Annotated in this window: 44 protein-coding genes and 2 pseudogenes; 22 read left to right on the top strand and 24 right to left on the bottom strand. The window is 60.1% G+C overall.

All coding sequences use genetic code 11. The annotated features are described in order from the left end of the window. Nucleotides 1-74: 74 nt before the first annotated feature. From DXY04_RS02405 to DXY04_RS02390, 4 genes are read right to left on the bottom strand one after another with little or no spacing between them, the layout of a single operon-like run. Nucleotides 75-878: an inositol monophosphatase family protein gene (locus DXY04_RS02405; RefSeq protein ID WP_115160842.1), complete on the bottom strand. Its 804-nt coding sequence runs from the start codon at nt 876-878 to the stop codon at nt 75-77. Continuing rightward, nucleotides 872-2,602, bottom strand: coding sequence for a TolC family protein (locus DXY04_RS02400; protein ID WP_115160841.1), 1,731 nt, complete (start codon nt 2,600-2,602; stop codon nt 872-874). Before DXY04_RS02400 ends, DXY04_RS02405 begins: the two co-directional genes overlap by 7 nt. 23 nt (nt 2,603-2,625) lie before the next feature. Then, on the bottom strand, nt 2,626-4,023 hold the full coding sequence (locus DXY04_RS02395) for a TIGR03279 family radical SAM protein (RefSeq protein WP_115160840.1): 1,398 nt from the start codon (nt 4,021-4,023) through the stop codon (nt 2,626-2,628). A gap of 19 nt (nt 4,024-4,042) precedes the next feature. Continuing rightward, nucleotides 4,043-4,906, bottom strand: a complete 864-nt coding sequence (locus tag DXY04_RS02390; protein WP_115160839.1) for an undecaprenyl-diphosphate phosphatase — start codon at nt 4,904-4,906, stop codon at nt 4,043-4,045. A 110-nt stretch (nt 4,907-5,016) separates the two neighbouring features. Here DXY04_RS02390 and DXY04_RS02385 point away from each other — a divergent pair, with 110 nt between their 5' ends. The 3 genes from DXY04_RS02385 (at nt 5,017) to nadB (ending at nt 7,976) form a co-directional block, all read left to right on the top strand. After that, nucleotides 5,017-5,727 (top strand): DUF3120 domain-containing protein, encoded by a 711-nt coding sequence (locus tag DXY04_RS02385; protein ID WP_115160838.1) that lies wholly within the window; start codon nt 5,017-5,019, stop codon nt 5,725-5,727. A gap of 112 nt (nt 5,728-5,839) precedes the next feature. Further along, nucleotides 5,840-6,247: a photosystem II complex extrinsic protein PsbU gene (psbU, locus tag DXY04_RS02380; RefSeq protein ID WP_115160837.1), complete on the top strand. Its 408-nt coding sequence runs from the start codon at nt 5,840-5,842 to the stop codon at nt 6,245-6,247. Between the two features lie 70 nt (nt 6,248-6,317). Then, entirely contained in the window at nt 6,318-7,976 is a 1,659-nt protein-coding gene (nadB, locus tag DXY04_RS02375; RefSeq protein ID WP_115160836.1) for an L-aspartate oxidase, read from the top strand. A gap of 13 nt (nt 7,977-7,989) precedes the next feature. Here nadB and DXY04_RS02370 read toward each other — a convergent pair whose 3' ends face one another. After that, complete coding sequence (locus DXY04_RS02370; RefSeq protein ID WP_115160835.1) at nt 7,990-8,919, bottom strand: vitamin K epoxide reductase family protein; 930 nt, start codon at nt 8,917-8,919, stop codon at nt 7,990-7,992. An 85-nt stretch (nt 8,920-9,004) separates the two neighbouring features. On the opposite strand from DXY04_RS02370, the gene rimO reads away from it, so the two are divergent. Both rimO and DXY04_RS02360 read left to right on the top strand, forming a co-directional pair. Then, nucleotides 9,005-10,381, top strand: coding sequence for a 30S ribosomal protein S12 methylthiotransferase RimO (gene rimO, locus DXY04_RS02365; RefSeq protein ID WP_115160834.1), 1,377 nt, complete (start codon nt 9,005-9,007; stop codon nt 10,379-10,381). After that, nucleotides 10,378-11,601 (top strand): MFS transporter, encoded by a 1,224-nt coding sequence (locus DXY04_RS02360; RefSeq protein ID WP_115160833.1) that lies wholly within the window; start codon nt 10,378-10,380, stop codon nt 11,599-11,601. Before rimO ends, DXY04_RS02360 begins: the two co-directional genes overlap by 4 nt. Here the strand turns inward: DXY04_RS02360 and DXY04_RS02355 are convergent. Then, the gene (locus DXY04_RS02355; protein ID WP_011365270.1) at nt 11,594-11,686 is read right to left on the bottom strand and encodes a hypothetical protein; all 93 of its coding nucleotides are present in this window, start codon (nt 11,684-11,686) and stop codon (nt 11,594-11,596) included. The two genes, DXY04_RS02360 and DXY04_RS02355, sit on opposite strands and share 8 nt — an antisense overlap. A 144-nt stretch (nt 11,687-11,830) precedes the next feature. On the opposite strand from DXY04_RS02355, the pseudogene DXY04_RS02350 reads away from it, so the two are divergent. Then, nucleotides 11,831-13,404 (top strand): annotated as a pseudogene (locus DXY04_RS02350) (B12-binding domain-containing radical SAM protein). Between the two features lie 3 nt (nt 13,405-13,407). On the opposite strand, the gene DXY04_RS02345 reads toward DXY04_RS02350, so the two are convergent. From DXY04_RS02345 to DXY04_RS02330, 4 genes are read right to left on the bottom strand one after another with little or no spacing between them, the layout of a single operon-like run. Then, the gene (locus DXY04_RS02345) at nt 13,408-13,815 is read right to left on the bottom strand and encodes a DUF4346 domain-containing protein (RefSeq protein WP_170951317.1); all 408 of its coding nucleotides are present in this window, start codon (nt 13,813-13,815) and stop codon (nt 13,408-13,410) included. A gap of 9 nt (nt 13,816-13,824) precedes the next feature. Further along, the gene (locus DXY04_RS02340) at nt 13,825-15,000 is read right to left on the bottom strand and encodes a GNAT family N-acetyltransferase (RefSeq protein WP_115160832.1); all 1,176 of its coding nucleotides are present in this window, start codon (nt 14,998-15,000) and stop codon (nt 13,825-13,827) included. A gap of 33 nt (nt 15,001-15,033) precedes the next feature. Then, nucleotides 15,034-15,726 (bottom strand): dihydrofolate reductase family protein, encoded by a 693-nt coding sequence (locus DXY04_RS02335; RefSeq protein WP_115160831.1) that lies wholly within the window; start codon nt 15,724-15,726, stop codon nt 15,034-15,036. 11 nt (nt 15,727-15,737) lie between these two features. Then, complete coding sequence (locus DXY04_RS02330; RefSeq protein WP_115160830.1) at nt 15,738-16,658, bottom strand: 6-carboxytetrahydropterin synthase; 921 nt, start codon at nt 16,656-16,658, stop codon at nt 15,738-15,740. A 51-nt stretch (nt 16,659-16,709) separates the two neighbouring features. On the opposite strand from DXY04_RS02330, the gene DXY04_RS02325 reads away from it, so the two are divergent. Beyond that, nucleotides 16,710-17,285, top strand: coding sequence for a shikimate kinase (locus DXY04_RS02325; protein ID WP_115160829.1), 576 nt, complete (start codon nt 16,710-16,712; stop codon nt 17,283-17,285). A gap of 3 nt (nt 17,286-17,288) precedes the next feature. Here DXY04_RS02325 and DXY04_RS02320 read toward each other — a convergent pair whose 3' ends face one another. Beyond that, complete coding sequence (locus DXY04_RS02320) at nt 17,289-17,552, bottom strand: chlororespiratory reduction protein 7 (RefSeq protein WP_115160828.1); 264 nt, start codon at nt 17,550-17,552, stop codon at nt 17,289-17,291. Here DXY04_RS02320 and DXY04_RS02315 point away from each other — a divergent pair. Then, nucleotides 17,551-18,228, top strand: coding sequence for a DUF6816 family protein (locus DXY04_RS02315; protein ID WP_115160827.1), 678 nt, complete (start codon nt 17,551-17,553; stop codon nt 18,226-18,228). The genes DXY04_RS02320 and DXY04_RS02315 overlap by 2 nt on opposite strands. Here DXY04_RS02315 and DXY04_RS02310 read toward each other — a convergent pair. Beyond that, the gene (locus tag DXY04_RS02310; RefSeq protein ID WP_115160845.1) at nt 18,194-18,919 is read right to left on the bottom strand and encodes a glutathione S-transferase family protein; all 726 of its coding nucleotides are present in this window, start codon (nt 18,917-18,919) and stop codon (nt 18,194-18,196) included. The genes DXY04_RS02315 and DXY04_RS02310 overlap by 35 nt on opposite strands. A 59-nt stretch (nt 18,920-18,978) precedes the next feature. On the opposite strand from DXY04_RS02310, the gene DXY04_RS02305 reads away from it, so the two are divergent. From DXY04_RS02305 to DXY04_RS02285, 5 genes are all read left to right on the top strand, one after another. Continuing rightward, entirely contained in the window at nt 18,979-19,185 is a 207-nt protein-coding gene (locus DXY04_RS02305; protein ID WP_006850467.1) for a DUF751 family protein, read from the top strand. Next, on the top strand, nt 19,185-19,607 hold the full coding sequence (rbfA, locus tag DXY04_RS02300) for a 30S ribosome-binding factor RbfA (RefSeq protein WP_115080513.1): 423 nt from the start codon (nt 19,185-19,187) through the stop codon (nt 19,605-19,607). Before DXY04_RS02305 ends, rbfA begins: the two co-directional genes overlap by 1 nt. Beyond that, nucleotides 19,588-21,189 carry a glycoside hydrolase family 3 N-terminal domain-containing protein gene (locus tag DXY04_RS02295; RefSeq protein ID WP_115160826.1) on the top strand — a complete coding sequence of 534 codons (1,602 nt, stop codon included), beginning with the start codon at nt 19,588-19,590 and terminating at the stop codon, nt 21,187-21,189. Before rbfA ends, DXY04_RS02295 begins: the two co-directional genes overlap by 20 nt. A gap of 65 nt (nt 21,190-21,254) precedes the next feature. After that, nucleotides 21,255-22,457, top strand: coding sequence for a glycosyltransferase family 2 protein (locus tag DXY04_RS02290; RefSeq protein WP_115160825.1), 1,203 nt, complete (start codon nt 21,255-21,257; stop codon nt 22,455-22,457). Beyond that, nucleotides 22,454-23,251 (top strand): uroporphyrinogen-III synthase, encoded by a 798-nt coding sequence (locus tag DXY04_RS02285; RefSeq protein ID WP_115160824.1) that lies wholly within the window; start codon nt 22,454-22,456, stop codon nt 23,249-23,251. Before DXY04_RS02290 ends, DXY04_RS02285 begins: the two co-directional genes overlap by 4 nt. On the opposite strand, the gene DXY04_RS02280 is transcribed toward DXY04_RS02285, so the two are convergent. The 3 genes from DXY04_RS02280 to zds are packed head-to-tail and all read right to left on the bottom strand — an operon-like array spanning nt 23,227 to nt 25,611. After that, nucleotides 23,227-23,745: a hypothetical protein gene (locus DXY04_RS02280; protein ID WP_136975359.1), complete on the bottom strand. Its 519-nt coding sequence runs from the start codon at nt 23,743-23,745 to the stop codon at nt 23,227-23,229. The genes DXY04_RS02285 and DXY04_RS02280 overlap by 25 nt on opposite strands. Next, entirely contained in the window at nt 23,708-24,145 is a 438-nt protein-coding gene (locus DXY04_RS02275) for an SRPBCC family protein (RefSeq protein ID WP_115160822.1), read from the bottom strand. The genes DXY04_RS02280 and DXY04_RS02275 overlap by 38 nt, the downstream gene beginning before the upstream one ends. Continuing rightward, a complete protein-coding gene (gene zds / locus DXY04_RS02270; RefSeq protein ID WP_115160821.1) occupies nt 24,145-25,611 on the bottom strand; it encodes a 9,9'-di-cis-zeta-carotene desaturase in 1,467 nt (488 codons plus the stop codon). Before zds ends, DXY04_RS02275 begins: the two co-directional genes overlap by 1 nt. Before the next feature lie 70 nt (nt 25,612-25,681). Here zds and DXY04_RS02265 point away from each other — a divergent pair, with 70 nt between their 5' ends. Genes DXY04_RS02265 through DXY04_RS02250 form a run of 5 tightly spaced genes read left to right on the top strand, consistent with a single transcriptional unit; the run spans nt 25,682 to nt 28,210 of the window. Next, a complete protein-coding gene (locus tag DXY04_RS02265) occupies nt 25,682-26,074 on the top strand; it encodes an iron-sulfur cluster assembly accessory protein (protein ID WP_114987465.1) in 393 nt (130 codons plus the stop codon). 49 nt (nt 26,075-26,123) lie between these two features. Continuing rightward, nucleotides 26,124-26,543: a hypothetical protein gene (locus DXY04_RS02260; protein WP_115080526.1), complete on the top strand. Its 420-nt coding sequence runs from the start codon at nt 26,124-26,126 to the stop codon at nt 26,541-26,543. A gap of 46 nt (nt 26,544-26,589) precedes the next feature. Then, nucleotides 26,590-26,757, top strand: a complete 168-nt coding sequence (locus DXY04_RS12020) for a hypothetical protein (RefSeq protein ID WP_170950475.1) — start codon at nt 26,590-26,592, stop codon at nt 26,755-26,757. A gap of 14 nt (nt 26,758-26,771) precedes the next feature. Beyond that, nucleotides 26,772-27,941, top strand: coding sequence for a lipid-A-disaccharide synthase-related protein (locus DXY04_RS02255; protein ID WP_115160844.1), 1,170 nt, complete (start codon nt 26,772-26,774; stop codon nt 27,939-27,941). Continuing rightward, on the top strand, nt 27,938-28,210 hold the full coding sequence (locus tag DXY04_RS02250) for a hypothetical protein (RefSeq protein WP_115160820.1): 273 nt from the start codon (nt 27,938-27,940) through the stop codon (nt 28,208-28,210). Before DXY04_RS02255 ends, DXY04_RS02250 begins: the two co-directional genes overlap by 4 nt. On the opposite strand, the gene DXY04_RS02245 is transcribed toward DXY04_RS02250, so the two are convergent. Further along, nucleotides 28,158-29,087: a TIGR01777 family oxidoreductase gene (locus tag DXY04_RS02245; protein WP_115160819.1), complete on the bottom strand. Its 930-nt coding sequence runs from the start codon at nt 29,085-29,087 to the stop codon at nt 28,158-28,160. The two genes, DXY04_RS02250 and DXY04_RS02245, sit on opposite strands and share 53 nt — an antisense overlap. 82 nt (nt 29,088-29,169) lie before the next feature. On the opposite strand from DXY04_RS02245, the gene DXY04_RS02240 reads away from it, so the two are divergent. Continuing rightward, a complete protein-coding gene (locus DXY04_RS02240) occupies nt 29,170-29,424 on the top strand; it encodes an NAD(P)H-quinone oxidoreductase subunit O (protein ID WP_006850906.1) in 255 nt (84 codons plus the stop codon). Here DXY04_RS02240 and DXY04_RS02235 read toward each other — a convergent pair. The 5 genes from DXY04_RS02235 to DXY04_RS02215 all read right to left on the bottom strand — a co-directional run bounded on the left by DXY04_RS02235 (nt 29,403) and on the right by DXY04_RS02215 (nt 36,391). Continuing rightward, nucleotides 29,403-31,469, bottom strand: coding sequence for a glycosyltransferase family 39 protein (locus DXY04_RS02235; protein WP_115160818.1), 2,067 nt, complete (start codon nt 31,467-31,469; stop codon nt 29,403-29,405). The two genes, DXY04_RS02240 and DXY04_RS02235, sit on opposite strands and share 22 nt — an antisense overlap. Continuing rightward, nucleotides 31,466-32,134, bottom strand: a complete 669-nt coding sequence (locus DXY04_RS02230) for a J domain-containing protein (RefSeq protein WP_115160817.1) — start codon at nt 32,132-32,134, stop codon at nt 31,466-31,468. The genes DXY04_RS02235 and DXY04_RS02230 overlap by 4 nt, the downstream gene beginning before the upstream one ends. Next, a complete protein-coding gene (gene cysK, locus DXY04_RS02225; protein ID WP_115160816.1) occupies nt 32,131-33,099 on the bottom strand; it encodes a cysteine synthase A in 969 nt (322 codons plus the stop codon). The genes DXY04_RS02230 and cysK overlap by 4 nt, the downstream gene beginning before the upstream one ends. Nucleotides 33,100-33,213: 114 nt before the next feature. Beyond that, nucleotides 33,214-34,728: an iron uptake porin gene (locus tag DXY04_RS02220; protein ID WP_115160815.1), complete on the bottom strand. Its 1,515-nt coding sequence runs from the start codon at nt 34,726-34,728 to the stop codon at nt 33,214-33,216. 226 nt (nt 34,729-34,954) lie between these two features. Then, a complete protein-coding gene (locus DXY04_RS02215; RefSeq protein ID WP_115160814.1) occupies nt 34,955-36,391 on the bottom strand; it encodes an iron uptake porin in 1,437 nt (478 codons plus the stop codon). A gap of 473 nt (nt 36,392-36,864) precedes the next feature. On the opposite strand from DXY04_RS02215, the gene DXY04_RS02205 reads away from it, so the two are divergent. Genes DXY04_RS02205 through DXY04_RS02195 form a run of 3 tightly spaced genes read left to right on the top strand, consistent with a single transcriptional unit; the run spans nt 36,865 to nt 41,061 of the window. After that, the gene (locus DXY04_RS02205) at nt 36,865-38,415 is read left to right on the top strand and encodes a glycosyltransferase family 39 protein (protein ID WP_244278553.1); all 1,551 of its coding nucleotides are present in this window, start codon (nt 36,865-36,867) and stop codon (nt 38,413-38,415) included. Between the two features lie 23 nt (nt 38,416-38,438). Then, entirely contained in the window at nt 38,439-39,569 is a 1,131-nt protein-coding gene (locus tag DXY04_RS02200) for a glycosyltransferase family 2 protein (protein ID WP_115160811.1), read from the top strand. Between the two features lie 55 nt (nt 39,570-39,624). After that, nucleotides 39,625-41,061 carry a glycosyltransferase family 39 protein gene (locus tag DXY04_RS02195; protein ID WP_244278552.1) on the top strand — a complete coding sequence of 479 codons (1,437 nt, stop codon included), beginning with the start codon at nt 39,625-39,627 and terminating at the stop codon, nt 41,059-41,061. 31 nt (nt 41,062-41,092) lie between these two features. Here the strand turns inward: DXY04_RS02195 and DXY04_RS02190 are convergent, their stop codons facing one another. From DXY04_RS02190 to DXY04_RS12615, 3 genes and pseudogenes are all read right to left on the bottom strand, one after another. Beyond that, complete coding sequence (locus DXY04_RS02190) at nt 41,093-42,688, bottom strand: glycosyltransferase family 39 protein (RefSeq protein ID WP_115160810.1); 1,596 nt, start codon at nt 42,686-42,688, stop codon at nt 41,093-41,095. A gap of 58 nt (nt 42,689-42,746) precedes the next feature. Then, complete coding sequence (locus DXY04_RS11755; RefSeq protein WP_206749650.1) at nt 42,747-44,333, bottom strand: hypothetical protein; 1,587 nt, start codon at nt 44,331-44,333, stop codon at nt 42,747-42,749. 289 nt (nt 44,334-44,622) lie between these two features. Beyond that, nucleotides 44,623-44,711: pseudogene (locus DXY04_RS12615) on the bottom strand (photosystem II protein D2); the annotation flags it as partial.

The following is a 44,711-nucleotide window of genomic DNA, read 5'->3' as shown; positions in this document are numbered from 1 at the left end:
GCGCGCTCACCTCTCGGCTCCCGCGCAAGACAAAACCATAACACCACATCCCCCGCTGTCGCAATAGCGACTCTTCAGGGCTGCACTAGGGCCTCTCCCCAGGGGAGAAAACGCGCCAAATGAGCCCATGAACCGGCCGCCAGCACAGGGAAGCCAAGGTCGGCAACGTCCTCTCCTGGAGAGAGCTGCGCTGGATCCGCATCCAACCAACGAATCTGACAACCCAACTCATCCAGCACCAACCAAGCCGCCGCCAGATCCCAGATCTTGGGCGTGGCTTCTAGGGAAGCGATGGTCTGCCCCATCGCAACGCTCACCAAATTGAGGCTGGCGACACCAAGCAAACGGATCTTCCCAGGAAAACGCTGATCCGGTTTGCACTGCAACACGCGAATCGAGCGGCTGCAAAGAGAGACACAAGCACTGGTGGCAAGGGCTCGGGTCTCCGAGGTGAGCGGCTGATTGTTTCGCGTGGCACCCCGACCGCGCAGAGCGACAAAACGTTGGTTCAGCGCCGGTACATCAAGGAAAACCTCACTGGGACGGCCATCAACAAAGCGAGCCACGGAAATCGCCCAATAGGGAATGCCCGCCGCGAAGTTGGTGGTCCCGTCCAAGGGATCCACCACCCAGTAGGCCCGCGTGTTTGGAACTGTTTTCGATCCTTCCTCGCTGAGGACGCCTTCACCAGGGGAGATGCTGGCCAAGCCATCCACCAGAGCGGCATCACTCCAGCGATCGCAGTCAGTAATTAAAGAACCATCGGGCTTCACGTCGGAGCCGATCTGACCAAAGTCCTGAAGCTGACGAGCACGGATGCGATCCAGCAACAGATGAACAGCGCCCAGTTGATCGTCACTGAGCACAAGCGTCACCACAAGGGCTGAATAGGACTGGTCTCAGTTTGATTGACCGACGAACTTGCGGTACCCCCCGATGGGCAAGGGGTCTTCAGTGGCGTGGGCTCAATTGGAATCGGTTGCGGATCGGATTCCGACTTGGTTCCCGAAAGTGAGGCAGCGTCGCAGGCGACTAGGGCATCCAAGCCCGTGCGGCGCTGAAGCGTTGCCAAATCGCGGTTGTAGTCAGTGATGGCACGGGCGTATTTCAGCTCTGCCTGGGTGAGATCACGTTGGCTGTTGACAACCTCTCTCTGAACCCCAACGCCAGCTTGGACTCGCAGCTGAGAGAGCCGGAGAGATTCACGTGATGCCAAAACCTCAGTGGCCGTGGTCTCAAGACTCTGGATCGCGGCTCTCAAACCAAAAAAGCTGCTCTCCACCTGAAACCGGATCTGATCGCGGGCTCTAGCAAAATTGAGGCGACTCTCCTCAGCAGCCTGCTTGGAGCGCTTGTATTCAGCACGAGCTCGCCCGCCATCAAACAAGCGCCAACTCGCCGTAAGGGCCGTGCTGTTCTGAACTCTATAGGTGAAATCGCCCATATCGATATCACTGAGAGATGACTGGCCGTTTTGCCCTTCCGTGCGTGAGGCCGAGGTTGAATTCACAAAGCGCACAACAGGTTGTACTGCCGCCAAAGACGCATTGGCTTGACTGTTATTGATAGAGATATCAAGGATGAGTTGATCAAGTTCTTCGCTGTAGTTGTAAGCAGCAACTATGCTTTCCTGAAGTGAGGGTTCCCAGGAACCCAGGGGTCGCGCGGGTGTCGCAGCGGTGGGAGTGACGTCCTGGGGAAGATCAAGCACCCTGGCCAGATTGCGACGCTGTTCGTTCTGATCACGCAGATTGGTTGTCAAGATATTGCGGTCACGCGCCAGCTGGGTCTCCGCTTCCAGGACCTCCAGCTTTGTGTTGACACCTGCGTTGAAGCGCGCACGCGCATCGCGATAGCTGACCAATGAAGCCTTGACAGAATCCTGGCCAATACGCACGCCCGCATCGGACTGCTGCAACGCGAAATAGGCCGTCTGCACCTCGAGACGAAGATCACGAAGTGCAATCAGGTAAGCGTCGCCTGCTCGCTCGAAGCGGTCTCGAGCAGCAGCGATCTGAGGAACGCGTGCGGGATTGATCAAATCCCAACTCACCTGCAATCGACCATTAACCCGCCACTCACGGCCATAAAACTCATTATTTGGTTTTCCGGTCAGAGGATCTGGACTGACGAAATCTGGGTTCCGATAGGAATAAGAAGCGAAATATTCGGGGAGACCGCTCGCGGATAAGTCGATAGTGGGGTACCAGGCCGCAACAGCCGCACGCAACGAAGACTTGGCCTGATCCACCTGAAGAGCTGCGGCTTTGAGCTGAGGGCTATTGACCTCTGCGAGCTGAAGCGCTTCTTCGAGGGTGAGGGGACGCAGCTCATGGATACGCACCTGAGATGGTGCATCAGGGAGAGCCAGGCTGGGGGGAGCCGCCAAAGGAAGAAGCGGAGGCGGCAGCGCATCAACCGCAGGAGAGATCACAGAAGGATCAGCCTTGGGACGGGCACCCTTCGAGTCGATCGCGTCGGGCAGCTTGGCCTGATCAATCAAGGCCGACTCAACTTGAACAGCGTCTTGGCTGAGGGCAGGGGGAGCACCGGAACTGACAACACCCGCTACGAGACAAATTCCCGCGGTGATCCGGCGCACAGCAATCAAAACTTTTTCGGAGTTTAGGGACTTTTCCCTACGACACCCAAAACTGCGTCCACGATGTCAGCCGCCCCATGAACGATCCGGATGGGGACCGTCAACTGCGCGGCCAGGGCTTCCAGGGTCATGTCATCCAGGAAAACGGGCTCCCCCTGCCGCAACATCACTGATGGCAGCAACAACTCATCGCCCAGCTCTCGGCCTTGCAGGCCTGTGAGCAGATCCTGTCCCGTCAGCAATCCAGTCACCACTTGCTCCTGCCCCCAGTAGGGACTCGGCAACCCGATCAGGTGAAACTCGACGCCATCAACTGCATTCAGCCGTTCAGCCACAGGCTGCAACGCCTGCGCCACGATCTGACCGACCACCCAGCTGCAACGACGGGGCTGAGCAACCGCGATGGGCAAGTCCTGAGTTGCCGCATCCAACGCTTCAAGGAAGGCACGGATGCTGCCCACGCCGTTTTCCTGCTGCGGAAGATCCTCGTAGTTATCCCGGGGCGGCAAGGGCAATCCCGCCACCAGGTACCACTCATCAGAGAGCCAGGCGAAACGGGTGCCCAAAACCTCCTGAAAATGCTGCTGCATGGGTTCCACCTGAGCAATCACCCTGCGGGCGCAGTCCGGATCCACAGGAACCAAGCCATCGTCAGCCGGCCTGAAACGGGTGAGCCCCACCGGCACCACCGCCGCAGACAGCACCGCCGGCCAGGGACCAGCCGCGAAGGAGGCGAGGTCATTCAGCGTTCTCGGCAAGGCAGGACCGTCATTCAGTCCCGGACAAACCACCACCTGGGCATGGATTTGCAGATCGCGCTGATCAAACCAGGCGAGCTGGTCCATCACCTGGGCAGCTCGCGGATTCACCAGCAGTCGTGAACGCAGCTCGGGATCCGTGGCATGCACCGACACAAATAACGGCGATAAACGCTGCTCTTCAATTCGCTGCCAGTCGGCCTCGCCCAGGTTGGTGAGCGTCAGATAGGAGCCATAGAGAAAACTCAGGCGGTAATCGTCGTCTTTGAGATAAAGGCTGTCGCGCCGCCCGGGGGGCTGCTGATCGATAAAACAGAACGGACAGTTGTTATTGCACTGGCGCAAGCCATCGAACAGAGCCTCTGTGAAAGCCAACCCAAGGCCGTCATCGGCATCTTTCTCCAACTCCACCCGATGCAGCGCACCTTTGGCATCACGCACCTCAAGGCAAAGCTCCTCCTCCACGCAGAGGTAGCGGTAGTCGATCAGATCACGCGGGCGAATGCCATTGATGCTGAGCAACTGATCACCCGGCTCAAAACCCAACTCCTCCCCGATCGAGCCGGACTCGACGGATGCCACCACCGCGGGCTGCGGTTGACGACCACTGCTACTTGGATCCAGAGCTGCAACGGCAACCCCGGCGGATGGCTCATTCCACACAAGCCGACTTCATCTGAACTCAGTGTGCGCCGTGAACGCCCCACCAGACCAGCAACAGCAGCCCGAACAGCAGCCGGTAGGCGACGAAGACCCAGGTGCTGTTGCGCTGCAGGAACTTCAGCAACCAATCGATCGCCAGCCACGACACCACTGCAGCCGAACCAATTCCGACCAGCAACGGCAGGGGACCGTTGCCAGGGCTGGAGGCCAAAGCATCCTTGAGCTCCACCAAACCTGCGATGGTGATGGCGGGAATGCCCAATAGAAAGGAAAACCGGGCTGCATCAGCACGCTGCCAACCGTCGAACAAGGCCGCCGTGAGGGTGCTGCCGGAACGCGAGACCCCCGGGATCAATGCGAGGGCCTGGGCCAGCCCCACCAGCAGGCCATCGCGGCCTGAAACCTCTGAAAGCTGCTTGCGCCGTGCGCCGACGCGTTCAGCCAAGGCCAGCAGCAACGCCATCACGATCGAGACGATGGCAATCGAGGGAACACTGCGCAGGGGTGACTGTTCGTAGCCCTGGGCCCAGGCGAATTTGATCCCCAATCCGATCAGCAAGATCGGCAGGGTGCCCACCACCATGGCGAACCCGAGGCGCGCCTCGGGTTCGCGCCACTGGCCATTGCGAAAGGCGCGGCTGATGCCCCGCAACACCTGGCTGAGATCGGTGCGGAAATAGGCGATGACGGCAACGATGCTGCCCAGCTGAATGGCGGCGGTCACGGAGACACCCGGATCGCCCCAACCCAGGAGCTCAGGCACCACTTTCAAATGAGCGGTGCTGCTGATCGGCAGAAATTCAGTGAGTCCCTGAACCACCCCCAAAACCAGATCACGCCAGCAGGCCTCAAGCAGAGTGAGGGATGCAGAGGGGTCCGCCATCAACGTGGGAGTGTCGCTCTGACGGTATCCCCGGTAGGCAAAGCGGGCATGTCAGCCGCGTCACTTGATGATGTCTTCTAAGGTTCCGTGACTTTCTTCACAAAGGACATTTGATCGGCGGCACCTGGCAAACATCAGCCCCCGCTCGGTCGTGGTCCTTTCCCGTGGCCCGCATCGCCGCAGCCATGGTGGTGCTGCCGGTGTTCCTGCAAGCCCCCTGGGTAAGGCTTGATCCGTTCTCAGCCACCTTGTTCACCGGAGTTCTGGTTGCAGCTGGACTAGTGATGCATCAGAACCGCTCCCAGACAACATCCGACCTGGGTTCCCTGCTGGTGGGTTTCAGCGGTAGCTGGCTGGCAGGTTGCATTTTCTGGGGTTGGCTGCGGGCCCATCCCGTTCTGCACCTGCCGGTGGAAGCCTTCGCCGTGCCCGTGGCCTTGGGCGGCCTGCAGGGGCGCTGGCGCCTGGCGGCAACGTTTTATTTGTCGTCCCTGGTGGGCACAGCTTGCACCGACCTGGCCATGGCGGCCACCGGCGTGATGCAGTTCTGGCCCGCAGTGGTGACAGCCTCCCTCGATCAAGCGCCGCTACTGCTGCATCAAGCGGGGACACATCTGCTTCAGCCCCTGCCCCTGGTCACTCTGGTGGTCTCAGCAGTTCTCGTTCTGTTGGCTGGACGTCGCCTGAGCCGGAACAGCGGCGGTTTCACCGGTGATGTGGGATCCATGGCTGCTGCCGTCTTAATCACCACCCTTTGGGTGGATGGCTTGTTCTTGCTCTCAGCCTTGCTTCAGCCCGGGCTCAGTGGCCTGATCGAGTGAAACGAACTGCAAAAGCTGCCACGATTCAAAGGCTTGAACAGCGCAACGACTTGTAGTCTTCCGGAGCCGGCACTGCCGGTCGACCCGTTCCGACCCCTGATCGAGAGTTGAGATGAAGCGGCTTCTGAGCTGGCTGACCGGCGCACTGGTGATGGCGAGCCTGATGGCAGGCCTTGTGCTTCCGAGCAGCGTCTACGCCGACGACGACCTTCGCGGCAAGTATTCCGGCAATGAGATCCGCAACATTGCGGACGACAAAATTGCCGCACGGGACGGCAAGGTGGATTTGAACAATTCCTCCGTGCGCCGTTTCCAGCAGTTTCCCGGGATGTACCCGACCATGGCCGGCAAGATCGTGCTGGGTGGCCCTTACGACAGTGTTGACGACGTGCTGTCTCTTGACCTCACCGAGCGTCAGCAGGAGCTGTTCGCGAAGTACCGCGACAACTTCACCGTCACCCCTCCCTCCATTGCTCTGAACGAGGGCGACGACCGCATCAACGACGGCCAATACCGCTGATTCCTGATCTCGTCACACTGATTGTGACTGCTTGAACCGCCGGACCACCGGCGGTTTTTTTGTCCCCGTGATGGCCCAGCCCCGCAGCTCTGATCGCATCCCATCAGGTCCCTGGGACGTGGTGGTGATCGGTGCCGGGGCTGCTGGCTTGATGACCTGCCTCGATCTGCCGCCGGAGTTCAAGGTGTTGCTGCTCAACCGCAACACGGGACGGCGTTCTTCAAGCCGCTGGGCCCAGGGGGGCATCGCCGCGGTGACCCGCAAGGAGGACAGCGCCGACAGCCATGCGGAGGACACCGTTCTGGCTGGAGCCGGCCTTTGCGATGGCGATGCGGTGCGGCTGTTGGTGCAGGAAGCACCCCATTGCGTGGAGCGCCTGGAGCAGCTGGGCATGGCCTTCGACCGGGATCAGGACGGTCTGGCCACCACCCTGGAAGCAGCCCACAGCCACAGGCGGGTGCTGCATGTGCAGGACCGCACAGGGCGAGCCCTAGTGGATGTGCTGCGGGATCGTGTTGAGCAACGGCCAGGATTGCTGCATCGCCGCGGCGTGCGCGTGACGCAACTGCTGGTGCGCGATGGGCGCTGTTGCGGTGTGCAGGTGCTGGATGGGGCCCATCTTCACGGGATCGAAGCCCGCGCCGTGGTGTTGGCCAGCGGCGGTGGTGGTCATCTGTATGCCAACACCACCAACCCAGCCCAGGCCTGTGGCGAAGGCATCGCCCTCGCCTGGCAGGCGGGCGCAGCCGTGGAAGATCTGGAATTCGTTCAGTTCCATCCAACGGCCATCCGCCTGGATGACGCCCCCTGCTTTCTGATCTCCGAAGCCGTTCGCGGAGAGGGCGGCGTGCTGGTGGATGCCCTGGGGGGCAGCCCTGTGGCCCACCTGCCCCAACGCGACCTCTCACCGCGGGACCAGGTGAGCCGAGCCTTGATGCAGGCCATGCAGCGGCAGCAGGTGAAGCAGATGTGGCTCGACTTCGCCGCCATCCCGCGGGAGCAAGCGGAACGACGCTTCCCAACGATCCTCGACCGCTGCGATGAACTCGGACTGAATCCATTGGAACGGCCCATCCCCGTGGCCCCAGCCGCCCACTACTGGATGGGAGGGGTGGCCACGGACCTGCAGGCCGCCACCACACTGCCGGGGCTCTATGCCGTGGGAGAAGTGGCCTGCACAGGCCTGCACGGCGCCAACCGACTGGCCAGCAACTCCCTGATGGAGTGCCTGGTGTTCGCCCATCGCCTCAAAGAGATCGAGCTCGGCCCCGTCCCAGCAGCCCTCGCCAGCGACACAACGCAACCGCTTGCGTTGGACCTCGACGGCTGCAGCAGTTCGCAGTTGATCGACGCCATCGAGCAGCTGCGGCAGCTCTGCTGGCGACGGGCGGGGGTGGAACGATCCGCCGCTGGACTGCGCCAGGCCATCGGCAAAGTGAAAGCCGACGAACAACATCTGGAGCAGCAGGCACTGCTCCAGGCCCTGCTACGGCAAGACCCCTGTGCCCCCAGGCTGTTGGCTGAAAACAGCCGGCGCGATCTGAACCTGTTGCTGGATCTCCACCACAGGTTGCTGACCAGCCGCCTGATGCTGGAGGCCTGCCTGTTTCGCGGAGAAAGCCGGGGAGGCCACTACCGCAGCGATGCTCCTGCGCCGCTACCGCAATGGAGGCAGCATTCCCGGCAACAACGGCAACGGGGCATCGTCACCCGTGCCGTCCGGGACTGAAGGCAGTCCTGATTCAGAAGTCGGTGTCGCCCTTGTAGCCACTGAGTTCCGAAAGGGTGTCGAGACCTTTCACTCCGGAATCGATGCTGCCGTTGATCTCCCAGCTGGGGAAACCCTCCAATCCCTTGCTGCGGCAGAGATCGGCCTGGTTGTTCTCACCGTCCGGCGCACACTCCACCACGTTCAGCTGGTCCGAGGCCTGCTTGCCGAACAGCTCCTTCTGTTCATGGCAGTGGGGACACCAGTAGGCGGAATACATCACGGCGCCGCTGCTGGTGAGGTGCTCAGCCAAGGCGATCGAAGCGGTCGTGCTCTCAGTGGTGACGACGGGCGCAACGCCGGATCCGCTGGCCACAGCGTCGGGCCGGTTTGGATCCACCACCGACGCCCAGATCAAGCCCCCCAAAAGCACCGCCAGGGCCAGAAGCACGCCGCGGAACAGCAGCTGACCGAAGTCGTCCCAACCACCACCAACGATGGACAGCACAAACAGAGTGAGGGAGAGCGCAGCCGAAAGAACGCAGAAGAAGCAGAAGGCCTGGATCTTGAGCAGCATCACCCCCAACAGCACACCGCTGAAGACGGCCATACCGAGGGACAGGGTGAACAGCCCCCACCAGGTGCGACGGGACAAGTCACCCTTGTTCTCATGCAGCCCTGGCAACAGAGGCAGCAGCGCCATCAGCAGCACAGCGCCATAGGCCAGCACCCCCACCAACGAGAGCGGAATCCCGGCGAACACCGTGCCCCAAGCGCTGTTCAGCACCTTGTCGCAACCGTCGGCCCCCATCGGACAGGTGAGGTTGCCGAGCAATCCCCAGCGCTTCAGGCTGATCGAACCGGTGTCGATCAGCCCAGCGGTGGCCAGCACCGCCATGGCGATGCGGGCCCACTTAGCGCCGGAATCCTGACGGCGACGGCTGACGAGACGGGTGGTGCCCATCCTTGAACTTCAAGTGATCGGATTCTGTCAGTTCCGGCGTGATCAGGCCGCTTCGTAGGCTGATCTTTGGCCTGCCGGCGACGTGATGACCAGCACCCCGACGAAACCGACGGTCGCCTTCGCCCACCTGGGCTGCGAGAAGAATCGGGTGGACACCGAACACATGGTGGGGCTGCTGGCGGAAGCGGGCTACGGCGTCAGCACCGATGAACGGGATGCCGCCGTTGTGGTGGTGAACACCTGCAGCTTCATCCAGGACGCCCGCGAAGAATCGGTGCGCACCCTGGTGGGACTGGCGGAACAGGGCAAGGAATTGATCATTGCGGGATGCCTGGCCCAACATTTCCAGGAGGAGTTGCTGGAGTCGATCCCCGAGGCCAAAGCCATCGTGGGAACCGGCGACTACCAGCACATCGTGGATGTGTTGCAGCGAGTGGAAGCGGGGGAGCGGGTGAACCAGGTGAGCGCCGTTCCCACCTTTGTGGGTGACGAACACCTGCCACGCCAACGCACCACCGACCAGGCGGTGGCCTTCCTCAAGGTGGCCGAGGGCTGCGACTACCGCTGCGCCTTCTGCATCATTCCCAAGCTGCGAGGGGATCAGCGCAGTCGGCCGCTCGAATCAATCGTGGCTGAAGCCCACCAACTGGCGGAACAGGGGGTGCAGGAGCTGATCCTGATCAGCCAGATCACCACCAACTACGGCCTCGACCTCTACGGCAAACCCAAGCTGGCGGAACTGTTGCGAGCCCTTGGCGACGTGGAGATCCCCTGGATCCGGGTCCACTACGCCTATCCCACCGGGCTGACCCCAGACGTGCTGGCGGCCTACCGGGAGGTGCCCAATGTGGTGCCTTATCTGGATCTGCCGTTGCAGCACAGCCATCCGGAGGTGCTGCGGGCGATGAACCGCCCCTGGCAGGCGGATGTGAACGACCGCCTGCTGGATCAGATCCGCGACCAACTCCCCGATGCGGTGCTGCGCACCACGTTGATCGTGGGGTTCCCCGGCGAAACAGAGGAGCACTTCCAGCACCTGATGGGCTTCCTCGAGCGCCAACGCTTCGATCATGTGGGGGTGTTCACCTTCTCTCCGGAGGACGGCACAGCAGCGGCGGACCTGCCCGATCGCGTCGATCCCGAGGTGGCCCAAGCCCGCAAGGATGCCCTGATGGCTCTGCAACAACCCATTTCTGAGGAACGCAACAGCCGCTGGGTGGGGCGCACTGTTGACGTGCTGATCGAACAGCACAACCCGCAAACCGGCGAGATGATCGGGCGCTGCGCCCGCTTTGCGCCCGAAGTGGATGGTGAAGTGCGGGTGCAACCCGGCGCCGATGGTCAACAGGCCGCGCCGGGAAGCCTGGTGCCGGTGGAGATCACCGGGGCTGACATCTACGACCTCAGCGGGAGGATTGTTGGTGCCCGCGCCATGGTGGCCGCAGCGAAACGCCAGGGTTGACCATTCTCAAACTGCGGGCCGAGCAGCAACGCCAGCTTTTTCTGATCGCCTCCGGCGTGAGCACGGCGGGTTCTTTTGCCGGCATCACCGCCAAGGGCTGGATTCTGATGAAAGGGGGCGTAGACCCCTTCGTGCTGGCGTTGAACTTCGCCGCTCTTTCACTTCCAAGCTTGCTGGTGAGTGGTCCAGCGGGGGTGCGCACCGACCGGGTGGGCTGTGAACGGGTGCTGGTGCAGGCGCAATGGGCACTGCTGGCCGCCTCTGGCCTGGGGGCCCTGGCGATTCCCCTGTTGGAGGGCACAGCCCAGGTGCTGCTGCTGCTCTGCAGCACCCTTTTGGTGGGCATCGCCGGCGCCTATGAGTTAACGGCGCGCAACAAGTACTGCTCGATCCTGGTGGAGCAGCCGGAACAGCTGGCGGGCTACCTCACCAGCTTTTCGGTGGTCTTCAACGTGGGCAAGCTGGTCGGCCCCCCGATCGGCGGGTTGTTGCTGGCGGCCACTGGCCCGGCCTGGGCCCTGGGCATTGATGCGGCCAGCTACCTGCTGCCAATCGCCAGTGTGATGTTCTTGCTCAACCCGAATCGGGATCAGGAAGTGCGCAGCAGCAACGGGCAAGACGCCAGCCTGCTCAACGCCTGGCAGCACTGCGGTGGCACCCTTCAAGGGGTGCTCAGCTTCACCGCTGTGCTGTGTCTGATCGGGTTCTATCACCCGGGACTGGCCCCGTTGATCGCCTTCGATCAACTGGGACCCAATCCCACGGATCTGGGGCTGTTCACCAGCGTGCTGGCGGGCGGGAGCATCGTGGGCGGGCTGGTGCTGCAACGCAACAGCCAACGTTTCTGCCGGCGCCCTTTCCTCACCCTCGGGGGGTTTGGCTTGATTACCGCAGTGGCCCAGTTGGGAATGGCCCGTACTCCAGGGCCTGTGTTCAGTCTGGCCATGGCCTTTCTGATCGGAGCTGGCACAGCCGGGCTGCTGAGCAGCTGCAACCTCATCAGTCAGATCGGCTCACCTCAGGTGATGCGAGGCCGGATGGCTGGGCTCAGCCAGATCGCCTTCCTGGGCGGAGGCGGGCTCAGTGGATTGATCGTTGCCCTGATGGTGATGTTCACCAATCTCTCCACGGCTTTCGCAGTCACCGGCGGCCTCAGCGCTGCTGTGGCTGTGCTCTGGATACGAAAGCGAGGAGCGAAGACGTTGGAACCGCTCAGATGAGCTTGATTCCCTTCAGCAGCTTGGTGAGCACAAAAGCCGTCACCAGACCGGAACCAACCAGGCCGAGATAGATGCCGACGCCCATGTGCAAGTACGGAGGTGACCACCATTAGATCAGACACCGGCCTGAGTTCCGGCCATTGCGCTTAGGGTTTGTGAACAGCTGATACCGACTGAAAGGTATCTCCAGCCGGGCTGACCGAACGTCCATCCATCAACGCCCGACGCCATGCGCACGCTTTTCGTTTATCCCGAGTTCCCGAAGACCTTCTGGAGTTACGAAAAGATTCTCGAGCTGGTGAATCGCAAAGTCCTTCTGCCTCCCCTGGGTTTGGTCACCGTGGCGGCACTTCTCCCCCAAGAGTGGGAGATGAAGCTGGTGGACCGGAACGTGCGGGAAGTGACGGACGAGGAGTGGGACTGGGCAGAGCCTTGATCATTTCGGGAATGATCGTCCAGAAGGACGACATGGCTGTGCAGATCAGCAAGGCCAAGCAGAGAGGTCTGCCTGTAGCCGTTGGTGGCCCCTTTGCAAGCTCCACACCGGATGCACCGGAACTGGATCTGGCGGACTTCAAGATCCTTAATGAAGGGGAAATCACCCTGCCGATGTTCCTGGATGCCCTGGAACGGGGGGAAACCGGTGGTCGCTTCACCGCCGAGGGAGACAAGCCAGACGTCACCGCCACCCCGATTCCACGCTTCGATCTGCTGCAACTCGAGGCCTACGACTCGATGAGCGTGCAGTTCTCGCGGGGCTGCCCCTTCAACTGCGAGTTCTGCGACATCATCGTTCTCTACGGACGCAAGCCCCGCACCAAGACCCCTGAGCAGTTGGTGGCAGAACTGCAGTATCTGCACGACCTGGGCTGGCGTCGTTCGATCTTTCTGGTGGACGACAACTTCATCGGCAACAAGCGCAACGCCAAGTTGCTGCTGCGCCAGATCCGCACTTGGCAGGAGGAGCGGGGCTACCCCTTCAGCTTCTCCACCGAAGCCTCGGTGGATCTGGCCGACGACGAGGAGATGATGCGGATGATGCACGACGCGCGCTTTGAAAGCGTCTTTCTGGGCATCGAAACCCCGGACGAAGCCAGCTTGGAAACAGCTCGCAAGGTGCAGAACACGCGCAACCCACTGGATGCCGCGGTGGACCGGATCACCGCCAACGGAATCCGCGTCATGGCGGGATTCATCATCGGTTTCGACGGCGAGAAGAATGGCGCAGGCCACCGCATCGTTGACTTTGTCACCCGCACCGGTATCCCCGCCGCGATGATGGGCATGTTGCAGGCCCTGCCCAAAACAGCCCTCTGGGCACGGCTGGAGCGGGAAGGCCGCTTGATTCAGGGGGAAGACGCTGCCAAAGGCGTGAACCAGACCAACCTGCTGAACTTCAAACCCACCCGACCGATCCGCGACATTGCCAACGAGTACTTGGACGCGTTCTGCGCGCTGTACGAACCCAACGCCTACATGGATCGGGTTTACAGCTACTACCTGAAGATGGGCGCACCCCGCTGGGAAGCCGCGGCCAAACTGCCCAGCCTGGTGGACCTCAAGGCGCTGAGCATCGTGGTGTGGCGGCAGGGCATCAAGCGCAACACCCGCACCCGTTTCTGGCGTTACCTGGTCGGCATGGCACGCAACAACCCCGCCCTGCTGGAACAGTTCCTATCGGTGCTGGCCCACAACGAGCACTTCCTCGAGTACCGCTCGATCGTTCAGCAGGAAATCCGCGAGCAGCTGGAATCACTGCCCCCAGAAGAACCCACAGCAGCCAAAGAACTGCAGCCGGCTTGATCCTCAGTCCTGCACATAGACCGTGCCGTCACGCAGGCACTGCTCAGCCTTCTGCAACTCCCGGCCCAAATAAAGGGCATGGTCGAGGCGACTGACCGGGTGTGGGGCTTCCCCTTCCGTGAGCTGGATCCCCAGCTGTTTGGCCGTACTGCCGCGGTAAACCGCTGAAGGGCGCCGAGGTGCATTGCCCCCGTCGCAGCGCAACACCTCACCGGTCTCAGAATCTCGGGCCAACCCCTTGTCATCAATGGTGTTGCCGTAGTGCTCAAGCACCAGTTCGGCAGCATCACGATCCAGCTTGATCAGGAAATAGCCACTGGGATCCAGAGCGATGAACCGCTGGGACAGGCGCTGATCAAGTGCATCCATTGCCGCAGCGGTGGATGCCGGTGCTTCCGGAGTTGTGGTCATGCCTTCAACCTACAAAGCCAAGGCCGGAGGTTCCGCTTTGAAGGGAAGCTCCGCATTGATGGCCTCGATCTCCTCGAGCATCAAGCCATTCACCTTGGGCAACCAAGTGCGGATCAACTGATCCATCTGGGGCTGGTACCAGCGGTGCAGGCTGGCGTGGGGCCGTGCCACAAAGCCTCTCCGGCGTTTGTGGCTGCCACCGGCTCCGGGGTCAAAGCTGACGATGCCGTTTGCCAAAGCCCATTCGATCGGAGTGTAGTAACAGACTTCGAAGTGAAGACAATCGATCTCCTCGTGGCTGCCCCAGTAGCGGCCCCAGAGCTGTCGGCCGTCCTGCACACACATCGACATCGCCACCGGATCGCGCGGGTCACCTCGGTGGGCAGAAAAAAGCACCAGCTGATCGCAGTGCAGCCGTGCCAACGCTTCAAAAAAGCCCTCTTCCAGATATTTGCTGCCCCACGGTCCCCAGCGAGCACAGTGCTGCTCGTAGAAGCGATGCATGGATTGCAACAGCGGCAGATCCAGCTGATCGCCGCTGAGGGGTGTCACGGTGATCCCGGCTTTGGCCACGGCCTTGCGTTCCCGCTTGATGTTGCGGCGCTGGTTGGCATTGAAGCCCTTGAGGTAATCCTCAAACGTCTGGTCGTCGCCGCGGCTCCACAGGCTCTGCTGGTTCAGCCAGGCGGCACAGCCGGCGGCCTCCGCCAGGGGCCGCCACTGCGGATCCACGTAGAGGAAATTGCAGCTGAGGATCCCGTTCTGCTCGCAGAAGCGATCGATCGCCCGCAGCAACTCCCGGGTGAGCAGAGCTTCATCTTCTCCAGATCGCACATGGAAGCGGTAGCCCAGCACTGGGCTCACCGGACTCATGCCCAGGAGCTTGGGGTAGTAGCGCAGCCCCAGATCCGCCGCCAGACGGGCAAAGGTTTGGTCGAACACAAACTCGCCATAGCTGTGGCCCTTGAGGAACAGTGGAGCCACCGCAATCGGGATGTCATCACGCCAGAGGGCCAGATGCAGGGGCTGCCAGCCCTGCTCGGGAATGATGCTTCCGGAGCTTTCCAAGGCCTCCAGCCAACTCCAGCGGTAGAAGGGGATCGCGGCGTCTCCAACCAGGCTGTTCCACTGCTGCTCCGGGATTTCATTGATGGAGCGATGCCAGCGGGCCGTGAGTGACGTCATTGCGACGGTGCCTTTGGCCGAGGTGGGACGACCTTAACCAGATCGGATCCGTCGGTAGCGAACAAGCCACTCACCGTCCCCGAGATCCTCAGCACCATCGGACTGCCAAGCACCTGGTTGCGCCAAGGCAGCTGGCAACGGCGCATTGGTGCAAGGCAACCAACTGAAGCGACCGCCCAGGAGCTGGGGCACCAAGGTGAGCTGGAGGGCATCGACGCAATCGGCTTGCAACAGATCGGCGCTGAGCTGGGCGCCACCCAGAAGCACTAGACGCTGAATCCCAGCCGCTCCAAGCGCCTGGAGCCGCTCCGGCCAGGTTGGAGCTAAAGGGAACCAACGATCAAAACCTTGATCCAAAGGTTCAGGAGCCAGCAGCCAACGTTGCAGCGGCTGATTAAAAAACCGCCAGGCGCTTGAGAAGTCAGGGGATCGGCTCACCACCACAGCGGCCGGCTGCTCGGTTCGCCCCTCGCTTCGGCGTTGCTCAAGCAGCTGAGGGCTGCGGATCAAGCAGGTGCACTGATGGGCCCGCAGGGTTCCGGCACCGATCAGGCAGGCATCCCCCCAGGCAAGTGCATGCTCCAGGGCGCGACGGTCACCCTCACCCCCCAGCTGGGCAGCACCCCCTGCCGGCGGTGCCAAGCGGCCATCAAGGCTGATGGCCAGCACCAGCCGCACGCAGGGGCGAGAAGGGGTGGGGCGTGTGGGAGTGGGGCTTTGGGGCATCAAGCCGTCGATCAGACGGCAGCCACGGCATCAAGGGCAGCTGGGGACATCTCCAGTTGCGGTGCTTCGGCGTAGACCTCAGCTGCGTTGTTCGGGCTTTCCTGCAGCCGCACCTTGTGCAGGCTGGCGCCGATGGCCTTGATCGGGCTGGAGAGACGATCAGCGATGTGCAGGGCGATGTTCTCTGCCGTGGGCACGCACTCCTCAAAGAAAGGGACGTCCTTGTTGAGGAAGGTGTGGTCGAAGGGCTCCACCACCAAATCATCCACGAGGCGCTGCAAGGCAGACAGGTCACAGACCATGCCGGTGCGGGGATCGATCTGACCGCGCACGGTCACGTCCACCAAGTAGTTGTGGCCATGGCCATGGGGACGTGCGCACTTGCCGTAGATCGCTTCGTTCTCTTCCTGACTGAGTTCCGGACGGGCCAGTCGGTGAGCGGCGGCGAAGTGGGTGCGGATGGTGAGGAAGGCGTCCATGGGATGTCCGAGATAGTCGGCCCAAAGGCCCGGTTGTTCGTAGAGGCGCAGAGCCGTGATCGGCAGATGAGGGCTGAGGCGCTGCCAGATCACTCGCACCAGGGCCTCGGTGGTGGGGAGACAACCTTCAGGGGTGGCAACGTCAAATTCCGGCCAGGCCTCATTGAGGAAGCGGAAATCGAGCTGGCCCGTCACCTCGTTGCGGATGGCGTGCTTCACCTCCGAGAGGTTGAGCACCATGCCGTCGGCGTCCAGACCACCAGCCATGGAGACAATCAACTCGTAGTTGTGCCCATGGCCAGAAGCCAAAGCGCAGGGCCCGAAACGGGCGGCATTGTCATCGGCAGACAGTTCTGGCAGCCAATAGCGATGGCTGGCACTGAAACAGGCCCTCCGGGTGATGACACAACCACGACCTTGGCCGTGCCGTGCTTGTGACTTCGTTTCAGTCATGTGACGTTCCGGCCGCGAGGCATCCTAATGAGCTATTTCCGTTTCCGAGTCATGGCGGATTCCACCCCCACCCTCAAGCAACGTCTTGCCGGGCGCAGCCTCTATCTGGTGGGAATGATGGGCAGCGGCAAGACGAGCACGGGCCGCCCCCTGGCCGAACGCCTGGGCTACGGCTTTGTGGATGCCGATTCCGTGATCGAACAGGCGGCGGGCTGCAGCATCCCGGACATCTTCGATCGGGATGGCGAAGCGGGCTTCCGCAGCCTCGAAAGCCAGGTGCTCAGTGCGATCAGTCAGCGCCACTCGCTGGTGGTGGCCACAGGTGGCGGTGTGGTGACCCAGCCGGAGAACTGGGGAATGCTCCACAGCGGCATCGTGATCTGGCTCGACGTGGTGCCCGATCAGTTGCTGCAGCGGCTGAACGCTGACAGCACCGTGCGCCCGTTGCTGCAAACCGCCGATCCAGAGGCGGCTCTGAACGCGCTGTTGAACGAGCGTCGTCCCCTCTATGCCGAGGCCGATCTCACGGTGGTGATCAACGATGAAACCCCAGAGGCCGTGGCCGACGGAATCCTGCAACTGGTGCCAAGCCTGCTGAAGGATCCGACCCAACGCCGAACCGACTGAATCTCAAGCGGTGGGCGGCTCCAACCGCACCGCAAACCACTGCAAGGTCACCCCAGGGCTGATCTCCAGATCACAGGCCGTATCGATCAGCCGCTGCGCCGCTGCGTCGACATCGGGTTGATCTGCCAGATCGGCCGGCAACTGATCGAGGCTGCGCAACCAACCGCTCAGCCATGTCAACGTGTCGTTAGCGCTGAGCAGCTGCTCCGGCTTGCCGGGCTCCAGCACCACATAGTCATCAAGGGCACGGATCAGGGGATCAGACATGGAACGGCGGTTGTGGATGCTGCTGATCAGCCTCACCATCCTGCTCAGTGGCGGCCCCGCCTGGGCCCAGACAGGCCTTGAGCAGCGGTTGAACAGTTGGCCCGACTGGAGCCTGCCGGCACCGTTGCCGCGGCCCTCAAATCGGGACGACCTGATTTACCCCGACTGGTTTGCCGGGCTTTGGCAAGTGGAGAGCATTGATCTCGATGGCCCAGACGATCCACCGCTGCTGCATCAAGCACGATTTCAAGCCGACCGGCGCGGTCGACTAGTCGGCGATCGCAGCTTCAACGCCACGGCCATCGGTCGTGCCCTGCTTGGCGAGCAGCTGCTGAAGGTGGAAGAAGACCCCGATTCCGCCAACCGCCAGATTGCCCGACTCAAGGGAGATCTCTATCTCGAGACCACGGTGACGGGCCGCCGCCAGGAGAGCCCGAGCACCGACACCTTCTTGGCCGATGAATTGGTGCTGCAGATCCTGCATGCGCCGGGGCCGCCGCGGCTGAGCCGGATCGAAACCCTGAGCCGTTATCACCGCTGCGGCAAGGACATCTGCGCCGAGCAATGGCAAGGGCGCTACGCCTCGCCGGGGGAGAGCCTGCGAGATCAGGCCATCGCCCAGCACCACTACCGATTGCGCTTCACACCTCTTCCAGGGTCCGCTCCATCAATTTGAGTTCGATCTGGTCGCGCCACTGAAACAGGGGCTGCAGTTTGGGGTGATCGCTCAGCCCAGGCACGCCCTTGCCGGCCAGGGCCGAACCCGCAGAGGAGGGGAAGCGAAGCAGCGACAACTGAGCGGCAACAGCAATATCGGCCAGGGTCATGCTGTCGCCCACCAACCAAGGGCTGGTCTGCACGGATGAGGCCAACTGCTCCAGGCTGGCCAGCAGCTCGGTGCGCTCCTTCTGGTTGACCAGTTCAGTGATGTTGCTGACCCAACCGCCAGGGATCATGCCCATCACCGAACGCATGGGGTCGGGCAGATCGTCGGGCAGCAGAGCAACCCGAAGCTCGGGGTCCAGTGCCGCGGCCTGCACCAAAGAGGAGCGACCCGCCATGGCCAGGGTGGTATCGGCCCAATCCTCCAGCAGATGAACCTGGGCAGCCTGGCGCGGATCGGTGGGAATCAGGGCAGGATCCGGCTCCCGCTGATCCAGATGCAGCGCAATGGCGCTGGAGTCGGCAATCACCTGATCCCTATCCACCAGCACGGGCACCTGCCGTTGGCCGGACAGCCGGAACACAGCCGCCTGGCCGACACCGGGGGTCACCTCCACGGTGCGGAAACTCAGCCCCTTGGCCTGCAACACCATCCGCACCTTGAGACAAAACGCGGAATGGCGGAATTGATGCAGCTCCAACATGTCCAAAACAGCCATGGGCCCGGCAGAGTAGCTAGCAGATTTGCAAGCACGCCAGAACCATGCGGGAGTTTTTCCTCAACGTCTCCCGTTATCCCCGTTACTTGATCGCCTTCACCCTCGGGGTGATGAACTCCGTCGCCGAACCCCTGGCCGCACGCCGGAGCAATCCCGTCACGGCCGTGGCCTTGATCGGCGCCTTGATCAGCGGTGGAATCAGCCTCACCTTGGTGCTGCGTGCCATGGTGAATTCAGCACCGATGGCGTGATGGCACAGGGGCGTCGAGTGGAGCGGGTGGCCGCCCTGATCCGCAAAGAAGTCAGCGAACTGATGATCAACGGCATCCGTGATGAACGGGTGCACCAAGGCATGGTGAGCATCACCGAAGTGGAGGTGTCCGGCGATCTGCAGCACTGCAAGATCTTCGTGAGCGTGTTTGGGGAAGCTCAAGAACGCGACCAAGTGCTCGAGGGGCTCCAGGCCGCCAGCGGCTTCCTGCGGGGAGAACTGGGGCGACGGCTGCAGATGCGACGCGCCCCCGAAGTGGTGTTCCAGCTGGATCGGGGTCTGGAACGCGGCACCTCCGTTCTGGGACTGCTGAATCGCCTCGAAGACGAACGTCAGCAGCGGGGCGAGATTCCACCCGGGAGTGATCAACAGCCAGGCAGTGATGAACAGCCGGCCCGCTAACAGCCTGCGGCGCCGCGTAGCGGAACTGCTGGTGGTGCGGGCCAGTGGTCATCTGAGCGACCAACAGCGTCGCTACCCGCAGTGGGAGCTTCCGAACAGCGAACTGCAGCGCCTGCTGCGGGACGGTGTTGGTGGCGTGATCCTGCTAGGGGGCAGCGCTGTTGAGCTGCAACAACGCACCCAGCAACTGAAGGGCTGGAGTGAGCAGCGGTTGCTGGTCTGCGCGGACGTTGAAGAGGGCGTTGGCCAGCGCTTCGAAGGAGCCAGCTGGCTGGTGCCGCCCCTGGCCCTCGGGCGACTCCACCAGCGGGAGCCCGAGCTGGCCTTGGATTTGAGTGAGCGCTATGGCCGCTGCACCGGCGAACAGGCCCACCGCTGTGGCCTGAACTGGGTGTTGGGGCCGGTGTGCGATGTCAACAACAACCCCGCCAACCCTGTGATCAACGTGCGGGCCTGGGGCGAAGATCCCAACACTGCCAGTGCCCTGGCGGTGGCGTTCCAGCGGGGGCTCAAGCAAGCGGGGGTGCTCGGATGCGCCAAGCACTTTCCCGGCCACGGCGACACCAGCAGCGACTCCCATCTGGACCTGCCGGTGCTGCCCCACAGCCGCGAACGGCTGGAGCAGATCGAACTTCCGCCCTTTCAGGCCGCCATTACCGCCGGTGTGGAGAGCGTGATGACGGCCCATCTGGTGCTGCCGGAATTGGATCCGAAGCAGCCCGCCACCCTCTCCAAAGCCGTGCTCACCGATTTGCTGCGGCGCCAGATGAGGTTCAACGGGCTGGTGGTAACCGATGCCCTTGTGATGGAAGCGATCAGCGCACGGCACGGCGCCGCCGAAGCAGCTGTGCTGGCCTTTGAAGCCGGGACCGACCTGATCCTGATGCCGGCGGATGCGGATGCCGCCATCGATGGTCTCTGCGACGGTTTCAACAGTGGAAGGCTGTGCCTCGAGCGGTTGGACGAGAGCCTGCAGCGCCGGGCCCACGCCCTGGCATCGATTCCCACCAGCACAGCTACAGGTCCGATCGTCAGCGCAGACGAGCAAGCCCTTGAAGCTGAACTGGTGCGTCACAGCATCACAGTCGGCGAAGCAAAGGTTCTTCCACAAGCAGGCATCAACCTGGTGCGCGTGGATGCCATGGTGCCCAGCGCAGCCGCCCTCAGCGGCTGGTCCCCGGCCCTGCGCACTCCTGAAGCACAAGGATTTCGCTCAATCGTGCTTCATGGCGAAGGGCTATCGCCCTGGAGCGGCCAAGCGGACGCCCCCCTGGCGATGGACCGCCTCGGCGATGGAGCGGTGCTGCTACAGCTGTTCCTGCGAGGCAACCCCTTCCGCGCCGGACTGGATGCCCAAGAACCCTGGGCCGCAGCGATCCAGCAACTGATCGCCCTCAACCGGCTGGCCGGAGTCGTGGTCTACGGCAGCCCTTACCTCTGGGACAGCCTGAAGCCCCTTCTGCCCAGCAGTTGCCCTGCCGCCTATTCCGCCGGCCAAATGCAGGAAGCCCAACGCCAGGTGCTCACCAAACTGTTCCCCAGCGCGACGCCGACCGGCAACAGCGGTGCGTTCACCGACTGACCACCACCCACCAACCGCACTGGCCAACCGCACTTAACCTCGCGCCAACCCCAAGCCGGCCGGCCATGCTCAGCCTCTCGATGATCGTGCGCGATGAAGAGGCACGTCTCGGGGAGTGCCTGCGCTCCGTGCAGGGCTTCGCCGACGAGATGGTGGTGGTGGACACCGGCTCCACCGATGCGACGGTGGCCATCGCCGAAGCGGCCAGAGCACGGGTTGAGCAGATTCCCTGGCCGGGTGACTTCGCCCCAGCCCGCAACCAGGCCCTGGAGTTTCTCAACGGCGACTGGGTGCTGGTGCTAGACGCCGATGAACAACTGCGCCCCGAGGCCATCCCAGCCCTGAAGGCGTTGATGGCCCAGCCCGATGTGCTGGTGATCAACCTGCTGCGTTACGAGGTGGGGGCTGCCATGGCTCCCTATTCCAGCGTCAGTCGTCTGTTCCGCCGCCACCCCTCGATCCGGTGGAGCCGGCCGTACCACTCGATGATCGATGACAGCGTTCGCACCCTGCTGGACGCCGAACCCCAATGGCGCATCGCCGATTGCAGTGAGCCGGCAATCCTCCATGACGGCTACCGACCGGAACTGCTGGCGGGCAGCGACAAGGCCGATCGGCTACGGCAGGCCATGGAGGCTGATCTGCAGGAGCGTCCCGGTGATCCCTACGCCAGCGCCAAGCTCGGGGGGCTGTTGATCAGTGAGGGCAAGAACGAAGACGCCATTCCCTTGCTGGAAAACGGCCTGAAGCAGTGCGGTTCAGCCGGTGCCGAACGGTATGAACTGCTGCTGCACCTGGGATTGGCCCTGACCCCCAGCGATCCCGACAAGGCGGTGAACTGCTACCGACAAGCCCTGGAGATTCCCCTGGACACTCGGGTGAGTCTTGGAGCCCGCCTCAACCTGGCGGCTCGACTGATGGACCAGGGCAACCTGGAGGAAGCGATCAGCCTCACCCAAACCGCCGCCCAGCGGGCACCGGAAGTGGCCCTCGCCTGGTACAACCTGGGGCTGATGCAGCGGAGGCGCGGCGACCTCGCCGCGGCCCTGGAGGCCTACGGGCGCGCCCTCAGCCTGGATCCCAACAACGCTGAGTGCCATCAGAACAATGCCGTGGCCCAGTTGTTGGGCGGCAACATCGACGCCGCTCGCGGCAGCTTCATCCGCGCCATTAACCTGCTTCGGGCTCAGGGAAACACTGACGCTGCTAAGCAGCTGCGCGAAAGGTTGGAGGGGGTGGTGAAACTGGACGGGGAGGCTGTCGCTTGAGCCAGCCGTTGCAAAGCCGAACGGTGGTCGTCACCCGCGCGGCCGACCAACTGGGAGCCGCGCGCCAGCTGCTGGAGCAGCGGGGGGCGACAGTGCTGGATCTCCCTGCCCTGGTGATCGGACCACCCGACCACTGGGGTCCTCTGGATGACGCCCTCGAGGACTTAGAGAGCTTTCACTGGCTGGTGTTCTCCAGTGCCAATGGCGTGCAGGCCGTGGAACAGAGGCTGCAACGCCTTGGCCGTTGCCTGGCCAGACGCCCCGCCAGTCTCAAGATTGCCGCTGTGGGCCGCAAAACGGCGCAGGTGCTGGACGACCTTGGGGCGGCCGCTGATTTCGTGCCTCCGAGCTTCGTGGCCGACAGCTTGATCGATCACTTCCCGGTGTCGGGCTGGGGTCTCAAGATGCTCCTTCCACGGGTGCAGAGCGGTGGTCGCACCCTGCTGGCGGACGCCTTCGGTGAAGCCGGGGTGCGGGTGGTGGAAGTGGCGGCCTATGAGTCTGGCTGCCCCGCCACGATGCCGGAGCCCACAGCGACCGCCCTGGAGGGAGGTGACGTTGATGCCATCGCCTTCAGCAGCGGCAAGACAGCGGAGCACACCGCGCAGCTGCTGGAACAGCGCTTCGGCCCAGACTGGGCTGAACGGTTGGAGGGGGTGAAGCTGGTTTCAATCGGCCCCCAGACCAGCCGCAGCTGCCGCCAATGCTTCGGCCGGGTGGATGCTGAGGCCGACCCCCACGATCTCGAAGGGTTAGCCGAAGCCTGCGCTCAAGCGATGCAGAAGAGATCCTGAGGCTCATCGTTCAGCGCGAAGCGAATGCAACCGCTCACCACATCGATGCTGAGCACCGACCATCCAGTCGGCAGCAACAGCGGAGCATCAGCACCGCAGCGGCCATCTGCGCCCACACAGATCACACCACTGCCGTTAGGGGTGGTCACGATGGCTCGTTTCTGATCTCCCACCAACAAAACGCCAGTCAGGGCGAGGCCAGTCGTGGGGTCCTGAGCATCCGCAGCCTCCACACCAACAAGAGGAGCAAAGGGATCCGCCCGGCCGCCGGGGGCAGCCTGCTGCACCTCTTCAGCCGAAGGCAGAGGGGTCAGGCCTATCGGCGGGGCCTGAACCGCTGAGGTTTCCGGAAGCGGCTCAGGTTTCACTGGAACCGATGGCAGCGCCGTGGCCGTTGGCGTTTCGCCACCACAGCCCCCCACGACCACCAACACGGCAACGGGGGCAAGGCAATGCTTAGCCGCCTGCTTCCACCAGGTCACGGAAACGGTCAAGATTCGCCTGAAGCTCCTTGATCACGATGCCCCCCAGGATGCTGGGTTCCATGAGCGGTGCCAAGACCCGCGGCAATTCGTAGGTCACGCTCAACTTGACCACAGTGCGGTCGTCGGCTTCGGGGTAAAAGCGAACGGCACCCTTGGTGGGCAGACCACCCACTGATTCCCAGTGCAGTTGCTGGGCTTCAACCCGCTGGGTGATCCGGGCCTTCCAGCTGAAGCGAAAGCCCTGTGCCGCCAACGTCCAATCGGTGAGATCAGGGTCGTCGAGTGGTTTGACCGACTCAATCCAGCGCATCCAACGGGGCATCGCTTCGAGATCACTCCAGACCTCCCAGACCTTGGCGGCAGGGGCCTGCACCTCGGAGGTGACCGTGTGTTCGAGCCAGCGTCCCATCAGGCCACCGCCGCATTGGTGGCCAGCTTCACCGGCTGATCGAGGATGGCCGCCGCCGCCAGATGACCGCTCATCGTGGCCCCCTCCATCGAATCGATGTAGTCCTGGCGGGTGTAGCTGCCGGCCAGGAAGAAATTACGGATCGGCGTGCGCTGCTCCGGGCGGTAGGGCTCCATGCCAGGGGCTTCGCGGTACAACGACTGCGCCAGTTTCACAACGTTGCTCCAGGTGAGCTTGAGATTGCGGGCCGAGGGGAACAGCTCGCGCACTTGACGGTCGGTGTGGGCCACGATCTCATCAACCGACTTGGGAATCCAGGGATCACCAGGGGTGAGCACGCATTGGAGCAGAGAGCCCTCTCCCTGCTTGCGGTAATCCTCCGGACTGGCCAGGGCCAGATCGGCAAAACAGCTGAAATCGGCATCAGCCGTGTACAGCAGGTTGTTGAGCCCTGTGGGTGTCGCCACATCCCGGCGCTGGGCTTCCTGGGCATCTCCCAGCTCGGTCACCCAGCCGTCGTAGCGGAGCTGAACCGTGGCCACGGGTACAGCCTCCAGCTGATGAATCGCCTTAAACTGGGGGTAACGGTTCCAGGCCTCGGGCAGCAGTTTCTGAATCCCGGGCACATCACAGGCGGCCAGGTAAGCGTCAGCCTCAACACGAATGTCTCCTTCGGGCGTTCCCAGCTGCAGGCCAGTGATCTCAGGGGATTCACACTCGCTGTAGTCCACCTGCTTCACCCGATGACGCAGATGCAACTTGCCTCCACGCTGCTGGATGTAATCGAGGATCGGACCCGTGAGCCAGCGGTGGGGTGATCCCTTCAGCAGATTGAGCTTGGAGGCTTCCGTCTTGGCCGCAAACATCATGAAGATGGTGAGCATGCAGCGGGCGGAGATGGCCTCGCAGTCGATGAAGCCCAGGGCATAGGCAATGGGATTCCACATCCGCCGGATGCTTTCGGGGCTGCCGCCATGGCCGACAAACCAGTCCTGGAAACTGACGGAGTCGAGGGCTCGGATGGTGCGCATCGCCCCCTCGTAATCGACAAGGCCGCGCACGATCGGGCTGGTCCCCAGGGCCAGGGCATTGCGCAGCTTGTCGATCCAGCTGAGCTGCGGTGTGGTGAAGAACGCCTTGAGGCCGTTGAAGGGTGCGCCAATGGGGAAGCGGAAATCCAGCTCCCGCAGGTCGCCCCCCTTGTTCACGAACAGGTGTGTGTGCTGCTTGGGCAAGAGGTTCTCGAACGCTCCCACCTTGCGCATCAGAGCGAAGAGGTTGGCGTAATTGAAGAAGAAGACGTGCAACCCCATCTCGATGTGATTACCGCCCTCATCCACCCAGCTGCCCACCTTGCCGCCCATGAAGGGACGGGCTTCGTAGAGATTCACCTCATGGCCCGCATCCACGAGGTCCACTGCAGCGGAGAGGCCGGCGAGGCCGGAACCAACGATCGCGACCCGCACATGATCTAGTCAACTAAGGCGACTCTATGTATGAGCGTTCATAGAGTGAGAGCGCGAGCCTGCGTTGACCATGACTTCCACCCCCGATACCGCGCCGGCCCATACCGCCAAAGACGGCAAGGGCATCCTGATCACCGAACCGGCGATGCAGCAGCTGGCCAAGCTGTGTGGCGAACAGGGTGAGAACCAGGTGCTGCGCGTCGGGGTGAGGTCCGGGGGTTGCAGCGGCATGAGCTACACGATGGATTTCGTGCCCGCCTCAGACACCCTCGACGACGACGAGACCTACGAATACATGGCGGCTGATGGTCAGAGCTTCCGGGTGATCTGTGATCCCAAAAGCCTGCTCTACATCTACGGAATGCAACTGGACTTCAGCACGGCTCTGATTGGTGGTGGCTTCAACTTCACCAACCCCAACGCCAGCCAGACCTGTGGCTGCGGCAGTTCCTTCGCCGTATGAGCGAAGCCACGTGGGAATCTGAAGGGAGATCACTGCCCTCTCCCTATTGATGGAGACTTCCCAGGACAGCCTGTTTGAGCAGGCCATGGCCCGATATCAGGCTGGCGCCGCGGCCGAAGAGGTTCTCCCTGATTTCGCCCGCATCGTTGAAGCCGCTCCTCGCCAATCGGCGGGCTGGACCTGCCTGGCCTGGCTGCAGCTGCTTTGCGACCAACCAGAGGAGGCGCTGCGGTCGGCACGCTTCGCGGTGAGACTCAACGGCCAGGACCCCCAGGCCAGGATCAACCTGAGCCTGGCGTTGCTGGAAACCCAATCCAAGGGCGTGCGTGACCACATCCAGGTGGTCCAGCAGGTGATGACCCTGGCCCCAGAGGTGTCTGGCGAACTCAAGGCCTCGATCGCCGACGGGCTTGAACGCAAACCCGGCTGGAAGGCCCTCGAGAAAGTGAAAGCCTGGCTTGAGCTCTGATCACAACGGACGTTCTGCCTGACAGCCACTGCCTGACAAACCCTGCATGACAGCCACCTGGACCATCACCCGTCTGCCGTCACAGGTTCGCGTGCGGCCTCCAGCGGATCGTTCGGCTCAATTGCGGCAGGAACGCCTGGCCAGCGAAGCGCGGCGGTTGCAACTGGCCAGGCACGCCAACGGCATACCGGATCCGAGCACCTGGATGTGGTGATGGGCAGCCCGGCGATGGCACGCATCCTGCTGCTGAGCAATGGCCACGGTGAAGACCTCTCCGGCGCCCTTCTAGCCCAGGAGCTTCAGCAGCAGGGCCACAACGTGCAGGCTCTTCCGCTGGTGGGCCTTGGCAGCGCCTACCAAAAAGCCGGCGTGCCGCTGCTGGGACGCAGCCATGAATTCAGCACCGGCGGCATCGGCTACACCAGCCTTCGCGGCCGCCTCACCGAGATCGCCCAAGGGCAAGTGCTGTATTTGCTCCGACGCCTTGTGCGTCTGCTGCGCCACCGGCATCGCTTTGATCTGATCCTGGTGGTGGGGGACGTGATTCCCGTGATCGCGGCATGGCTGAGCCACCGCCCCGTGGCGACCTACCTGGTGGCCTACTCAAGCCATTACGAGGGGAAGCTGCGGCTCCCCTGGCCCTGCGCAAACCTGCTGAAAAGCATCCGCTTCAAAGCGGTGTACAGCCGCGATCAGCGCACCGCCGAAGACCTCAGCAGACAACTGCAACGGCCGGTGACCTTCCTGGGCAATCCGTTCATGGATTCGGTGCTCACAGCGGCCACCCCGCCGCCCAGCAGCACGCCACGCATCGGTCTGCTGCCCGGCAGCCGCCGACCGGAACTGGAACAGAACCTTCAGCTGTTGCTGCGGCTGATCGAGCTGCTGCCCAACACAGTTCGCTGCAACGTCGATCTGGCCTTGGTGCCCAGCCTCGATGACGACAGCTTGCGGCGGCTGAGCGAACGATGCGGTTGGCACTTGAAAAACGGCGTGCTGGAGCGTGAGGGGGCCTGGGGGATCAACGTTCGCCGCGGGGCCTTCCGTGCCGTGCTGCAGCACAGCGATCTGGTGATCGGCATGGCAGGTACCGCCATCGAGCAAGCCGTTGGCCTGGCCAAACCGGTGCTGCAGCTGCCGGGCCAGGGGCCTCAATTCACAGCAGCATTCGCCGAGGCCCAACGGCGCCTGCTGGGCCCCACGGTGTTCTGTGCCGACGGAGAGAGTGGCAGCCGTGAGGCCTTGGAGGGAACAGCAGAGCTGGCCATGGCTCTGCTGGATCGTGCGCGACAGGATCCTGACTTGCAACAGCAATGCCAAGAGGAGGCCAAATCGCGCCTCGGGAAAGCTGGTGGAGGCCCGAGAATGGCGGCAGCCATTTGCGCACTGCTTGCATGAGTGCCCCGCCAGAACCGGCCTGGAAACGCTGGCTCGACCGCCTGCTGATGGTGAATGTGCTGCTGGTGTTTATCGGCGCAGGGGTCTTTGCCGTTGCCGTGGTGCAACAGGGCCAAGGCCATGACTGGCTGATGGACCAGGTTCAGCTGCTGTGGCAACCCCTGTTCGCCCCAGCCATCAGCCTGTTGATCATGGCCGCGCTGGTGAGTGGCATCTTCAGCTGGTGGCAGCGGCGAGTGCTGAAGCCAGATCGGGGTAGCGGAAGCTGAAGTTCAGAGCGTCAAGCCGCTCCGAGGCAACCTGCTGGCCCTCCAACACCACCTTGGCGCCGTCCCCCAGAAGCACTTGAAGCACTGGAGCGGGCACCGGCAACAAACTCGGACGGCCCAGGCTGCGCCCCAGCTGCTTGCAGAAGGCCGTCATCGACACGGGCTCAGGAGCCACGGCATTGATCACGCCACTCCAGCTCTCGTCCGTGAGGGATTGAAGGATCAGGGCGCAGAGGTCAGTGCGGTGGATCCAGCTCATCCATTGCCGGCCACTGCCGATCGGACCGCCAAACCCTGTGCGGAACACCGGAAGCATTTTTCCGAGTGCACCGCCGTCCGCCGCCAACACAATGCCGATCCGCAGGGTGACCTGCCGTACAGCGGAAGGCACCGCCTCAGCCGCCGCTTCCCAGCGCTCACACAAGCTCGCAAGGAAGTCGTCGCCAGGGGTGCTCGATTCAAGAAAACGCTTGTCCAGACTGGAGCCGTAGAAGCCGATGGCTGAGGCATTCACCAGCAGCTTCGGTGGCGTTGCACAGTCCTGGATCGCCTTCACCAACTGAGAGGTCGTTTCCAGACGGCTGGTTTCAAGCAGCTGCCGGTGGGTCGGGGTCCAACGCTTCTCGGCAATCGGTTCTCCCGCCAGGTTGACCACCGCATCGGCCTGGTTCAGGGCATCCAGCAGCCCGGCATCGGCCCAGGTGCTGCTGCTGGCGGGGTCGAACTGCATCCAAGTCAGTCGCCCATCCGCCCGTTCAGCGTCGTAGCCACGGGCCAAGCGGCGGCTGACCACCGTGAGCTGATGGCCGGCCTGAAGCAGTAGCGGCAGGAGCTCACGGCCAACAAAACCAGTGCAGCCGAACAGCAGCAGACGCATGGAAGCGGGGGTGGTGCGGCTGGGAGGCTAAGGGGGTTCGTGGGCGATTGGTTTTAGCCTGGTGCCATCACCATCCCCTGTCATGGCCGAATCCGACGCCGCTGCCCCCGCCAAGGCCAAGCCTGCTGCGCTGCGCAAAGGGGCTTTGGTCAAGGTGAACAGAGCCGCCTACAGCTCCAGCCTTGAGGCTGGCGCCAGCGATCCCACAGCACCCGACTACATCTTTGAAGGTCCCGGCGAGCTGCTGGTGGTGAAGGGGGACTACGGCCAGGTGCGCTGGAACCGTCCGGTGCCCGATGTGTGGCTGCGGATGGATCAGCTGGAAGCCTGCTCCTGATCCTGATCTTCGTTGGAGGCAGACTCCAGGGCCTCCTCCACGGCTGTGACGGCCGCTGGAACTGACGTCATGGCGGCGGGGATGCGCCACACAGCACCGGAGAGCACGCCGCTGAGATCCCCCAGCGCCGCCAGCACAGGATTCGAAACGCCGGCCCCATCCGCAGCGGCGGCTGCCTGCCAGGGGTTCCACCCCGCAAGGTTGACCACACTGCGGTAGGCCGCTGGCCAGGGGTTATCAGGCAACAGCCGTTGCAGAGCCTCGAACTGCTCCGCTGCCTGCACAGGGCGGTTTTCCAGCACCGCCAGCAGCGCCAGGGTCCAACGCGGTTGCACAGCATCGGGATCCTGCGCCAAGGCCGCCAAGGCCTCAGAACGCACCGGCTCCCTATAGCTGAAATGGCCATGGAGCATATGCTCCTGCCCCACCACAGCGAACACCGGATCCAGCCCCACCGGCCCTGCCGCCAAGCCAGAGGCGAGCTCGGGGAAGCGCTGCGCAAAAGAGGGGCCTTCAATCGGATGCGTCGCGCTGCGGCGCCAGAGCGAATAACTGCCCCCCCGAAGACGCGGAAACTGATTGACCAGCTCGAAAACACCGCTGCTGCGCACGGCTTTGTCCAGCCGCCGTGCAGCCTTACGCACCGATCCCTGGTTCCCTTCCGCCAACACCACCCATTCCGCCCGCGCCAGCACAGGCTCACGGTCCTCTCGACTGCCACCCAACTGGCGTCCAACGGTCTGACCACCGCGGCGACGGCCGTAGAAGCTGACGTTGTGCTGGTTGAGGTCGGAGGTGCTGGGCACCACGATCAACGTGGCGGGAGGCCTGCTGGGATCCGCGCCGCCGGCGGCCTCCACCAGCGCCTCCACCGGGCCACGGGGCCGGTCTTCAAAGCGATGCAGCTGATGGGACCAGCCCGCCGGGACACAGGCCAGCAGCCCAGCACCGAATAAGGGCCACACCAGCCTGGAACGCCTGGCCTCGAACCAATGGCCCCACTGCCACCACCCCCGGGCCAGCAGCAACACAAGTGAGGGCAAAAGCGGCGTGATGTAGCGACCATCCTTGTTCGGGCTCAGGGTGGTGAGGACCCAGGCCCCAACAAGGTTGACCATGAGCCAGCGCCAGGACCAATCGTGATCGGTGGAGGGCTGCTGACGCTGCCAGCACCAAAGCAGAACCCCCGACAAGCCCACCACCAGCAGCACGCCGCCCAACTGCTCCGGCAACAGGTTTGGGTACCACAGCCAACTAGCCAGGCTGAGCACACCGGGATCCCCTTCCCGGGCCGCCGACTCGAACACAGCCCTGTTGGTACCGCCAAGACTGGTGATCCAGTTGTGACGCAACCAGGGGCCGATCAGTGCCGCTGTGAGCAGGGGCAGCAAGATGGCCTGCCGCAACCAGGAACCACCCCGCAGCAGGGCGATTCCTGCAGCCCAGAGTCCTGCAGGGACAAGCACCAGTAGGGCGCTCTGCTTGACCAGCACCGCAGCAATAGCTGCCAAGGTGCAAGCCCAGGCCTGCCACCAGCGGCCCCCGCTCTGGGGATCGCACCAGACATCTAGACGCCAGATCGCCAAGCTGCAAGTGGCGGCTAGGGACATCTCCAGCACATAGTCCGTACGCAGCTCAAGAAAAGCCGGCATCAATGCCGCCAACAGGCAGGCGATCAGGGCCAGGCCATCCCCATGCAGGCGTCTTCCCCAGCCTGCCATCACCACCAGAAGCAACCCATGCCAGAGGCTCAAGCTCCAGGCCGCTTGCTCCGGGGCATCACCACTCAGAGCCATCACGCTGCCGTTCACCAGCGAGGCCAGGGGCGGAATCTTCGGTGACAGATCCAGCAGCGCCGGCCAACCCTGCCACCCGCCACCGGGCAGCAAGCCCAAGGCACGGCCATGGTCCATGGCGCTGTTGAGATAGTCGGCCTGATCCCAAGCGGGGACGCCGGTCTGAAAAGTCCACCACAGCCGATCCACGAGGGTGGAAAGCAGCCAGATCAGGGCCACCAAAGCCCAGAAACGCCAACGCTGTTTCACACAATCTCCAAGCGACGCCGTTCATCTTGGAGCCGCTTGCGTCGCTGCTTGGCCTCCCGAAGCATCTCGCGACCATCGTGGAGGTACCCATCCACGTATCCCATGGTGTATCGCTCCAGTTCGGCCAGAGCATCCTCCACTTCGGAAAGGCAGTGATACAGGCTCAGACCGAAACCACGGGCCGAGACCGGCGTGGGCAATGACTGAAACAGTTGCTTGACCTTGTCCATCCGCCGTCCGCTTGCCTCGAGGTAACTGCAGAACGCTTGCATCAACTCATCGTCGTAGGGATCAGCCGACAGTGCCTTAAGTTGCTTAGGGAAGGGATTGATCACCTCACCGAGCATGCCGTCGATCGGGGCATAAACCCGCCGCAACCACTCCACCAGGGCATCGTCAGCAGCCACAGCACGCTCATGGGCACGGCTGGCCCGGTGCAGCTCCGTCGGCGATGCCTCTCGGCCCGGCCGGGGCCGCGTGCGATCGAAAGCCTTCCGGCGCTCGGCATCCCCGAGCACTTCCCAGGCGGCATTGAGGGCCAGCATCTGCTGGTCGTCGCCACCGGCATCGGGATGGTGCTGCTTCACCAGCTGGCGGTAGGCCGCCTTGATCTCAGTGTTGCTGGCGGTGCTACTGACACCGAGCACGGCATAGGGATCGCTCACAGCTGACCATCCTTTCGGGCGGGAAGCTGCGAAGCAGCACTGAACATCGGGGTGGAAAGGTAGCGCTCGCCATAACTAGCCAGCATCACTACTAAGCGTTTGCCAGCCATGACGGGGTCTTGGCCCACACGCAGGGCTGCGGCCATGGCTGCTCCACTGCTGATGCCGCAGAGCAGACCTTCCTCCCGGGCCAGACGCCGGCCCGCCTGCATCGCTTCCTCATCGCTCACCGTGAGGATCGAATCAATCCGGTCCAGTTCCAGCACCGCAGGAACAAAACCAGCCCCAATCCCCTGGATGCGATGGGCCCCAGGGGGCTTGCCGGACAGGACGGCACTGGCCTCGGGCTCAACGGCAATCACCTGCAGCTGCGGCTGGCGTTGTTTCAAAAGACGGGCACAGCCGGTGATGGTGCCGCCAGTGCCCACCCCCGCCACAAAGGCATCGATCTGGCCCTCGGTATCGCGCCAGATCTCTTCTGCCGTGGTGCGTTCATGCACAGCAGGATTGGCGGGGTTATCGAACTGCTGAAGCAGGTAGGCGTTGGGAATCTCGTCCACCAACTCCTTGGCTAGGGCGATGGCCCCATTCATGCCCTGGGCACCGTCGGTGAGCTGCAACTCGGCCCCGTAGGCCCGCAACATCGAGCGACGCTCCGTGCTCATGGTGTCCGGCATGGTGAGGATCAGCCGGTAGCCCCGTGCTGCCGCCACCATGGCCAGGGCGATGCCGGTGTTGCCGCTGGTGGGCTCCACCAGCACCGTTCGGCCAGGAACAATCGTGCCGGCCTGCTCCGCCTCCAGCACCATGGCGCTGGCAATGCGGTCTTTGACCGAGGCGGATGGATTGAAACTCTCCAATTTGGCCAGGATCTCGGCCTGGCAACCGCAGGCCTGAGGCAATCGGTTCAGCCGCACGAGGGGCGTGCCACCGATCAAGGCCGTGATGTCAGGCGCGATGCTCATGGCTGCAGCTTGCCCACAGAACGAACATAAAAAAAGCCCTCCGCAGAGGAGGGCATGGAATGTGGGTGTGTAAGGAAAGTGTTCTGATGACCCAACCGAAGTTGGGCCAAATGATCAGAACTTGAAGACGGTCTGGAGGACAGCACCGAACTGCTCCTTGCCAGAGACGCCCTGGGAGGAGTTGGACTCAGGCAGATAGAAGATTGCCGGAATCATGGTGATGTTGCTGGAGACCTTGTACTTCAGAGAAGCTTCCCAAGCGATCTCGGGAGCATCGGGATCAGTACCGGCTTGGGACTCGACGTACAGAGGGGCGCCGAAACCAACAGCCAAGGTGTGGGGGGTATTGGCGACCTTGTCCCACTGCAGACCCACCATCCAAGTTTGGGCCTCATCGACGGTGCTGCCTTCGAGATCAGACCAGCCATAAGCGAGGCTGACGGAAGGGATGAAACCAGTCTCTTCAGGCTTCCAGAAGCCGTTCAGAGCAAAGTTCTGAGAGTCGACGTTGTCACCACCGCAGCTCTGCTTGACAGCCTTGTAGGCAGTGCCGAAGCCTGCGCCACATTGGCCATAGCGGTAGCCGAGGGCAGCGCCCCACTTCTTGGTGCCGTAGCCAATCTGGGCAGTGGTGTTGCCTTTGGATTCAGCAGTGAACATGCCCTTACCAGAGCTGGCCTGTTCTCCGTCGTCAGCGACGTAGTTCAGAGCGGCAGTCAGGCGAGGCTCACCTTTGGCAACTTTCTGCTTCCAGATCACACCAACGAGACCACCGGTCTCTTTGTTGTAGACGTTGCCAGCACCGAATTGACCACCGAACATATTCAGGGTCTTCACCGTGTAAGCGGTGGGCTTCATGCCCAGGCTTTCGGTGTTACGGGCCATAGGACCAACGATGGCCGTCAGACCTGATCCCACAGGGAACTTGTAGTACAAGCGGTCAAGCTTGACGATGTTGTCCTTCATGCCGGAAACATCCAGCTTGCGGAAGCCGCCGGAGAAAGCGGATTCCCCTGCGCCCGAACCCTTCATGTTGCCGGCACGCAGGCGAGCAAACAGAAGATCCTTACCGGTGAAGGAAGTCTTCAGGCCGAGGCGGTAGTCGTAAGAGAAGCTGAACTTATCGTCGTCAGCCTGAGCATCAGCCGCCTCAGAATCCATCAAACCAGTCACAAAGGTGGCTTTACCTTTGAGCTTGGTGGTGGTGGAGAACTGAGCAGCGCGCAGTTCGCCAACCTTGGCCTCGAGGCCATCGACGCGGCCCTTGAGGATGGCCATCTCGGTGCCGAATTCCGCCGCCAAGCGACGCAGCTCGTCGGTCACTTCAGTGACGCGGTCGAGGCAAGCGTTGAGGAGGGCAGCCGCTTCGAAGCGGGTCATGGCACGGTTGCCACGGAAGGCACCGTTGGGGTAGCCGGCAACGCAGCCGTACTGATCCACCAGGTTGGACAGAGCTTGATAAGCCCAGTCGGTGGGATAAACGTCGGAGAATTGACGGACGCTGGTGACCTGATCAGCGGAAGCTGCGTAATCAGAAACGCCGTTGATGTTCAGCTCGGCGGCATTGGCACCGGTGGCCAGCAGGCCAAGGGCGGCAGGAGCCACCAGCAGTTGCTGGAAAAGCTTCATTTTGGGTTCTCACACCAAGAGAAAAGAGCCGGCAAGACATGCCAGCGGCTCCACGCTATTGGCGCGAATCGACCCCGTCGGTAACAGCAGCCCAAGGGTTGTTTATGTATCGGTTAAGACTATTTCTAGGGCTTGCTCTGCCAAAAAAAAAGCTCCCCACCGAAATGGGGGAGCTTTGAGTAAGTGAAAAATTGAGGCACCACTCAAAAGATGCCTCAAACCATGATCAGAAGGTGAAAGTAGTTTTCACGAGGCCACCAAACTGCTCTTCGCCACCAGGGCCATCATCAGAAATACCGAAGATCGCAGGAGTAACGGTGATGTTGTCCGTCACAGGCATGGAGTAGAAGAGCTCCCAAAGAGCGCTGCTGTCGTCGTCAGCAGTGCTGTTAGGGGATTCGCCATAGGCGAAGCCCAAGGAGTTGCCGTCGATGAAAACATCAGACCACTCAAGGCCGACGTACCAAGCGTCGTAATCAGCAGAGGAGTCGGAATCCTCAGTGGAGGAGTAGCCGGTGCTGATGGAAGGAACGATGCCGGAATCCATAGGCTTCCAGGCAGCAGCAACGCTGTAGCTCTCAGTGTTAGTAGGGCTGCCAGCATCCATGGCCATGGTGAAACCAACGCCACGGTCAACCGCATAGCCAACCGATGCGAGGAGATTGCCGTCGAAGGCTTCTCCCGCATAGAAGAGCTGAGTTGAAGAGGTGTAGTTGGATTCATCAGTACCGAGACCGGCACTGCTGTCTTCACCATTGCGAGCAACGTAGTTGCTGCTCACGGAGAAACCGTTTCCGATTTCATAGACAGCACCCACACCGGAACCTGTTCCACCAAGGTTGTTGGTGCCCCAGGCACCGCCGTAGGTGAAGAAGTCCAGCATCAGGTCAGCTGGGTAGAACGAGGCGTAGCCCGCATACATGCCAGCGTCGTCAGTACGGACGACCGGGCCAGCAGTAACCGTGAGGGAATCACCAACGGGGAAGGTGTAGAAGAGACGACCAACCTTGACGGTGTTACCGGAGGCCATGGCGGTCTCGACGAAAGTCAGACCATTGCCGAAGGTCGACTCACCGAAGTTGCCAGAGCGCAACACGGTGGTCAGCATGTCTTTGCCCGTGAAGGAGGTCTTCAGGGCAAGGCGAAGGTCGTAGTTAAGCGTGAGTGCTTCACCTTTGGAAGCATTGTCATCAACGGCACCAGCAACCCAGGCGGTGTAGCCCTTGAGCTTGGTGGTGGTGGAGAACTGGGTTGCTTCCAGTTCGCCAACCTTGGCTTCGAGGCCGTCAACGCGACCCTTGAGGATGGCCAGCTCGGTTTCGAACTCAGTCATGAGGCGACGCAGCTCGTCGGTCACTTCAGTGACGCGGTCGAGGCAAGCGTTCAGCAGGGCAGCCGCTTCGAAGCGGGTCATGGCACGGTTGCCACGGAAGGTGCCGTTGGGGTAACCGGCGACGCAGCCGTAGGTTTCAACCAAACCAGCCAAAGCCTGATAGGCCCAGTCGGTGGGGTAGACGTCGGAGAACTGGGTGACGCTGGTGACCTGATCAGCGGAAGCCGCGTAATCAGAAACGCCGTTGATGTTCAGCTCGGCAGCATTAGCGCCAGCGGCCATCAGGCCAAGGGCAGCAGGAGCCACCAGCAGTTGCTGGAAAAGCTTCATTTGGGTTCCTCACACAGGAAATAAGCGCAATTGCGCCACACCGGATTTTGAGGGCCGACCACTCGCAAACAAGTGCAGCTTGTGCCGGTACTTACATCGACATGTATCAGTCAATACCGTTCAAGAGGAAAGGCGTCCCTAAAAACGATGCCCCCGCCCGGAAATCCGGACGGGGGCTCTCGCCGGGCCCGCTTTTGCCGCGGAACCGGATGATCAGTCAGAAGGCGCCTTTCAGCCGGCGTTCTCCGCGATCAGCAGACCCTGGATCAAACAACTGGAAATCATGGATACCTCCTCCTGAAGGATTGTGAATGCCGGCAACGCCTTCGAAGTTTTGCCCGCCTCCCGAAGGAAGCAAACATCCCTCCACGCCGCTGCATCCTGAACACCCGGACCATACTCAGTTCCTGCAGTGATGTGGGGCACCCATGCACTCCGGCTCAGCCGCGAAGTCAATCCCATGGATCGCATTGATGTGCCTGGGATTGGTCGCCGCAGTGCAGGCCCTGATCGGTCTTGGTGATCTCCCCCTGCGGGACTTCGATGAAGCCACCGTTGCTCGGGTAGCTCTCGAACTACGTCACGGACTCGGAGAAGCTCCGTTGCTGCCAACACTCTGGGAGCAGCCTTATCTCAACAAAGCACCAGGCCTGCACATCCTGATCGCCCTCGTGATCAGCGCAACGACCCGGGCCGAGCAGCTTCCCTCAGAGTGGACGGTCCGCCTGGCGCCGGCCTTGCTGTCATGCCTAGTAGTGCCACTAGGAGGCTGGCTGCAATGGTTGCTTCGCCCGGGAGATCGCTCCAGCAGCCTTGCCACCAGCGTGATTTTGGTGACGCTGCTGCCGGTGGCCCGTCACGGACGCCTGGCGATGCTGGATGGCACCCAACTGACTGCCATGGCTTTGCTTTGGTTGGCCCTGCTACAGCTCAACCGCAGCCGATGCAGCGCACTCTGGGGGGCCGTCGCCGGCCTAATGGCCAGCGCCATGCTGATGCTCAAGGCCCCGCTGCTGGTGCCCGCGGTGGCAGCTGGCGGCTTGGCATTGGCCTGGGGCCGGGAATGGAAAACCTGGAACAACCAAGCAACAGCATTTGGCGGGATGCTGCTGGGTCTGGCGCCAGGGAGCTGCTGGCATCTCTGGCATGCCCACATCCGAGGGAGCCAGGCACTCTGGCTATGGGGCGGAGATGGCGCCGGGCGGGTTCTGTTAGATGCCGGCGAAGGCAGTGATCTGGGCTGGCGGGTCCCGGTGATCGAAGTGTTGGAGGGGGGCTGGCCCTGGCTGCCGCTGCTGCCCTTCGCCCTGGTCTGGGCCTGGCGCTGGCGTCAGAGTCGTTGGGGCCGTTGGTCGCTGGCCTGCCTGCTCACTTTGGCCGGAGCCATTCTTCCGCTGCGCACCCAGCTCCCCTGGTATAGCCATCCGCTCTGGCTGCCCATCGCTCTCCTCTGTGCTCCGCTGCTGGTCTGGCTGGTGGAGTGGCCATTTTCTTCCAAGAGTGCACCCGAGAGCCCAAATCCCCCCTGCCGCTGGCTGCTGTTGCGGCTTCCAATGTTCTGGTGCGGGCTCGGGCTGCTGCTCCTGCTGCTTTGGCTGAGCAGCTTGAGCAGCATCGGCAGCAGTCTTGTGCCCTACCGCAGCATGGCAGGTGCGCTCGGCCTCGGCTGGTGTGTGGGCGGGTGGTGGCTGCGCTCTGCAACACCGCAACGAAGACGGCTAGGCGTGATCTGTCTCAGCTGCGGCAATTTGGCAGCACTAGCCCTTTTGTTTCAATCCCCCCTCTGGTTGTGGGAGCTCAACGAAACCTGGCCCGTGCAACCGGTGGCAGCCTTGGCCCGGGCCAACCCTGGGAGCGAGATCAGGCTGAAAGGTTACGACGAACGTCCGAGCCTGAACTGGTACGCCGAACAACGCATTGAGCGGTTCCAGGGTGGCCCAGGTCGCCGGCTCAGCGACAAGCCCCAGAAGGGCTGCATCACCGAAGGCCAAGCGAGGCGATGGACGCTGGCCAACTGTCGGTAGCCTGAAGTGGACTAGAGCCCGCTGTGTCGTCCACTTCGGAACGTGAAGGACCGACAAGCCAAATCGGCCTGTCGATCGTGCTTCCCACCTTCAACGAGGGCGGTTCCATCCGCCAAGTGATCGAATCCCTGCTCCGTCTTGAGACGGAGCAGCCGATCGAGATCTTGGTGGTCGATGACGATTCCCGGGATGGCACCCCAGATCTGGTTCGCGCCCTGGCCCGCCAGGACCCAAGAATCCGGCTCATTCAACGGGTGGGACGCTCCGGACTGGCCAGCGCCATCAAGGAAGGCCTGATCGCAGCCCTCTATCCCACCGCTGTGGTGATGGACAGCGATGGCCAGCACGAACCTGCCTCCGTTGGCGAGGCCGTGCAGCTGCTGGATCGAAAGCGTCTGGACCTCGTGGCGGGGAGCCGCTTCCTCGACCACTCCAAGATCCGGGGGCTCAGCGATCGACGCACCGACGGTTCCACCCTCGCCAACCGCCTGGCCCGATGGAGTCTTCCCGGGTCGTATGGGCACCTGAGCGATTGCATGAGCGGCTTTATCGTGCTGCGCCTCAACCGCTGCTTACCGCTGGTGCGCCAGGTGGACGTCAACGGCTTCAAATTCCTCTATGAGCTCCTGGCCATCAGCCACGGCAGCCTGCAGGTGGGAGAAATTCCACTGAACTTTCAGCCGCGGCTGCATGGCAGCTCCAAACTCGATCTCGCCATCCTCTGGGACTACATGGTGTCCCTGATTCACACCGCAACCCTGCGGCTGCTACCGCGACGAGCGATCAGTTTCGGGCTTGTGGGAGCTTCCGGGGTGATGGTTCAGCTGCTATCAACAGCACTGCTGATGGGCCTGTTCAAGCTGGAATTTCAGCAGGCGCTTCCCGTGGCAGTCATCACGGCAGCAAGCTCGAACTACTTGGTGAACAATGCCCTCACCTTTCGAGACCGACGCCAGAGCGGCCGGCAACTAATCCGGGGGCTGCTCAAATTCCTCCTGGTGGCCTCCCTACCAGCGCTTGCCAACGTCGGCCTTGCGACCAGTTTTTACACCCTGATTCAGGCCCATGCGCTCTGGGCCCAACTGGCGGGCATTGTTGTCGTCTACGTCTGGAACTATGCGGCCTCATCCCGATTTGTCTGGAACAGCCCCTAAGCCGACCTGGCTGCCCATCGCCCTGGGAAGCCTGCTGCGGCTAGTGCAGATCTGGATGCCCGTGGTCGGCATTCACAGCTGGCGGCAAGCCGACACTGCAGCCATGGCACGGCATTTCAGCCAGGCAGGCACACCGATCTGGATGCCTCAGATCGATTGGGGCGGTGCAAGTGGCGGCTTTGTGGAGTCGGAATTTCCCCTCTACCCCTTTCTGGTGAGCCGCCTGTACAACCTGATGGGCGTACAGGAATGGCTGGGCCGCGGACTGTCGGTGCTCTTCAGCGCACTGACCATCTGGCTGGTGATGCGCCTGGGCAGGCGTTGGTTCACCCCCCAGGTCGGTTGGTGGGCGGGCATGGCCTTCGCCCTCGCACCCTTGGGGGTGTACTACGGAAGGACGTTTCAGGCAGAAGCCTTATTGGTGTTGTGTGCCGCGGGATCACTAGAAGCCCACAGCATCTTTGTTGAACGACGAACAGCCTGGGCACTAAGCCTGAGCTGGATTTGCTTTACCGGAGCAGCACTCATCAAAGTGATTCCTTTGCTCTGGCTAGGCCTACCGCTACTGCTCGTGCAGCTCACACCTTCGCCTCGCGCGAAGGCGGAATCTCCTGAGCAGATGCTGAGACGGCTCTTACGCTTGACTCTGAATCCCTGGTTCTGGGTGTATATATCAACGACCCTGGCAGTTACGTCAGCCTGGTACGTGCATGCCTACCAGCTAGGTGAAGCAAGCGGTTTGACGTTTGGATTCTGGGGAGAAGATAGCGATCGCAGCAACATCGGGTTAGCACTAAATCTCTCAAGCTGGGTGAATCTTGCAATCCGAACTGGTCTACGTGCGCTTGTTGTAACAGGAGTCCCCTTGCTGATGATCGGCACCATGAGGTGCTGGAGATTTGGCGGAGGGCGCATTGCACTTGGAGGAGCGGTCGGGATGCTGATTTGCACCGTTGCGACGATGAGATCAAGCACCGTGCATGAGTATTACCAATTCCCCTTTTTACTATTCAGCTCACCGCTTGTAGGCCTGGGGTGGGAAACCATGCAGCACAAACAACGACGCTGGACGATTCAAATATTACTCAGCATGACATTAATTGCCAGCCTTTCAATCCTCTCAATTGACTACTGGGCAGTAGAAACACGACAACGCAGCACCTGGATGCCCCTTGCAGAAAGTATTCGAAAAGAAATTCCAGTCAATGCCCGAGTTGTGAGTGTCACTGATTCAGACCCAACACTGTTAAACCTTGCACGTAGGCAGGGATGGATCATCCCAAGCAGAGAATTAACAATGGATAAACTCAAAGAACTCAAAAACGATGGAGCCAGCTTCTTAACAGGCAGCCTGAACTGGCGCAACACTTATACGCCAATGCAAGAAGCCGAATCGAATAGAATAAGGAAATTAATTCAGGCACATAATATATCTTTTATGGACAGCAAAGAGAAGACATATTTGATTCCAATAAAAAACTTGATACCTTAGGCAACTCGCGCTAACTCGTCGAGTCAATAAATTATCTAAAGTAAAAATTTGATATTTTATGACCAGACAAAACCTCTAATACCTGCTTCTTCGAAGACTCTACAGCGACCAAGCACCCACCATGCTCAGCAGACAAGCCACCTAAAGACGGCAAAACATAAGAATGATCCAAGTAAAATTGTAGGATTGTTTCGTCTTTACTAGGAAGACCATAAAGATATACACCGGACTTACACTCACCATTCACAGCGCTAGCCAATGCCTTGAGTTCCTTGTTAGTACTCCAAATAATACCGCTTGCTGACAATGCAGAAATAGTCAAATATTGTGCCATGAGAAACGCAAAAATCAAGGCAAAAGGAGAAAGCTGTCGCCGAGAAAAAACTCTAGAATAAAAAGCATAAAAGCATAAAATTGAAGAAAGAATTACGGCAAAAAATCCAGTATAAAACGAGGCATCTAGCAGATCGTCACGTTTAAAATAAAGAGCGCATGCACTCAACATATAAAGCACAAACATGACGCCAGCAAAGCTAGTCTCAAGCTTAAATGTGCCTCTTTTAAATATTAAATCCATACGAGCAATATTAAGCGCAAGCAGGGGCACAAGAGGCAGCAAATAATGATAATGCTTAGTCCCTATAAAAGACAATACGATTATATAGATCAATGGAAATAATATTGTCAACGCATTAAGCTCAGTTCGCAATGCACATGCTTTAGCAAAAAATATTCTTTTACTAAAAGATTGCATGCGTGGCAAAAGAAAGACAAATGCAGGAAAGGTCAATAATACAATCCTTGTGGAGTAGAAAGGAAGACTGGAGAATAAATTCCATTCAGTTACATCAGCTTTTCTCGATGCAAACGAAACGAGGGCAACCAAACCAGAGTATCCGTGATCTCCAAAAGCCGATAAGAGATTAAATACTAATGGGATTAAACCTAGGAATAGACCACTTATTGCCCAAATCCAAAATCGGAGACTGCGCATATATTGCAGCACAAAAATTAGTGGAAATAACGATGCAAGCGGTATTAATGCGGCCAAACTTCGCACAAAAAAGGACATTGCGACGCACGCACCAAAGCCAAGTATTTTCCAGCGAAAGACTCTACGAGATGCATCTTTAGCAGAAGTTAAAAAATATACTTGCGCCATTATTAGTGCAATCAAAATCATATCAGGACCTGCTGTGCGCAACGACTGAAAATAAATAGGCATGGTAATTAATGCCAACGAAGCAACTAAAGAATTCAGCGGCTTAAAGTACCTAAGAGAAGTAAAATAAAAAAACAATGTTGCTATATATCCTGCTAAAACGCTCGGCAATCTAGAAGCCCAGTCACTAATTCCAAAGATCTTCAGACTTATAGCGATTGCCCAATACGAACCAACTGTTTTGTGGTGAGGCGATGCAAATGGAGAGAGCCAATCACCTGAATCAGATATTAATTTTGCTCGCCTTGCATAAAGGCCCTCGTCATGAGCAATTAAACTCTGCGTATCAGGCCACATAAACGAAATAAAGACGATAAATATCAATAAAGATAGAAGAAAAATATGTACATTTATAGTATTCTTTTTAAGAAGAGAGCGCATTGAAAGCTTGTTAATCAACTGCATTGCGAAAGAAAGAGTAGCTCTCAACAAAATTCACAGTATCGATACAGTGTATTGCACATCACTCACTAAAGACCTTGACAGCCCGTCCAACTTTATAAATATAGTATCTTTCTGGCTTGTTATACGAACGAAGAAAACTTTTGACAAACTCAATCGATATATTATCGGAGAGTTTTAAATCACCTCGGTCAAAATCATGCTTTAAATTTGAGCTATTGCTTAGAATTACAAGCAACGAATTGATATTTGGATGTGAATCCATGTATTCTTGAATATAATCCAATGAGTTCTCTCTACTTAATGATGAATTCCGATTAACCCACTCAGTAAAGGTGCCTAATCGATTGATTTCAGGATAATAAATTGATTTCCCAAGATAACCCGAGACAGAAGCAAGCTCTACATCCCTGGAACCAAACAAAGGCCAATTAGCATACTCTGAATTTCTTATAAAAGTAGCAACTTCTTTGCTCGCAGAATATGGATAAACAATATCGAGGGAAACTCTATGAATCCCTGCAAAGAAATGAATGACTAGAATGACAGATAAAAATAGCGAGAATCTAGATTTAGATTCAACTAAATATGACTCCTTAACATTGGCCAGCGAGCTACTGCAAGATGCCGAAAGATCTGACCTACAAAGCCAAACCGAAGCCATTACAATTATAAAATAAATTCCGAAATGCCTTGAGCCTGCTCCACTATATACAGCAGCATTAAAGCAAAGCAAACAAAATGTAGACGAACAATAGAACAATAGTGCTTTTCGTGAAGGCCATATATACAAGATAATAGCTATCATTAATGCAACAGATACAGCAGCAGATACTGATAAGTCAAGCCATCGGGAGGAGTTAGGTACAATTAAAATATTACCACCTAAATATCTACCAAAAGCGACTAAAATTGACTTCAAGCTTACTTCAATGGACGCGCTATCAATACTTCGGGAGGTCTGAAAAAGGCTATTTAATGACAGCCATGTAGCGATAAATAAAAGAATCGCAGACGCAAGGCAATTTAAAGAATCTACAGAAGAAAGCTCCCACTCACCTTTGCGCAATCTTTTATATAAAAAGTCATCGGCTATTGTAATAAAAAATCCAATTGTAATACTCCAAGCAAGAGCATGAGTATTTAGCAGCAAAGCTATGAGAAACGATATACAAACTAGGCTATAATTTCTCTTGCTTGCATAAATTACGCCAATAAAGGACAAAAGCTGGATTACAACATAGTGCCTAGAAATAAGGCAATACTCCCAAAACGGGAAATAGCCAAATGTGAATAACAACTTCTGAAACTTTGAGAAAGGAGCTCGTCTTAAAAATATAAACACACTAATCGCGGCGAGTGACCATTGCATTAGCTGCATGGACAGTGGGTTTTCGTATATCAGTGAAGACATAAACGTTAATAATGGATAAACTATAGGGTGGCCGGATGGAGCATTATTATTCCACAGCTCAAAAACATTTGAGCTTCCTACTGCTACTAACCAACCCTGCATCTCATCACGCCAAAGCACATGTGAAGAGACGCCAACTAGTGTAATAACGATATAAAGTATAAATACCAATTTAAGTGAGATTTTTGAGTTTAAATCGCGTATAGACATCAACTTTCTAAACAGGTAAGGCATGTAAAGCGTAAGCACAGATGGTAAAAAAAGATAATTTGTAACCAAATTTAATTACTTTTTAAATTCAAAAATATCGACTACCAAGCGAAGCATTGATTACAATTTACGAACCCAGGGCGAGATGCGGGCAATACTTAAGTCTGATCTAGAGGATATTTTTACCAAGCGACGGCGAGTCAATGCAAACAGATTTGCCATTTTGTGTCGTCCAGAAACCATCAAAAAGAGCAGCCTAAATTTCAAAACAAATGCAAATAACTTATAAAAAGTTTTAGTAAGTCAATTTATGCAGCCCTTCATTCAGAAGGATGTTCTTGGTGTAAAAGGTCTCGAATTCGGGATCTTCTGCAGCGCGGATTTCCTGGGACACGAAGTCAT

This window comes from Synechococcus sp. UW86 (assembly GCF_900474085.1).
Classification (GTDB): Bacteria; Cyanobacteriota; Cyanobacteriia; order PCC-6307; family Cyanobiaceae; genus Parasynechococcus.
This window is presented reverse-complemented; position numbering and strand designations above follow the sequence as displayed.

What these genes read in the sequence shown, in the direction of transcription:
- DXY04_RS02250 (WP_115160820.1), top strand. Translation starts at nt 27,938, where the DNA reads ATGAGTGCCCCGCCAGAACCGGCCTGGAAACGCTGGCTCGACCGCCTG.
- DXY04_RS02215 (WP_115160814.1), bottom strand. Translation starts at nt 36,391, where the DNA reads ATGAAGCTTTTCCAGCAACTGCTGGTGGCTCCTGCTGCCCTTGGCCTG.
- nadB (WP_115160836.1), top strand. Translation starts at nt 6,318, where the DNA reads ATGGCCCAGCCCCGCAGCTCTGATCGCATCCCATCAGGTCCCTGGGAC.
- DXY04_RS02205 (WP_244278553.1), top strand. Translation starts at nt 36,865, where the DNA reads ATGTGCCTGGGATTGGTCGCCGCAGTGCAGGCCCTGATCGGTCTTGGT.
- DXY04_RS12020 (WP_170950475.1), top strand. Translation starts at nt 26,590, where the DNA reads ATGACAGCCACCTGGACCATCACCCGTCTGCCGTCACAGGTTCGCGTG.
- DXY04_RS02265 (WP_114987465.1), top strand. Translation starts at nt 25,682, where the DNA reads ATGACTTCCACCCCCGATACCGCGCCGGCCCATACCGCCAAAGACGGC.
- DXY04_RS02245 (WP_115160819.1), bottom strand. Translation starts at nt 29,087, where the DNA reads ATGCGTCTGCTGCTGTTCGGCTGCACTGGTTTTGTTGGCCGTGAGCTC.
- DXY04_RS02370 (WP_115160835.1), bottom strand. Translation starts at nt 8,919, where the DNA reads ATGGGCACCACCCGTCTCGTCAGCCGTCGCCGTCAGGATTCCGGCGCT.
- DXY04_RS02335 (WP_115160831.1), bottom strand. Translation starts at nt 15,726, where the DNA reads ATGCCCCAAAGCCCCACTCCCACACGCCCCACCCCTTCTCGCCCCTGC.
- DXY04_RS02240 (WP_006850906.1), top strand. Translation starts at nt 29,170, where the DNA reads ATGGCCGAATCCGACGCCGCTGCCCCCGCCAAGGCCAAGCCTGCTGCG.
- DXY04_RS02345 (WP_170951317.1), bottom strand. Translation starts at nt 13,815, where the DNA reads ATGACCACAACTCCGGAAGCACCGGCATCCACCGCTGCGGCAATGGAT.
- DXY04_RS02290 (WP_115160825.1), top strand. Translation starts at nt 21,255, where the DNA reads ATGCTCAGCCTCTCGATGATCGTGCGCGATGAAGAGGCACGTCTCGGG.
- DXY04_RS02255 (WP_115160844.1), top strand. Translation starts at nt 26,772, where the DNA reads ATGGCACGCATCCTGCTGCTGAGCAATGGCCACGGTGAAGACCTCTCC.
- DXY04_RS02390 (WP_115160839.1), bottom strand. Translation starts at nt 4,906, where the DNA reads ATGGCGGACCCCTCTGCATCCCTCACTCTGCTTGAGGCCTGCTGGCGT.
- DXY04_RS02190 (WP_115160810.1), bottom strand. Translation starts at nt 42,688, where the DNA reads ATGCAGTTGATTAACAAGCTTTCAATGCGCTCTCTTCTTAAAAAGAAT.
- DXY04_RS02310 (WP_115160845.1), bottom strand. Translation starts at nt 18,919, where the DNA reads ATGTTGGAGCTGCATCAATTCCGCCATTCCGCGTTTTGTCTCAAGGTG.
- DXY04_RS02220 (WP_115160815.1), bottom strand. Translation starts at nt 34,728, where the DNA reads ATGAAGCTTTTCCAGCAACTGCTGGTGGCTCCTGCCGCCCTTGGCCTG.
- rbfA (WP_115080513.1), top strand. Translation starts at nt 19,185, where the DNA reads ATGGCACAGGGGCGTCGAGTGGAGCGGGTGGCCGCCCTGATCCGCAAA.
- cysK (WP_115160816.1), bottom strand. Translation starts at nt 33,099, where the DNA reads ATGAGCATCGCGCCTGACATCACGGCCTTGATCGGTGGCACGCCCCTC.
- DXY04_RS02325 (WP_115160829.1), top strand. Translation starts at nt 16,710, where the DNA reads ATGGCGGATTCCACCCCCACCCTCAAGCAACGTCTTGCCGGGCGCAGC.
- psbU (WP_115160837.1), top strand. Translation starts at nt 5,840, where the DNA reads ATGAAGCGGCTTCTGAGCTGGCTGACCGGCGCACTGGTGATGGCGAGC.
- DXY04_RS02340 (WP_115160832.1), bottom strand. Translation starts at nt 15,000, where the DNA reads ATGACGTCACTCACGGCCCGCTGGCATCGCTCCATCAATGAAATCCCG.
- rimO (WP_115160834.1), top strand. Translation starts at nt 9,005, where the DNA reads ATGACCAGCACCCCGACGAAACCGACGGTCGCCTTCGCCCACCTGGGC.
- DXY04_RS11755 (WP_206749650.1), bottom strand. Translation starts at nt 44,333, where the DNA reads ATGCCTTACCTGTTTAGAAAGTTGATGTCTATACGCGATTTAAACTCA.
- DXY04_RS02320 (WP_115160828.1), bottom strand. Translation starts at nt 17,552, where the DNA reads ATGTCTGATCCCCTGATCCGTGCCCTTGATGACTATGTGGTGCTGGAG.
- DXY04_RS02260 (WP_115080526.1), top strand. Translation starts at nt 26,124, where the DNA reads ATGGAGACTTCCCAGGACAGCCTGTTTGAGCAGGCCATGGCCCGATAT.
- DXY04_RS02295 (WP_115160826.1), top strand. Translation starts at nt 19,588, where the DNA reads ATGAACAGCCGGCCCGCTAACAGCCTGCGGCGCCGCGTAGCGGAACTG.
- DXY04_RS02195 (WP_244278552.1), top strand. Translation starts at nt 39,625, where the DNA reads ATGCCCGTGGTCGGCATTCACAGCTGGCGGCAAGCCGACACTGCAGCC.
- DXY04_RS02275 (WP_115160822.1), bottom strand. Translation starts at nt 24,145, where the DNA reads ATGGGACGCTGGCTCGAACACACGGTCACCTCCGAGGTGCAGGCCCCT.
- DXY04_RS02315 (WP_115160827.1), top strand. Translation starts at nt 17,551, where the DNA reads ATGGAACGGCGGTTGTGGATGCTGCTGATCAGCCTCACCATCCTGCTC.
- DXY04_RS02330 (WP_115160830.1), bottom strand. Translation starts at nt 16,658, where the DNA reads ATGACTGAAACGAAGTCACAAGCACGGCACGGCCAAGGTCGTGGTTGT.
- DXY04_RS02305 (WP_006850467.1), top strand. Translation starts at nt 18,979, where the DNA reads ATGCGGGAGTTTTTCCTCAACGTCTCCCGTTATCCCCGTTACTTGATC.
- DXY04_RS02355 (WP_011365270.1), bottom strand. Translation starts at nt 11,686, where the DNA reads ATGGGCGTCGGCATCTATCTCGGCCTGGTTGGTTCCGGTCTGGTGACG.